Source organism: Notoacmeibacter ruber, assembly GCF_003668555.1.
GTDB classification, from domain to species: Bacteria; Pseudomonadota; Alphaproteobacteria; order Rhizobiales; family Rhizobiaceae; genus Notoacmeibacter; species Notoacmeibacter ruber.
Genome location: NZ_RCWN01000001.1, coordinates 2,037,924 through 2,095,594 on the forward strand (window position 1 = coordinate 2,037,924; position 57,671 = coordinate 2,095,594).

Sequence of the window (57,671 nt, forward strand, 5' to 3'; positions counted from 1 at the left end):
GCCCGACGCACGACAAGGAGCTTCCTGTCGGCGACCACCCCTTCCAGCTCTATTCCCTGGCGACACCCAATGGCGTGAAGGCAACGGTGATGTTCGAGGAATTGCTGGAAGCCGGCCATTCCGGCGCGGAATACGATGCGTGGCTGATCGACATCAGCGAGGGCGACCAATTCGGCAGCGGCTTCGTCGAGATCAATCCCAATTCCAAAATTCCGGCGCTGGCCGACCATAGCGAAAATCCCCCGGTCCGGGTTTTCGAAAGCGGTTCCATCGTTCTCTATCTGGCCGAGAAATTCGGGGCGTTTCTGCCGACCGATCATGCCGGACGCACTGAGACGCTCAACTGGGTGTTCTGGCAGATGGGCGCGACGCCTTTTCTCGGCGGAGGGTTCGGCCACTTCTACAATTACGCCTCGGAAAAGTACGAATATCCCATCAACCGTTATGCGATGGAAGTGAAGCGCCAACTCGACGTGCTGAACCGTGAACTGGCCGAAAAGGACTATCTGGCCGGTAGCGATTATACGATCGCCGATATCATCACTTGGCCCTGGTACGGACAGCTTGTGCTCGGCCGCGCCTATGACGCGGCGGAATTTCTGTCCGTCCACGAATATGAGCACGTCATGCGCTGGGCAAAGCAGATCGATGCGCGCCCGGCCGTCTCGCGTGGTCGCATGGTCAACAAGATGACGGGCGAACCGAAGTTCCAGCTCCGCGAACGCCATTCGGCCGAGGATTTCGAGACAAGCACCCAGGATAAGCTGGAAGGCTGACCAGCCGCGACGGCCTTACGGCCGTTGTAGGGCAGCCATGCCATCACCCCGCGAAACAATCGACCGCCGCAATAATTGGAAACTGCGCCATGAAACCTCTCTTTGCCGCAACGCTCGGTTTGGCGCTCACAGTTCCAGTCGGCGGTCGAGCCGTGGCGGATCCCGCCGATTTTCAGGGTCTCAACTGTGCGACAACGATCATCACCGGAACAGTCGATCCGGAAAAGTCTCGCGGCGTCGCCGAGACCCTCAGACAGGTTCTCGTCAAGCTGACCGGCGACGAGGCCTCTGCCGCTGATAATGCGATGCCGTCGAGCTTCGATCCGCCGGTCGAGAAGCTCGAACTCGAAGACCGGATGAAGGATATCCCGGTCCATGACGAGCAGGGGACACGCGAGCGGCCGCATTTCCTCCGCGTCTGTTTCGAACGCGAGCCGCTCCTGTCGGCCATCCGGTCGGCAGGCTTTAAGCCATGGCTAGAAGAGCGTCCGACCCTGGAAATTCGTCTTGCGATTGAAACACCGGGCGGCCGCTACATCCTCCGGGAAACAGGCGCAGAGGGCTTTGGTCAACGCCTCGCCCTCATCGATACCGCCGTCGAGCGCGGCTTGCCCGTCAGCTTGCCGGACCAGAACAGCGACACCCTCGATGTCGGCGACCTCAAATCGTTTGTTTTCGAAGGCCCGCCGGCGCTCACGGAACAGGACCATCCGGTTCTCTATGGTCTTCTGACGCTCAATCCTGATGGTGCCGACTGGGACGCCACATGGCGTCTTTCCGGCGAAGCGAAAAACTGGAAGGCAGATGAGGTGAGTTTCGACGAAGCGTTCCGAACAGGTCTCGGCAAGGCGATAGAAAGGTTGCGTCCGCAATGACTTCACCTGAAGAAACGACCGGTGGCTGCTTGTGCGGCAAGGTTCGGCTGACGGCGCGCGGCGAGCCTTATCGCGTCGGCCTCTGCCATTGCCTCAACTGCCGAAAACACCACGGTGCTCTTTTTCATGCATCAGCGATCTTTCCGGAGGATGCCGTCAGCATCGAAGGAGTGACCGCCAGTTACCGAGATCACTTTTTCTGTCCAAACTGCGGCTCAGCGGTCTATTCCCGCTCGGATGACGAAATCGAAGTCAACATCGGTTCTCTCGATGCGCCCGACCAGTTCCAGCCGACCTATGAACTCTGGACGGTTCGCCGCGAAAGCTGGCTGCCACCCTTCGACGGCATACGGCACTATGAGCGCGACCGGGAAGGATCGACACGCTCGGAGGATTAACCTACCCGATACCTGATCGAAATCGCGCGGCACTCCGCATCGCTCATTGCGCCCAGCCCCCGCCGTCCGTACATGCAGATCGATTCTGATCGACAATTGGACCCGATGCAGCGGCGATGAGCGAGACCTTGGTTGACGATAGGCAGACAGCGCGGCCGGATGCGTCGGAGGGGGGACTTCGTAGCCGCGCGGCCCGGCTCATTGCATCCTCACGCTTCGAATGGACGATCATCGTGCTGGTCGTTGTCAATGCGATCATTCTCGGGCTGGAAACGTCGCCCACCGTCATGCGCGCCATCGGCCCGGCGCTCGTGATCCTCGACAAAATCATTCTGGCGCTTTTCGTCGTCGAGCTGGCGCTGCGCTTCTTCGTCCATCGCCTGCGCTTCTTCAATGATGGATGGCGCGTCTTCGACCTGTTCGTGGTGGGCATCGCGCTCGTGCCTGCAACCGGCAATCTGGCGGTCCTGCGCGCCCTTCGCGTGCTGCGGATTCTGCGCCTGATCTCGGTTATTCCCTCGCTTCGCAAGGTCGTGACCGGTCTTGTGAACGCCCTGCCCGGCATGGGCTCGATTATCGTTCTGATGGCGCTCGTCTTCTATGTGTTTGCAGTCATGGCGACGGGCCTCTTCGGGGGCAGCTTCCCCGAATGGTTCGGAAACCTCGGCGCATCGGCCTATTCCCTGTTTCAGATCATGACGCTCGAAAGCTGGTCGATGGGCATCGTACGGCCGGTGATGGAGCAATATGAATGGGCGTGGATCTTCTTTATCGCCTTCATCATGTCGACGACCTTCACGGTCCTGAACCTGTTCATCGGCATTATCGTGTCGGCCATGCAGGCCGAGCACGACGATCTTGCTGCCGAGGAGCGGCACACGCTGCAGGACAATCAGGCCTCCATGACGAGCGAAATGAAGGCGCTGCGTGCCGAAATCGCCGAATTGACGCGTATCGTCTCCGAAAAACGCTAAAAGCCAACCTCAGCTTTCCCGGTCGACGATTAGTCCCTGAGAACAGCCGTTTCGTCCCGCGGGCGCACAAAAATATCACCGAATATTTGCGCGATCTTTCTCTCCACCTCTGGCCTCAAGGTCAGCGAATATTTGACGGCGATATGGTGAGCATCACGCATCATAACGAAATTTGAACTGGCAGCCCGGCACACGTCGTCCCAGCAGAAATTATCGGTCATGTCGATAACGGCCACGTCGGGTCTCGGCTTTTGGTCTGACACAGACCATGGCGACCTTTTTGCAAGCGCCAGCGACCTCGGTGTGGTGCACATATCCGAGCGAAGGGGATTGCTAACTAGACAATCAAGTGGATCGATATCCATCCGGGGCGTGTCGGCGAAGAAGACGACACGAGCACCCGTCTGCAAAATGCGCTCCAAAATTCTCTCTTCGCCCGATGCAAGTGCTTCTAACCGAGCTGTACCCTTTAAGGTTTGCCCTTTGTCATCAACGACGTGATGACGGGAATAGGCACTCATAAAGACGACGTCCGGTTTTAAACGCTCGATCTCGGCAAGCACGGCTTCGCGCCACTCGTCACATTCGAAGTACTGCCGTTTCAACTGATCGTGCCACAAACGGATATCATTCGGAAAGCAGTTCGTTTTTGTCCGAGCCAACAGTTTGAAACCTTGATCTTCCGCGATTTCTTTTAAAACCGGAAACCACTGCGCTGCGTGACTATCGCCAAACAAAACCATCCGGCGGTCGCTAGAAGCGGTGCCAAATTCGCATGGCGGGTATTCTACGATCTCAGAAGAAAGGTGGCACCTACGCTCTCCGGTAGAAATAGCCGGAAGATCGTATCGAACTTCGCGAGAGAAAATGGATGAACCATCAGAGAGATAGATAATATTTATCTGCTCTATATCCTGCTTGACCTGCACCAAACCGATGACGAGGACGGCGGTCGACAGAAGCGCCACGCCAACCGACGTATATTTACGCGACACAAGACGAGGCGAATAACGGACCGGCTTTTCGATGAAGATAAATCCGAGCACCGACAAACAGATGGTTAGCAAAAGAGCGCCGCAGATATCCACGGCCCCCCACGACCCGACGCTCGATTTCCAGATCACGAAAACCGGCCAATGCCATAGGTAAAGAGAGTACGAAATACGGCCGATTTGAACCGGGCCGGTGGTGCTCAAAAACGCTGAAGTATGTCTTGCGAAGCAGAATTTGCGTTGACGCCCGCAAAAATAAAGAGAGCCGTTCCCAAAGTCGGGATCAAAGCGAAGAAAGATGGATAGAGGAGATTGGCGTCAAAAGTCGCAATTGAAAGAACGATCAGAAGAGCGCCGGTCCAGACGGATAGGAGACGCATTCTGAAGCTGGGCTTAATCCGATAATGCTCCAGAAAGCAGACGAGAGAGCCGGCGCCAAACTGCCACACGCGCGCGTGAGTACCAAAAAATGCAACCGGTTGAGATTTTTGACTATAATAAAGACAAATAAGTAGAGACAGAACACCTAATATCAGTATTGAAAAAACGATACGGCGAATAATTATTCGAGCATTACCCCCCCTGTCTTCCACGAAAAATTAAAATGAGAGGCAAAAATAAAACTGTAACAAGGAGATAAAATTGCTCTTCGACAGCCAAAGACCAATAGTATATAAACGGCCCTTGACCGCCGCCCTCATCAAAATACTGAACTGCTGACTGAATTTTATTCCAATTTATAAGATATGCAACTGCCCATACCGCATCTCTTACCGCATAATAAAAATGAGGGATTGAAAACAGAATATGGTAAGCAAGTAACGTCGCTAATATGACGACGATAGCGATGGGCAAAAGTCGCCGCACCCTGCGTGCCCAGAAATTGACGAAGTCAATCCGTCCGGTTGCACTCAATTCCTTCAGTAAAATTGATGTGATTAAGTAACCAGAGATGACAAAAAATATGTCGACCCCGACAAACCCTCCAGCAAAGCTGGCAATTTCAGCATGAAATAAAAGGACGCTGATAACCGCGACAGAGCGCAGACCGTCAATATCGGCGCGATAGGCAATCTTCATGCGCGGATCGGTCCCCTTGCCGCCGGGCGAGAACGGAAAAGTGATTCCGCAAAGTCCGAAATCCCCATCAGCGCCGATTAATCCGCTTCAAAAACGAACCCCTCACGTCCACTCCCCCTAGATCGCACAAGGACGCATAAGTTTGAGCCCTCACAAAGGTGCTTTCTTGTCGAGCAAGGTAGTCAATGTCAAACAGGCCGTGAGATACTGGCCGGCCAGAACGATCAGCTTTCCTGGTCGGCCTCTTCCAACTCGTCGATCAGGCCTTCGATCATCGATAGGCCCTTGCTCCAGAAGGCGGGGTCGGATGCGTCGAGGCCGAAGGGAGCGAGCAGGTCCGAATGGTGCTTGGTGCCACCGGCCGCGAGCATGTCGAAGTAACGATCCGCGAACCCATCCGAGGCGTTCTGATAGACCGCGTAAAGCGAGTTTACCAGACAATCCCCGAACGCATAGGCATAGACGTAGAAGGGTGAAGCGATGAAGTGCTTCACATAGGCCCACCAGACGTCATAGCCTTCATTCAGCTGCACGGCCGGGCCAAGGCTCTCGGCCTGCACGTCAAGCCAGAACTGGCCGATCTCCTCACTGGTCAGCTCACCCTCGCGCCGCGCCGTATGTACCTTCCGCTCGAAGCGGTAGAAGGCGATCTGTCGAACAACCGTATTGATCATGTCCTCGACCTTGCCGGCCAGCATGGCCTTGCGCTGCGCAGGGTCGTCCATACGCTCCAGCAGCGACCGGAAGGTCAGCATCTCGCCGAAGACTGACGCCGTCTCGGCCAGCGTCAGCGGCGTATCTGCCATCAAGGCACCCTGCTTGCCGGCCAGAACCTGATGAACCCCGTGACCGAGTTCATGGGCCAGCACCATGACATCGCGCGGGCGCCCCTGATAATTGAGCAGGACATAAGGATGCGCGCTCGGCACGGTCGGGTGCGAAAATGCACCGGAGGCCTTTCCCTCCCGGCTCGGCGCGTCGATCCAGTTCTTCTCGAAAAAATCGTTGGCGATGTTAGCCATTCGCGGATCGAACCCCCCATAGGCGTCGAGCACGGTCTGCCGAGCCTGGTTCCAGCCGATCGTTTCCTGCTGCGTGGTCGGCAGCGGTGCATTCCGGTCCCAATGGTTCAGCTTCTCCATGCCGAGCCACTTCGCTTTCATCGTGTAATACCGGTGCGAAAGGCGCGGATATGCCGCGACAACTGCCTCTTCCAGTGCATCGACAACGTCTTTTTCGACCCGGTTGGCAAGATGGCGGCCATCGGCAATATCGCCAAAACCACGCCAACGCTGGCTGATCTCCAGATCCTTGGCGAGCGTATTGGTAATCAGGGTGAAGGTACGGATATGGGACTGGAAACCGCCTGTCAGTCCGGCGGCAGCGTCTGCCCGAACCTGTGCATCCCCGTCCATCAGCAGATTGAGCGCCGGCTCCAGCGGCAGGGCCTCACCTACCCCGCTATGGAAGCGCATATGCGTGAGCGTTTCGTCGTACAGGCGATTCCATGCGCCGGCCGCGGTCTGGCTCTTTTCCAGGAAAAGCTGCTCGATCCGGTCCTCGAGTTGATAGGGCCGTTCCTTGCGCAGATCCTCGACCCAAGGCCGGTATTGTGCCAGGCGCGGGTCGCGCTTCATCGCTTCGGCCATATCGGTTTCGTCGATGCGGTTGATTTCAAGCGGGAAGAACAGCAGGTGCGATGACGCTTCGGTTATCTTTCCGGCAAGGTCGCCATAGAGCTTGCCGCGCGCAGCATCGGCCGTATCCGCGTAATAATAAAGGCCTGCATAGCTCATGATGCGGCCCATCAATTCTTCGATGGCTTCAAACCCTTCGATCGCTGCGCCCAGCCCCTCGTCGCCCGTCTTCTGCGCGGCTTCGGCCAGCGTTCCGGCCCAGCGCGCCTGAAAGGTCTCAGCAAGGCCCGCTGCGCGGGAAACGTCGTCCTTCAGCGCGGGATCATCCGGACCGGCATAGAGGTCGGCCAGGTTCCATTCGGGAAGATCCCCCGTTTGAGCCGCCGCCGGCTCCGATTGCGAGCAGACAGGCTCGAAGGCATTACGCACGAATTTCATAATCAAGTTCTCCCGCTGGAAGGCGCTCGAGACACAGTCACCTTCCATTAACCTCGTTTCTTGGGCTGCCATTTAGGTGCTCGTGCCAAGTTGGTCCACGTTTGCCCAATGTGAAAGCCCTGTCCGGTCATGCCGATCACGATTCTGACTGTAGATGATGAACCCGTTCAGCGGCGGCTCGCAAGGGAGGCGCTGACACGCGCCGGCTATCGTGTTGCCGAGGCCGAGAGCGGTGAAGCAGCCCTGCAGAGCCTCGCCGACACCTCGACCGCTGCGATCGATCTCGTTCTTCTGGACCTGATGATGCCCGGCATGGATGGGCTGGAAACGCTCGCGGCCATGCGCGAACAGGGTTTCGATCAGCCCGTCATTGTTCTGACGGCCAAAGGCGGCATGGACAGCGTCATCGCCGCCATGCGCGCGGGGGCATTCGATTACGTGGTCAAACCTGTCGCGCCCGAGCGGTTGCGGACCTGCGTGCATGATGCCCTCAAGGTACAGGAAAGGATTACCACGCCGCGCCGTCGCCCGGCGGCCTCTCCCTCAGCCATTACCGGCTTCGACAATCTGACCTCCCGGTCGGAAGCGATGACGCGCGTTATCACCATCGCCAAGAAAGCTGCCGCATCCAACATTCCGGTTATCATCGAGGGTGAGAGCGGCGTCGGCAAGGAGCGACTCGCCCGCGCCATTGCCAATGCGTCGGATCGCAGTCGCAAGAAATTCGTTACAGTCAATTGCGGCGCCATCCCGGAAAATCTGGTCGAGAGCATTCTGTTCGGCCATGAGAAAGGCGCTTTCACCGGCGCAACCGAACGACAGATCGGCAAGTTTGTCGAAGCCGATGACGGCACGCTGTTTCTCGACGAGATCGGCGACCTGCCACTCGACGCGCAGGTGAAGCTGTTGCGCGCCGTGCAGGAGGGCGAGGTCGATGCCGTCGGCGCTCGTCAGACCAAAAAGGTCGATGTCCGCTTCATCTCCGCAACCCATCACGATCTGGTCTCTGCCGTACAGGCTGGCCGTTTCCGCGAGGATCTCTACTACCGCCTCTCGGTCTTCCCCATTCGTATGCCGCCTTTGCGCGAAAGGCGCGAAGACATCGCACCGCTCGCCGAGCAGTTCACGCGCAGTTTTGTGCGCAGCGAAGGCGCAGGCCATATCAAGGGCATAGAGCGGGGCGCCTTGAACCTGCTGATGCGTTACGACTGGCCGGGCAATATCCGGCAGCTCGAGAATACGATCTTCCGTGCCGTGGTTCTTGCGGAAGGCCCGCACCTGACGGAAGCCGATTTCCCACAGATCGCCACGCAGCTGGGCAGCCCTCCTGCCGAGCAGGAGCGTTCGCATGCCGCCGAGCGGCATATGGAAATGGTTTTGCAATCGCCTTCCGAGCTTGGTGACCTGCAGCGTGCGGCGAAAGCCTTGCGACTGGCCGACCAGCAGCCGTCTTCCGATGATATGGGCAGCGAGCTGACCGACGGCTTTCTTGCTGCGCTCGATAGCGAGGGCGACGTCAGGGCGCTTGCGGAAATCGAGGAAGAGATGATCCGCTTCGCGATCGATCACTATGGCGGGCAAATGAGCGAAGTGGCACGGCGGCTCGGCATCGGGCGCTCGACCCTCTACCGCAAGCTGAAGGAATTCGGCATCGATCCCGAGATCATCCGCGACGCGGGCTGACTGTCCCCGCACCTGTTAACCCGCCGCTAACCATAAGATTGCCCTTTGGGAACCCGTGGCGGGTTTTGTCAAACTGTTACCGCATTTACACAGCACTAAGTCGTCATTAACCAGTCCATTGGTAGGATGAACGGATGGTAAATGCCGTTATCCGCTCTGGCTGGAGGGGATAGGGGCGACAGTATATGGCGGGTGCGATGAATAATCGACTGGGTGTACGCCGTTGGTTCGGCGGATTTGGTGGAATGTCGCCAATGGCTCGTTTCGGCTTGCCTGTTCTCGCGTCCCTGGCGGTCTTCCTCATCTCTCCGGCGGAAGCCGATGCGGCAACGCAAACCCTCAAGCTCTACAACGTTCATACCAAGGAAAAAGCGGATATCACCTTCAAGCGTAACGGCCGTTACGATGCCGGCGGCTTGAAGAAGATCAACCATTTCCTGCGCGACTGGCGTCGTGACGAACCGACAAAGATCGATCCGCAGCTTCTGGATATCGTCTGGGAAGCCCACCGTCAGACCGGCTCGCGAGAATATATCCATGTGATTTCCGGCTACCGCTCGCCCAAGACAAACGCCATGCTTCGGCGCACACGCGGCGGCCAGGCCAAGAAAAGCCAGCACATGCTCGGCAAGGCCATGGATTTTTACATTCCGGGCGTGAAGCTGTCGAAGCTTCGCGAAATCGGCTTCAAGTTGCAGGGCGGCGGCGTCGGTTTCTACCCGCGCTCGGGCTCGCCCTTCGTCCACTTCGATACCGGCAATGTCCGTGCATGGCCGCGCATGAGCCGCAACGAACTGGCGCGCGTCTTCCCGAAAGGCAACACGCTGCACCTGCCTGCCGACGGCAAGCCGTTGCCCGGCTATCAAACGGCCATGACCGCTTATAAGCAGCGGAAATCTAAGGGCATTGCCTATGCTGGCGGTAACGCCTCCTCCGGCTCTTCGGGCGGCTTTCTGGCCGCGCTGTTTGGCGGCGGCAATGATGAAGCCGAGGATGAGGCCGAAAGCGCAATCGCTCGTGCCCCGGCCCGTGCGTCCAATCCGGTCCCGGCCGCAATTGTCCGTCAGCCTGAACCGTCACCCGGTCAGCTTCTTGCTGCCCTGCCCGCTTCATCCGTGCCCCTGCCGGTGACGTCGCCGCGTCGAACCGGTGCGCCCGTGCCCCCCGGCTCTATTCCGGAGGCAGGCTCGGCGACCGTGCCGACAGTCGAGACCGCACCGGAGGTGCCCGCGACGGCTACGGATGACGAAGTCGGAAGTCTGCTCGCAGCCGTCGACGTACCGCTTCCCACCGCGCGGCCACGCACTGCGGAGCCAGCGCCGACCGTTCTCGCGCTCGCTTCGCAGAATACCGTGTCCAACGACGCCCTTGAAGCTGCCAACGCCGTGGCTGATACGCGCCTTCCTGTTCCGCTCCCGGTCACGCGGCCACAAAGCGACGCATCCGCTCTGCTGGCGGCACTGGATGCCACGCAGAAGGTGGATGCCAGTCCGATTGTCCCGGTGCGCGCGGAAAGGAACCCGGATGACTCGGCTGCCGCCCTTCAGGCCGTATCATTTGCATCCGCGTCGAACAGCAGCAGAAATGGCCGCTTGACGGCTGAGCCGGCAACCGAACTGGCGATGAACGATGTTCCGACAAGCCGGCGTATCCGCGCCGACATGGTTTCGCCGGCGGTGACCGGCACGACGGGCACAGCGGCTCGTCCCGGCAAGGCCGACGCAGCAGCCTTCGAAGCCCAGCGTCAGGAAGCTCTGATTCGGCTGAAGGATGTCGATCAGGCCCGTTGGGCGCTCAAGATCGGATCGCCGAAGATCGAGCGCAAAGAGGCCGAAGCCACCCGCTCGCTGCGCACGCCGCCGAGCAAGATGGTGATCACGGCGTTCACTCAAGAGCCGCAGAAAGTTGCGAGCAATGCCTTCTCCGGCAATGCGATCAACTTCCAGACGGTTGCCCGTTTCGAACGCTGACACGAACCGACAATGCCGTTTAGAAGCCCGCCGCTTTTCCGGCGGGCTTTATTTTTGGACAAGAATACTTTCTTAACGATACGGGGCGAGACTGTTGTCCGAGTAGCCGGTGGATGACTCCGCGGCGTTCGATAGCGCAGCCGATCCATGCATGATCGCCAAGCGCGAGAATATCCATGCTGCCCATTTCTTCCAGCAATAACGTTGTCGCCCTTCGTCTCGTCGAACAGATCGGCGTCAGACAGCCTGCCGAAAACAATGATGGGCAGGACCGCTCAACTTCGATGATCGCAGTGTCGCAGGGATTGAGTATCGAGAGCGCATCATCCGGCACATCGCAGAACGCCAGGCACAGGATCAGTGAATCGGTTTTCGACGCCAGCCATATCGATGTCACCGAGCAGAAGATGAAGCTGTTCACTGATGTCGGCGAAGCGCTCGACATTCGCGAGGACGATTTCGATACGCCTTTGGCCTATGCCACGGCGTTGCGCATCAAGGTCAACGAGCTCCTTGAAGACGAAACAGGACTTGGCCGGGAGCAAATCCGGACTATTGAAAAAGATCTTGGTCTCGACGAATTGGGCTTCACGCTCGAGGACGTCATCAACGCGATCGCAAATCCGGACGGTGAGAGCGACGAGAAGCTGTATGACGCGCTCGACGAAAAATATAATGGTCCCGAGGAGCAGAAGGAGACCGAGGACGCATCAGAAGACCTTTCCCGGAAACTCGATGAATTCGGCCGATATGATGCGTTCTTCTGATCGTTTTCGATTCCATTCATCCGTTCGCGCTGACGCATTGCGCCGCCGGCACCTCATGACCTGCTCTCGCAGAACCGGAACCTTTGCCCGATGACACCGATCAGCAGCCGCGTTGCCGGCAGCGCGCTCGCCCTCATACGCCAGGGCACCGAGGAGCCGAAGCCCAAGCTGCTGGATCAGACAATCGGGATGATCGCTGCGGAAAACGGGCTTGATGTCGAAACGACCGTTAATGAATTGACGAACAGAGCAGAGATGCGGATCTCGGAATCGATCTTCAGCGTCAACCACATCGATATCAACGAACGGAAATTGAAGCTGTTCGAAGAGGTCGGCGAAGCGCTGAACGTCGATCAAGACGACTTCGATACGGTCTCAGCCTATGCATCCGCGCTCAGGGTCGAAGTCGCCAAAATTCTTCGGGATCCGATGGGTGAGAAGATCATCCGCGAGATAGAAGAAGAACTCGGTCTGGACGAGCTTGGTGTAAGCCTTGATGAAGTCATATCAGCCATCGCGAACCCGGACGGCGAGGCCGACGCCAAACTCACGGAAGCCCTCGACAAGAAATACAATGGCGATCGACAGAGCGCCAAAGACGCTATCGAACACCTTCAGCTCAACGAGCTTGGCCTTTACGGCCCGGCGTTCTGAGGCTTCCTGCATCTCAGGCGGTTTTCAGGCCGGATGCTTCACGCGCCAGACGCTCGATCTCGTCCCAGTTTCCGGCATCCATCGCATCCTGCGGCGTTACCCATGAGCCGCCCACGCAAAGAACATTCGGCAGGGCGAGGTAATCCGGCGCGCTCTGCGGCGTGATGCCACCCGTCGGACAGAAGCGGACGGAAGCAAGCGGGCTGGACAGCGATTTCAGATAGGCCCGGCCGCCGCTCTGTTCAGCCGGGAAGAACTTCAGGATGGAATAGCCCTCTTCCATCATGCTCATCACTTCCGATGGCGTTGTCGCGCCGGGCAGGAAAGGCACGGCATGGTCCTTCGCCACGCCGAGAAGTTCCACGGTCGTGCCAGGCGAGACGATGAACTGCGAGCCGGCATCGGCGGCTTCCTTGAACTGCTTGGGGTTGAGGATCGTCCCGGCCCCGACGATTGCCCCTTCGACCTCATTGGCCACAAGACGAATGGCATCCAGTGCCTCGGCCGTTCTGAGCGTGATCTCGATGGCCGGCAGACCACCGGCGACCAGAGCCTTGGCCATCGGCACTGCATGAGAAAGATTGCTGATCTGAACGACGGGAATAACAGGCTGTCCGGTCAGCACTTGCGACAAGGCTTCTGTTTTCTGTTGCAGCTTCATCGTGCGCCCGTCCTTCTTCGCGCTTTGGATCGAACCGACTTATAGTCCTTCGGGGGCTCAGTCCAACCGCGTTCTTGCAAAAACTCTCTGGAGAACCGCGTAAAGCAGCGTCAAAAGCGCCCAGCCGACAGAAGAAGGAATGGACGCATCCTCGGCGCCACTATCATCCTTCCCGCCTGAACGCGCCGTCTGCGACGCCGTCGCGCGCACCAGTTCCGCGAATGTCCGAGGACCCGCAATTCCGTCGATCACCAGATCATGATCGGCCTGAAAACGCTTGAGGACTGCATCGGTCTGCGGCCCGAAGCGGCCGTCGACCCGTAAATCATAGCCGAGTACGGTGAGGTCCCTCTGCATCTTGTGAACGGCCGGGCCGTCCATGCCACGCCGCAAGGTTATGGTCTTCGTTTTCGGGGCCAATGCTTTGACGAATGAGCGTTGATAGGCACCGAAAGCGGCTTCCAACTTCGTGTCGTAAGCATTTTTTGCATAGGCCGGGCCGTTATAGCCTTTCGCAAAGGCCCTGAAATCCTGCCGGCGTAGAGCATCGTCCAATCCGGCTCTCGCAATGAACCGCCCCATCAGGCGCACCTGTCCGCCGATTCCGTTTCGGGCATCGGCGACCAGCGCGTCGACGGACGGATAACCGAGCCAGCGCCAGTGTGAGCCCATCACCTGCCCGCATCCCCATGAACAGCTTTCGTAAGCCGCGACATGATGGATGGCCGCAGCACGCTCCAGCATGGTCCAGCGTGCGGCTTGGCTGCGCGGATTCTTCACGGCCCCCGCGCGAGGATGGGCGAGCCCCGCTTCGCGCGCGATCGCGCGGGCCCTGCCCGCCAGCCGGCGGTCGAAATAATGCCCCTCGAAGCGGATCAGAGGTTCGTCCCGGCCAGCAACCCGCGCCGAAAGACGGCCGCCGCTCTCTACCGCGACAACAGCCGCAAGAGCCGCCGGCGACAGATCCAACCTCTTGGCTTCTCGGCCGATCGCCTCCACCAGAGGCGCGGCCAGTTTCGGTACCACCATGCTTTTCCTCCTAGAATGCGACGGATTGAAAATATGATTGTCCGCCACATCGCAGAGACGTGGAAAAGCCTTCGATTTTTCGCTAGAGCGGCGCCCATGACAAAGAAAACCGCGCTGCCCATTCGCATCTGTGCCCTCTACTGCTTCACCACCGTTGCGGATTCCGTCGGGCTGCGGGAACAACTGTTCAGCCTGTGCGAAAACAATGGCATTCGCGGAACTCTCCTGATCGCTCATGAGGGCATCAACGGCACGGTAGCAGGCTCTGACGACGCCATCGATGCGCTCATTGCAGAACTATCTGACGCGCTCGACTTCACGCGCGCCGAAGTGAAATATGCACGCGCGGCCGAGATGCCGTTTCATCGGCTCAAGGTGCGGCTGAAGAAAGAGATCGTCACCATGGGCGTGGAAGATCTCGATCCCGTTCACGGCACCGGCACGCATCTGTCGCCCGAAGAATGGAACGAACTTCTGGCCGACCCTGACACGGTCGTGATCGACACGCGCAACGATTACGAGATCGCTCTCGGAACTTTCGATAAGGCCGTCGACCCGGAAACCACCACCTTTCGACAGTTCCCGGAATGGGCGGAGCGTCACGACAATGAGTTGCGCGGCAAGAAACTGGCCATGTTCTGCACCGGCGGCATCCGGTGTGAAAAGGCGACGGCCTACATGAAGTCGCTCGGCCATGACGAAGTCTATCACCTCAAGGGCGGCATCCTCGCCTATCTCGAACAGGTGCCAACGGAGGAGAGCCGATGGCAGGGCGACTGTTTTGTCTTCGACGAGCGCGTTGCGGTCGGCCATGGCCTTGCCACCTCCGATGCGACACTTTGCCGCGCCTGCCGCCATCCCCTCACGGAAAAGGACCGGACCGGCCCTCATTACGAGGAAGGTGTTTCCTGTCGATACTGCTATGAAGACAGAACGGAAGCGGATCGCGCCCGCTACCGCCAACGCCACGAGCAAATGAAGCTGGCCGAGAAAACGGGCAGAAAACATATCGGGCGATGAAAGAGGCCATGCCTCCCATTACCGCGCCCACACACCTAGATTGATGGCAGAGTGCCAGAAGAAAGACGCTGATCCCTCATGACCGAGACGACAACCATCGCGACAGAAAACCCGCATAGATCTTCTTTGCTGGAGACGCCGCTCGACCGCTCAGAGACGCGTAAGATCGGCCCGCTTCCCGCCGATCACCCCCCGGTCGAACCGAAGAAGACGGGCGTTCTGCTGGTCAATCTCGGCACACCCGATGGCACGGATTACTGGCCGATGCGCCGCTATCTGCGGCAGTTCCTTTCCGACAGACGCGTCATCGAGTGGCCGCGCGCGGCATGGTATCCGATCCTCTATGGCATCGTCCTGAACACGCGCCCCAAAAAGAGCGGCGCCGCCTATGCGTCGATCTGGAACACGGAGCGCAATGAGAGCCCGCTTCGTACCATCACGCGCAGCCAGGGTGAGAAACTGGCTGAAACATTGGCCGGCGAAGAGCACGTCGTCGTGGATTGGGCCATGCGCTACGGCCAGCCCTCCATCGAAGATGTCACGAACAGGCTGCTGAAGCAGGGCTGCCAGCACATCGTTCTGATGCCGCTCTACCCGCAATATTCGGCTTCGACCACGGCCACCGTTCAGGACGACTTCTTCCGCGCTCTGATGAAACTCCGTTGGCAGCCTTCCATCACCACGATCGGGCCCTGGCATGACGAGCCGGTCTATATCGAGGCCCTGGCGCGTTCCATCGAGCAGCATCTGGCGACGCTCGACTGGGAGCCGGAGCGGGTCATCGCCTCCTATCACGGCATTCCGCAAAGCTATTTCCGGAATGGCGATCCCTATCACTGTCATTGTCAGAAGACGTCACGCCTGCTCGAAAAGCGGCTTGGATGGGAAGAAGGCAGGTTCATGACGTGCTTCCAGAGCCGTTTCGGGCCGGAAGAATGGCTGCAGCCCTATACGGACAAAACCGTGGAGAAGCTGGCCAATGAAGGCATCAAGCGGATCGCCGTCTTCAATCCCGGCTTCGTGGCCGACTGTCTCGAAACGCTCGAAGAGATCGCTGGCGAAGCCGGTGAAATCTTTCATGAGCATGGCGGCGAGAAGTTCACCCACATTCCCTGCCTGAACGACTCACCGGAAGGCATGGCCGTAATCGAGGAATTGGTGCGGCGGGAAATCTAAACGCTGTCTCGAAAGGCGTCGCCTTCAACTGAACGTTTTCGCGATCTAAAGCCGTCGGATTGCTTGAAGAATATTAGTGGAGCTTTTCATGTCCCCTCTCGATATTGCGCTGATCGTTCTTGCGGTCCTCGTTCTCCTGACGCTCTACATGGCGGTGACGATCGTCCCGCAGGGCTACAATTACACGGTTGAGCGTTTCGGACGGTATACCCGTACACTGTCACCCGGCCTGTCTCTGGTGACGCCCTATATCGAGCGCATTGGCTCGCGCATGAACATGATGGAGCAGGTGCTCGACATCCCGAGTCAGGAGGTCATCACCCGCGACAACGCCACCGTCATGGTCGATGCCGTGGCTTTCTACCAGGTGCTGAACGCCAGCGCTGCAGCTTATGAGGTGGCCGGGCTCGAAAACGCGATCCTGAACCTCACCATGACGAATATCCGATCGGTCATGGGCAATATGGATCTCGACGAACTGCTCTCCAATCGTGACGTCATCAATGACAAGCTGCTGCGCGTTGTCGACGAAGCCACCTCGCCTTGGGGCGTGAAGATGACCCGCGTCGAGATCAAGGATATTTCACCGCCCACCGATCTGGTCGAAGCAATGGGCCGGCAGATGAAGGCCGAGCGTCTCAAGCGTGCCGAAATTCTGGAATCGGAAGGCCGCAAGCAGAGCGCGGTCCTTGAGGCAGAAGGCCGGAAACAGGCGCAGGTGTTGCAGGCTCAGGGCCGGCGAGACGCCGCTTTCCTCGATGCCGAAGCACGCGAGCGCGCCGCCGAGGCCGAAGCGAAGGCAACCGAGCTGGTTTCGGATGCCGTCGCGAAGGGCGATGTGGCGGCTCTCAATTACTTCGTCGCGCAGAAATACACCGAAGCGGTGACCAATATCGGCAGTGCGCCGAACTCCAAACTCGTGCTGATGCCACTCGAAGCCTCCTCGCTGATTGGCTCGCTCGGCGGGATCGGGCAGCTGGCGCGCGATGTATTCGGCGATACGCCGGTAACGCCGCCATCGGAGCAGCCGGCACCGTCCAGCCAGTCGTCTCGCTCCCGCGTGCCCCGCGCGGGCCGCAAACAGGATGACGCATAATGGCCGCCTGTTTGGCAATCGGGTAGTGTGATTGCATGACTTTTCTGATCGAACAGCTCGGCGTCTGGCTCTGGATCATTGGCGGCTTCGTGCTGCTTCTGCTGGAATTGTTAATTCCCGGCGTCTTCCTTCTGTGGATCGGCCTTGCCGCGCTCGCCACCGGTGCCATCGCCCTTGTCGCAATCGGCCCGGCGGCAGACTGGCTGGTCTGGCAGACGCAACTTGCCATCTTTCTGGTTCTTTCGGCAGCCTTCACGATCACGGGACGCCGCTACGCGAAAGGCGCGTTGGAAGATAAATCCGCAGAGCACCTGAATCGCCGCGGCGACGCGCTTGTGGGCCGAACCGCCACGCTGATCGAGCCGATCGTCAACGGTTATGGACGTGCACGGATCGACGACAGTTCCTGGCGCGTTGCCGGGCCTGACCTGCCAGCCGGTTCGACGGTGCGTATTCTCGACGCGGCAGAAGGCCATCTCACAGTTGAAGCAGCATGAACTTTGCGGCGCACGCCGCGCCGCAAAGTTTTCTTAACCATAGACGCTTACGTTTCCTTCACCATATCCGGCTCTGGCCGGATTTTGCCCGTGGAGAGCTGAGGCGTGCGCAATCCGCATTCATCGCCATTGAAACATGTCCGGCTGTGCGTACTCACTGTTCTGTTCGCATTCGGACCGGCGGCGGCCAACGCACAGGACGACAGCACGATATTGGCGCAGGCGGAGCCCCGAGGCACGCTCGCCGACATACTGGAAGAACAGCAACGCATCATTGACCAGAACCTTCTGGCGGATACGCCTTTGCCGTCGCCGATTGAAGAAGCGGATCGTCAAGGTGCGGGCCCTTTCGGCGATAGAGAAGTCCCATCTCCCCGATCCCGCCCGCGATACGACGAGTCCCGCTCCGGTTCATTCGGCGATCGTTCGGCAGAAGACCTGCCTGATGACAATGAGGCCGCTCCCCCCCGGCTTCAGAGGCAGGCGGAGCGCAGCCGCCCGTCCTTCACGAGCGGCCCCGGACGCCAGCGCCCTTCAGCGGCCGCTCGCCCGGCCCGCTCCGCTACCCCTGCCCTCTCGTCTCAACGAAGGACCAGCCTGGAAGGCGGCGAAGAACAGCGACCAGCGGAAACCGATACGAGCGGCAGAAGTGACAGTGAGTCCCTCGCGACCGGTAGCATACGGCAGGGCCCAGTGCTCAGCCCCGATGCTGATGACTTCAAGCGCACGGCGCGCATCGGTTCAATCGACGGCAACGAGGCGAACACGGAATATCAGGAGGCGGACGAAATCTTTCAGGCCGTCGGTTTTCGCGCGGGCGGCATGGTCTTGCGTCCCTCCATCGAGAGCGGGATGACCGTCACCGATAATGTGAACCTCACTCCGGAGGGTGAAGGCGCGGTTCTGTCCGAGACGACATTGCGGATCGAAGCCGCGACCGAGGGCAGTGACGATACGGCAAGCCTCAATGGGTTTCTGACGTATGAAAAGAGCATTTCCGGCGCTGACTTTTCCGAACCGGAAGGCGGCGTGAACGCATCAGCGCAATATGGCCTGACATCCGATCTCCGGTTGAACGCAACCGCCTTTTACGCCGGGAAATATGAAGGCGCGGAGGCCCCCTTCGGAACGGTGGCGCCGGATACGTCAAGTTTCGAGCATAGTTTTGGCAGCAGCGTCGGCATTGAGAAATATGAGGGACCGGCCCGTTACGCGATGACCGGAGAAGTCGAACGCACGGCCTATTCCGATGCGGATTCAGCCTCTGGGACCGTCTCCCAGGACGATCGGAACACGACGCTGCTCAATCTTCGCCTGCGGGCCGGATATGAAATCTCCCCCGCGCTCGTCCCTTTCGTCGAAATGGAAATAGGACGCAGATTTTACGACAATGAGGTCGATGCCAGCGGCTTCGAGCGCTCATCCGATCGCTATGCTTTGCGGGGCGGCGTTGAGATTGACCTCTCCGAGAAGCTGAGAGGAGAGATCGCAGCCGGCTACATCACCGAGAGAACCGATGATGACGATCTGGCCGACGTCGACGGGTTCAGCATCGAGGGAAGCTTGGCATGGTCGCCGATGCGCGGCACGGACGTCGCCCTCGGCCTGCGAACAGAGGTCGAGGGAGCGACGGGAACCGGCGCGTCCGGATCCCTCCTGCGGGGCGTTGACCTGACGATCACGCGGCAGCTTCGCGCCGACCTTGAGGTTGCAGCCGATTTCACAGCCGAACGCCGAGATTATGTCGAAACAGATGATGAGGATACGATCCTGTCGGCTCAACTCGGCGCGACCTACTGGCTGAATCGCTCCGCCGCCATTATCGGCCGCATCCTGCATGAACGGCAGACGAGCACGCTGCCCGATCGCGATTACAAGGCGAACAGTGCCTTCCTTGGAATTCGACTTCAGCGTTGACAGTGCCTGAAGCGCCACACTGTCAGGTCATCATCGTGCCGTTTTCTTGGATTATAGAGCCCTTCTAATCGATCAGCGCGAAGCAACAGGTCGTGGTAAACGCTTCCTTAATGCGCGCCGGTCTATCGTGGGGATGATCAGAATCGACAAGGGGGTGCCCATGCCGTTCCACTCATTTGCCCGACGCCTCGTGCGCGGCCTTTCCATTATCGCGATCGCTGCTGCTCCCGCACTGGCCACCGCTCCGGCTAATGCCGATGCGGGGTTTCAGCGTTGGATCAGGGATTTTCGGTCCGTGGCGCTGAACAGCGGCGTCAGCGCGGCCACCTATGATCTTGCCTTCAGGGGCGTGACGGATCCCGACCCGGAAGTCCTGCGCAAAGCCAACAATCAGGCAGAGTTCAAAGCGCCGATCTGGCAGTACATCGACAATCAGGTCAATGAAGACACCGTGGCCCTTGGCAGGGAAATGAAGCGGAAATATGCATCGCTCCTGAGCCGGATCGAGCAGCGTTTCGGTGTCCCGGGCGAGGTCGTTCTTTCCATCTGGTCGATTGAAAGCCAGTATGGCGAATATCTGAAGAAGACCGACCGCTTGCACTATGCTCCGCAGGCCCTGGCCACCCTCGCCTACGCCGATCGCCGCCGTGCGAAATTCGCGCGCGGTCAGTTGATCGCCGCGCTGAAAATCCTGCAATCCGGCAATATTGACCGCCGCCATCTGGCCTCGTCCTGGGCTGGCGCGATGGGCCACACGCAGTTCATTCCGACCTCCTATCTGGCCTATGCCGTCGATTTTGACGGCGACGGCAAGAAAGACATCTGGAACAGCGTGCCCGATGCGCTCGCGACAGCCGCAAACCTTCTGGCGCGCAATGGCTGGGAAACCGGCCGCACCTGGGGTTACGAAGTCGTTCTGCCGAACACCGGCAAAAAGTTCTACGGCGGCTGGCAGTCGCTGCGCGATTGGGAACGCGCTGGTATCCGACGCACTCATGGCCGGTCGTTCACCATCAATGACAAAGCCGAACTGAAAGTCCCCGATGGCCGCAACGGCCCCGTCTTTCTGGTCGTCAAGAATTTCGAGGTACTGAAGCGCTACAACAATGCCGACAAATATGCTCTGTCGGTGGCCCTTCTTTCGGACCGCCTCGCTGGTTATGACGATCTTTACGCGGACTGGAACCGGCCCTTCAAGCCGCTGAATTCCAACGAAAAGCGTGAGCTGCAGAAGCGTCTCGCCCATCATGGGCTCTATGAAGGCGCGATCGACGGCAAGATCGGTGGCGGGACCATGGGAGCGATCACAGCCTATCAGGCGCGCTCAGGCTTGACCGTCAACGGCTTCCCTTCCATGGAAGTGCTGAACAGCCTGCGCCGCTGACGGGACCGCCGGCGGGAGAAAGGAGCCTATGAACGTAGCGCCAATTCGCCCCGATGGGCCCCACTCCGTTCCGCGTCTCCTTCTGATCGGTTTTCTGACCCTTGCTCTCGCCGTCACCGGCGGGAGCATTGTGCTTTCCTCGCCGGCCTCCGCTGAAGGATTTCTTTCCAAAATTTTCCGCTCGGATAATGAGCTCAACAGCAGCGCCAGGCAGACGAGGAAGGAAATTCGGCAACAGAGGCAGAGGGCGCGTCCGAAGCCCCGCAAACCCGCGGTCCGTCGTAAAGCCGTCAGGAAAAAACAGCGTGCCCCCGTCATTTCCAAGCCGGCAGAACCCGCCCGCGAGGTGGTCGAGAAGCGCGACGACGCAAGGACCGTCCTGGTCGTAGGCGATTTCATGGCCGGCAATCTGGCCGATGGTCTGACCGAGCGATTTGCCGACAAGGAAAACATCCGCATTGCCGAGAGCGACAATGGCTCCTCCGGCCTCGTGCGCGACGATTATTTCGATTGGCCAGCGCGTCTGCCGGGCCTTGTCGAAGAGAAAGACCCCGACGTTCTTATCGTGATGATCGGCGCCAATGACCGGCAGGCCATGGGCGTCAACGGGCGCGCGCAGCCGGTCCGCTCCTCCGAATGGAACGATGAATATCGCCGACGGGTCGGAGAGATCGCCAAAGTGGCTGGCGAAGCGGAGATTCCGCTGATCTGGGTCGGCCAGCCATCCTATAAGTTCAGCTCGATGAATACCGACATGCTGGCCTTCAACGAAATCTACCGCACCGTTGTAGAGGAACAGAAAGGCCACTTCGTAGACGTGTGGGAAGGCTTCGTCGACAGCGAGGGCAATTTTGTCTTCACCGGTCCGGATGTGAAGGGCCAAATGGCACGCCTTCGCAATAGTGACGGCATCAACATGACATCCGCCGGCGATGAAAAGCTGGCTTTCTATACCGAGAAGGCTCTCGATGAGGCCCTTGGCGGGATGATTTCAGGCAAGCCGCCGGTCATAACCGGTCCCGAACTGGACACCGTCAAGCCCGACGTCTCTTCCATGACGCGGACGCCCGTCTATACGATCGACGACCCTGAACTTGATGGTGCAGAGGGTCTCTATGGCGGCATTGCTGGGCCAACTGGCGATGATAGTGAAAACGATACGGCGCCGGTGACGAGCGGCTTGCCGCCGCTACCGCCGAAAGGACGCGCATCCGACTTCGGTGGCACCAGCCGGCTTCCAGCCGGTACCATCGATGAAGGCGACGCGCCTTCGCGTGACGAGCAAGCTGCGGCAACCGACCGTCCGGCCCGCCTCTCCTCGACTTCTAATCCGACGGTTTCAGCGAACTAGCGCTTAACGCGGCAGAAGGCTTTCGCCCATCAAAGCCTCATCGATCGAACGAGCAGCCTGTCGGCCCTCGCGGATCGCCCAAACGACGAGGCTCTGTCCCCGGCGGACGTCGCCTGCGACATAGAACTTGTCGATATTGGTCCGATAATCGCGGTCATTACCAACCACATTGACGGAACCGCGCCGGTCCGTATTGGTCACAAGCTGTTCGCCGAGATCGGAGAGCACGCCACGTGTGGCAGGCCCGGCAAAGCCGATCGCGATGAAGGCCAGTTCCGCCGGAATGACGAACTCCGTACCCTCGATCGGATTGCGCTTTTCGTCGACCTTGGCGACCTTCACACCGGTCAGTCGTCCCTCTTCTCCAACGAAAGCGATGGTCGCGACCTGAAACTCGCGCTCTGCCCCTTCCGCCTGGCTGGACGATGTCCGCATCTTGGTCGCCCAGTAAGGCCAGACGGTCAGTTTGTCTTCCTTTTCCGGCGGTTGCGGACGAATGTCGAGCTGGGTCACCCGGGTCGCGCCCTGGCGGAACGACGTGCCCACGCAGTCGGAGGCTGTATCGCCGCCGCCGACCACGACGACGCGCCGGCCCCCAGCACTCACCTCATGATCGAGCGCCCAAGCCGCCGATTGCGGGTTTTCCTTGCCGACACGGCGGTTCTGTTGAACCAGGAAAGGCATCGCATCATAGACGCCATCGAGATCGGCCCCCGGAATGCCGGCTGCGCGCGGCGTCTCAGAACCGCCGCAGTAGAGAACGGCGTCATATTCATCGAGAAGGCTCTGAACGGTACGGTCGACGCCGATCTCGACACCGCAATGGAATGTGACGCCTTCGCCTTCCATCTGTGTGACACGCCGGTCGATCAGGTGCTTTTCCATCTTGAAGTCGGGAATGCCGTAACGCAGCAGGCCACCCGGCTTGCTTTCGCGTTCAAACAGATCGACCTTGTGGCCCGCGCGACCGAGTTGCTGCGCAGCGGCAAGTCCAGCCGGACCAGAGCCGATAATAGCGACGCGCTTGCCGGTCTGCGTCTCAGCCGGACGCGGCCGAATGTAGCCCGTCTCATAGGCCTTGTCCGCAATCGCCTGCTCGATGGTTTTGATGGCAACCGGCACATCCTCGAGATTGAGCGTGCACGCTTCCTCGCACGGAGCCGGGCAGATGCGGCCCGTGAATTCCGGGAAGTTGTTGGTGGAATAGAGGTTGACGATGGCCTCTTCCCACTGATCGTTCCAGATCAGATCGTTCCAGTCCGGGATCTGGTTGTGCACCGGACAGCCCGTCGGCCCATGGCAGAACGGAATTCCGCAATCCATGCAGCGGGCGGCCTGTTTGCGCACTTCACCCGTTTCCATAGGAATGGTGAATTCCTTGAAATGGCGAATTCGGTCGGATGCCGGCTGATACTTCGGATCCTGCCGGTCGATCTCAAGGAAACCCGTTACCTTACCCATAGGCGTCCAACCCCCGTCTGACGCGCGCTTTTCGCACGTGGGCGCGTTCTAGCGCACCCTTCTACTGTTCTTCAATGCGGCCAATGCCCGCGATGCTGTGCAAGAAGCCTCTATTCCAGCGTCACAGCCGTTCCCGATGCCACCACCATCAACATGGAGGAGGAGCCATTGCCGGACGTGATGTTCTCATAATCCAGATCGACGCCGACGACCGCATTGCCGCCGAGGCGTTGGGCTTCGTCGCCCATCTCGCCAAGCGCAAGTTCGCGCCCCTGACCCAGGCTTTTCTCGTAAGAGCCGGAGCGGCCGCCCACAATGTCGCGAATGGAGGCGAAGAAATCGCGAAACACATTCGTTCCGAGGATCGCTTCGCCAGTTACGACACCATGATAGGCCACGATACGCCGGCCTTCGACGGTATTGGTGGTGGTGATGATCATTCAGCCGCCACTCCCATCTTATTGCGCTCCATCTCTTCCAGAGCACGCCGGTACTCGACCGGCATCACCTTCCGGAATTTCGGACGGTACTCGGTCCAGTTATCAAGGATCGTTGCCGCCCGGTCGGAGCCTGTGTGATGCTTGTGATTGGCGATGAGCTGATAGAGGCGCTCCTCATCATGGCTCGTCATGTCGTCCAGCACGTCCACCAGACCCTTATGCATCAGGTCGCCGCCATGGTGGTGCAGCTTCTCGAGCATGTCATCCTCTTCAGGGACAGGCTCCAGCTCGACCATAGCCATGTTGCACCGCTCGGCGAAATTGTCGTCCTCATCGAGGACATAGGCGACGCCGCCGCTCATGCCGGCGGCGAAGTTACGCCCGGTTCCGCCAAGAACCACAACCACACCACCCGTCATATATTCGCAGCCGTGGTCGCCCACGCCTTCGACGACGGCCACAGCTCCGGAATTGCGGACGGCAAAGCGCTCTCCAGCAATACCACGGAAGTAACATTCACCCTCGATGGCGCCATAGAGGACCGTATTGCCGACGATGATGGATTCCGACGGCTTGATCGAAGCGTCTTCAGGCGGGCGGATGATGATCTTTCCACCCGACAGGCCCTTGCCGACATAGTCGTTGCCGTCACCGATCAGGTCGAACGTCACGCCATGGGCGAGGAACGCGCCGAAACTCTGGCCGGCTGTGCCGCGGAGCGTCACATGAATGGTGTCGTCCGCAAGGCCCTTGTGGCCGAAGTTCTTGGCGACGCGGCCCGACAGCATCGCTCCTGCCGAACGATCGACGTTCCTGATTTCCGCTTCAAGACGAACCTGCTGGCGTGTGGTCAGCGCAGCCTCAGCCTCTTCGATCAGCTTGCGATCGAGGATTTCGTGGATCGGGTGATCCTGACGTTCCGTCCAGCGGATCTGCTCGGGCGCTGCGTGGGGCTTGAAGAACACCTTCGAGAAGTCGAGGCCCTGCGCCTTCCAGCTATCGATCATGTCCTTCTTGTCGAGAAGGTCGGAGCGACCTGTCAGCTCTTCGAGCGTCCGGAAGCCCATTGCAGCCATCAGTTCGCGCATCTCTTCGGCGACATAGAAGAAATAGTTGACCACATGCTCCGGCGCGCCCTTGAAGCGCTTGCGAAGGACGGGATCCTGCGTCGCGACACCGACCGGGCAGGTGTTGAGGTGACATTTCCTCATCATGATACAACCGGCAGCGATCAGCGGCGCAGTTGAGAAGCCGAATTCGTCGGCGCCGAGCAGCGCCCCGACAATGGCGTCGCGCCCGGTACGGATACCGCCATCGACCTGCAGCGCGACGCGCGAGCGCAGATTGTTCCTGACCAGCGTCTGATGGGTCTCGGCAAGCCCCATTTCCCACGGGCTGCCCGCATGCTTGAGCGAGGTCAGGGGCGAAGCGCCCGTGCCGCCGTCATACCCGGAAATGGTGATGTGATCGGCGCGCGCCTTGGCAACACCGGCCGCAACCGTGCCGACTCCGACCTCCGAGACCAGCTTTACGGAGACATCGGCATCCGGGTTGACGTTCTTCAGGTCGAAGATGAGCTGCGCCAGATCTTCGATCGAATAGATGTCATGGTGCGGCGGCGGCGAAATCAGGCCGACGCCCGGCGTCGAATGGCGCACCTTGGCGATCGTGGCATCCACTTTGTGACCGGGCAACTGGCCGCCCTCGCCGGGCTTGGCGCCCTGCGCGACCTTGATCTGCATCATGTCGGAGTTGATGAGATATTCCGCCGTCACGCCGAACCGGCCGGACGCCACCTGCTTGATCGCGGAACGTTCCGGGTTCATGCCGCCGGTGGCCAGCGGGTTGAACCGGTCCGGCTCTTCGCCGCCCTCACCCGTATTGGACTTGCCGCCCATCTGGTTCATGGCACGCGCCAGCGTCGTGTGCGCCTCGCGGCTGATCGATCCGAAGCTCATCGCGCCCGTCGAGAAGCGCTTGACGATCTCGCTGGCCGGCTCGACCTCGGAGATATCGATGGGCTCGCGCCCGTCTTCCTCGGCCGTCTTGATATGGAAAAGCCCGCGAATGGTCTGTGCGGCATTGGCCGCTTCGTTCACCTGTTCGGAAAATTCCTTGAAGGTGCTGAAGCTCGACGTGCGGACCGCATGTTGGAGCGAGGCGACCGAATCCGGTGTCCAGACATGCTTTTCGCCACGCATGCGATAGGCATATTCGCCGCCCACATCGAGATTGCGCCGCAGGACCGGATCGTTGGAGAAAGCGAGATAGTGCCGCATTGCGGTCTCTTCCGCGATCTCGGCAATGCCCGCACCTTCGATCGTCGTCGCGGTGCCATAGAAATACTTATCGAGAAACTTCGTCGACAGGCCGACCGCATCGAAAATCTGCGCGCCGCAATAGGACTGATAGGTCGAGATGCCCATCTTGGACATGACCTTGAGGATGCCCTTGCCAATCGCCTTGATGTAACGGGTCACGACTTCCTGAGCGTCGACTTCGGGCGGGAAGGCCCCGTTCTTGTGCTCGTCCAGAAGGGTGTCGAAGGCGAGATAGGGATTGATTGCCTCTGCGCCATAGCCGGCAAGGCACGCGAAATGGTGCACTTCGCGAGGCTCGCCCGATTCCACGACCAGCCCGGCCGAGGTCCGCAACCCCTTGCGGATCAAATGGTGGTGAACGGCTGCCGTTGCCAGCAGGGCCGGAATGGCGATCCGGTCCGGCCCGATCTGACGGTCCGAAAGAATGATGATGTTGTAGCCGTTGTGAACCGCCTTCTCGGCCTTTTCACAAAGATGCGAGACCGCGCTAGGCATCCCGCCCGCGCCCTCGCGCGCATCGAAGGTGATGTCGAGCGTCTTTGTGTCGAAGCGATCGTCGGTGTGACCGATATTGCGGATCTTCTCCAGATCCGCATTGGTCAGGATGGGCTGGCGAACTTCGAGCCGCTTGCGCTTGGACGCGCCTTCATGATCCAGAATGTTCGGGCGCGGCCCGATGAAGGAGACAAGGCTCATCACCAGCTCTTCGCGGATCGGATCGATCGGCGGGTTGGTCACCTGCGCGAAGTTCTGCTTGAAATAGGTGTAGAGCAGCTTGGACTTGTCGCTCATCGCGCTGATCGGCGTATCGGTGCCCATCGAGCCGATCGCTTCCTGACCGGTGGTTGCCATGGGCGACATGAGCAAGCGCACGTCTTCCTGCGTGTAGCCGAAGGCCTGTTGGCGGTCGAGCAGAGACACATCCTTGCGCAGGGCACGCGGCTCGACCGGTGCCTGATCCTCAAGGATGATCTGCGTGCCTTCGAGCCATTCCCGATAAGGGTGCAGTTCGGCGAGGTCGCTCTTGACCTCGACGTCGGAGATGATGCGTCCCTCCTTCAGGTCGATCATCAGCATCTTGCCGGGCTGAAGCCGCCACTTCCTGACGATATCCTTCTCCGCGACCGGAAGAGTCCCCGCCTCGGACGCCATGACGACCCGATCGTCCTTGGTGACGATATAACGGGCCGGGCGCAGACCGTTGCGGTCGAGCGTCGCGCCGATGATCCTTCCATCGGTAAAGGCCACAGCGGCTGGGCCGTCCCACGGCTCCATCAGCGCGGCGTGATATTCATAGAAGGCCCGCCGATCTTCGCCCATCAGCTTGTTGCCGGCCCATGCTTCCGGGATCAGCATCATCATCGCGTGGGTCAGCGAGTAGCCGCCCTGGAAAAGGAACTCCAGCGCATTGTCGAAACAGGCGGTATCCGATTGACCTTCATAGGAGATCGGCCAGAGCTTCTGAATATCCTCTCCGAAGAGGTCGGAGGAAACGGAAGCCTGACGCGCCGCCATCCAGTTCACATTGCCACGCAATGTGTTGATCTCGCCATTATGCGCCACCAGCCGGTAGGGGTGGCTCAACTTCCAGCTCGGGAAGGTGTTGGTCGAGAAGCGCTGGTGGACGAGAGCGAGAGCGCTTTCGAAGCGCTCATCGGTCAGATCCTTGTAATAACGGCCGAGCTGATAGGCCAGGAACATGCCCTTGTAGACGATCGTGCGGCTGGAAAGGGAAACAGGATACCAGCCATTGTCGCGCCCCTTCGTCTCCGAGTGAATGCGCTGACTGATGACCTTGCGGAGAATATAGAGACGGCGCTCGTAATCGTCGTCGCTCTCAATTCCCTCCGGCCGACCGACAAAGGCCTGCCGGTGGACAGGCTCGGACGCAACGATGTCCGGCGCCTTGGACAGGGAGGAATTGTCGACCGGCACATCGCGGAAGCCGAGAAACGGAATGCCCTCGGAATGGGCCGCGTCGCGGATGATATCCTCGATATGGGCGCGCAGATCGGCATCCTGCGGCATGAAGAAATGGCCGACGCCGTACTGGCCGGGCTCCGGAAGATCGACCCCGGTCTCGGCCATCACCGCCTTGAAGAAGGCATGCGGGATCTGGACAAGCATCCCCGCGCCGTCGCCCATCAGCGGATCGGCGCCGACCGCGCCGCGGTGGGTGAGGTTTTCGAGGATGAAGAGACCATCTTCGATGATCTTGTGCGATTGCCGGTTCTTCATATCGGCGATGAAACCGACGCCGCAGGCATCATGCTCGTTACGCGGATCATAAAGGCCCTGCGCGTCGGGGAGACCCGTTTTCGGAAGAGCCGCCACCGTCATCGCTCTGCTCTGTTCCGTCATCGCCCTACCCTCCGTCGCGCTCGCGCGCGAGCCATTGTTCGTTCCTATCTGGATTGAACGGTATCCGCCTCTATCGCCTGCGGCCATTTCCGTGGCGCACCGCGAAAACCGGCAGGCATGCTCCAGCCGGTCTGAAAACGCTCCGTCAAATAAGACAGCAATACTGTCCTAATTCGAATTTATCGCACAATTAGGCTAGGGCTTCAAGCATGCGGAGGACAGCCGCGAAAATGGCTCCCAAAACAAAAGGGCGGCACCCGAAGGCACCGCCCATCATCATACATGGACCGTCAGATCAGTTGGTCTGGCCTTCGATCTGCGGCGCTTCGGCCGGCTTCGCAGACGTGATCGCGATGCGGCGCGGCTTCATTTCCTCAGGCACATTGCGCTTGAGATCGACATGAAGAAGACCGTTTTTCAGGCCGGCGGCGCTGACTTCGACGTGATCGGCCAGTTGGAAACGGCGTTCGAAAGCCCGGGTCGCGATGCCGCGATGCAGGAATTCCCGCTCGTCCGCGTTTTCCTCTTCAGCCTTTGCGCCCTTGATCGTCAGCACGTTGCGATGAGCCTCGACCGAAAGTTCGTCTTCGTCGAAACCGGCCACCGCCATGGTGATGCGGTAGGTGTCATCTGCCGTGCGTTCAATATTATAGGGCGGATAGGAAGGGGCGCTCTCCGGCTGAGCCAGACTGTCCAGAAGGGTGAACATCCGGTCGAAACCGACGGTTGAACGGTAGAGCGGCGAAAAATCGACATGACGCATGGTTGTGTCCTTTCATAAAGCGACATGGTTTGCGTATCGCCCTTCGATCCGTACCCGGTAACCGGCGAACGGGAAGGGCTTGCGCAACCCCCTGACGGGCGGCTGCAAATCCTATTTGGGTGCTGGATTTGCGGCGTTCAAGATCTGTACTTGCGGCAGCAAGAAACACCTGCCGCATTTGCGCCCCATGCCTGAACGCTGGCTGAACGAGGTCTTCGGCCTGGGTTCAAATGCGCCCCCTTATAACTCTCCCAAGCTTCGGCTCTCGGAAGGGACCGGAGCCGCCGGACGGACGGGTCCGTCCCTTCCCCGATCCGTCCGGCTCCTTCTTTTAATCCTATGTCCTCCATGACCCCGTTGATGCGTTGCCATGCGCCAGCGGGGTCATTATGGCTTTTGCACCCAATAGTAACGGAACCCGTGCATGGCCGTAGCGGCGAACATTCATCCCGGAACACAAAACGAAGCACCGGCCGGCGACCCGGCCGAGACCGTATTGTTCCAGATGGATGGCAATCCGATGCCGCCCCTCGCCGATGCCGGCTATGTGCCCGTCGGACGGAACCAGCGCTTGCGCTATGCGCGCTTTGTGGCACGTCGCAGTCCTCGGCGCGGAACGATCCTGCTTCTCAGTGGCCGCAACGAGACGATCGAGAAGCTCTTTGAGACCATCAAGGATCTCGGCGCGATCGGCTTCGACGTCGTCACCTTCGACTGGCGTGGGCAAGGCGGCTCGTCACGACTGCTCCGCAATCGCAACAAGGGCTACCTGGACAGTTTCGACACCTGGCGGGACGATATCGAGGCCATTTTCAAGTCCGTCGTTCTGCCCGATTGCCATGCGCCCTATTACGTTCTGGCCCATTCGTCGGGCGCTCTGGCGGCGCTCTATGCCGGGCCGAACATGCTGACGCGGGCCTCGCGTATGGTCCTTCTTTCGCCTTTCGTCGGCTTTGGCCCCCTGCCCCTTCCGCCGCAGTGGGTCGGCCGGATCGCCCATTGGCTTGTCGCGCTTGGATTCGGCTCGATGAGAATGTGGGGCAAAGCGAAGCCCGCCGACCGCCAGCCCTTTGTCACGAACCGCCTGACATCCGATGCGGCACGCTATGCGCGCAATCGCAAGCTGGCGGAAGAGCGGCCGGACCTCTCCCTTGGCGGACCGGCGGTCGCATGGGTTGCGGCCGCGTCCCGCGCCATCGCGCGGGTCAATTCACCATCCCACTATTCGCAGGTCAAAACACCGACGCTTTTCGTCATTGCGGGGTCGGATCAGGTTGTCTCGGCACCGGCGGGCGTACGGCTCGCCAATGCGATGCGCTCGGCAGCCTCCGTCACGGTCGACGGCGCCCGTCATGAATTGCTTCAGGAAGCCGACCTCTTTCGCGAACAGGCCCTGGCCGCGGTGGACGCTTTTTTCCGCGAGGACTGACTAGGCCTCTTCGCCGCGCAGCCTGGCGCGTGCCGCCTCGAACAGTTCCAATGTCGCCGCTGCCAGAACGGTGCCCGCCTTCTCCGCCGGCCCGCCATCGACCCGGCCGATCACGCCTCCCGCCTGGCGAATGATCGGTATAAGCGCCATGATATCGTAGCTGTTCAGTCCCGACTCAGCGACGAGGTCGGCCCGCCCATCGGCCAGCATGCCGAAGGCGTAGCAGTCCGCGCCATAGCGCATGAGCCGCACATCCTGCCGGAGCGCCTCGAAACCGTCCTTCTCATCGCCCTTCCAGAGAGCGGGATCGGTCGTGAACATGCGCGCCGCCGATAGCGAACGACAGTCGCTGACCGTAAGCGGCCGGCGATCGTCGCCCCGCTCGAGAAACGCACTCTCGCCGTCAGCGATGAAGACTTCACCGAGAAAAGGCTGCGACAGAAGGCCGATTCGCGCTTCACCCTCGTCCAGAAGCCCGACAAGCGTGCCCCACAGCGGAATCCCGCAAATGAAGGAACGCGTCCCGTCGACCGGATCGATAACCCAGCGCCGTGCCGCCTCAGCACGAAGCTGTCCGAATTCCTCGCCCTGGATGCCATCGTCTGGAAACTGTTTTTCGATCGCCTCGCGGATAACCCGTTCCGCTTCACGATCCGCCTCGGTAACGGGGTCGAAAGCGCCCTCTTCCTTGTTATCGACGGCAAGCGCCCTGCGAAAGCGCGGCAACGTCTGCTCAGCGGCAAGGCGCGCCAGTTCGCGCAGGAAGTCGGCCATGATGGCGCTGTCGGAAGACGCATGAGACATCGGATCATCCTGGTTTGAAAACGAGCGTTCTATTCGGCTGCGGCCTGCGAGGAAACCGCCCAGAAGGCCGGCAATTCGCCAAGGCGTGCGGCGAACGTCTTCATCGCCTCGCGCACGGCGTCGAAATCACTCGTTTTCTGGTAGGTCTTCTCTTCCAGATAGAGCGCGCGATTGATTTCCACCTGAAGGGCGTGACGTCCCGTGGCCGGCCGGCCGTACCGTTCGGTAATGAAACCGCCGGCATAGGGCCGGTTGTGGGCGACCCGAAAGCCGAGATCGGTCAGAACCTGAAAGGCATGATCCGCAAGCGCTGAATGACAGGCCGCGCCGAATCGGTCCCCGAGAATGATGTCAGGTACCGGCCCGCCATCGGCAAAGCGGGTCGATGAGGGCATGGAGTGGCAGTCGACGAGGATGGCCTGCCCGAATTCATCGAAGGTTCGCTCGATCAGTTCGCCCAGCATGTCGTGATAGGGCATGTATAGCGCTTCGATCCGCTCCAGGGCTTCGGCGGCCGGCAGCTTCTCGCGATAGATGGGCTGACCTTCCGCCACGATTCGCGGCACCGTTCCGAGCCCTCCCACGACGCGCGGCGACCGGCTGTTGACGCCGGCCGGCAAATCACCGGAAAACATGCGCGGATCGAGCTCCCAAGGCTCGCGGTTCACATCGAGATAGGCTCTGGGAAAATGCGCCATCATCAGCGGGGCACCCAGCGAAACCACATCGGCGAAAAGCTCGTCGACCAACACGTCTTCGCTGCGCCTCACACTATCGGCATTCAGGCGGCTGGAGGCGATAAAGCGCCGCGGATAATAGCGGCCGCTATGAGGCGAATTGAAAAGAAAGGGGATGGTCTGTATGGCCGGTACGCGCACCGAGAAGGGGGCGATGGTCTCGAAATCGGTGTGAACGCTCATAATCCCATTGTTTTCCCAAACGCGGCGGTAGAGACTGTCACGGACACAAGGCCCCGTCCAGCCATACCGTTTACGACTTATTTACCCGGACACTTCCATATGGTTAACGAACACAGAACCGTCGCCGCCACGGCGGGTTCTCCAACGATCTGGAACATGCGATGAAGCGGATCCTCCTGGCAGAAGACGATAATGACATGCGGCGCTTTCTGGTTCGCGCGCTGGAGCGCGCGGGCTATTCTGTGACCGATTTCGACAATGGCGCCAGCGCTTACGACCTCCTGCGCGAAGAGCCCTTCAACCTGCTCCTGACCGACATTGTCATGCCGGAGATGGACGGGATCGAACTGGCCCGCAAGGCGACGGAAATCGACCCCGACCTCAAGGTCATGTTCATCACCGGTTTTGCCGCGGTCGCTCTCAATCCCGATTCGAACGCGCCGCAGAACGCCAAGGTTCTCTCCAAGCCGTTCCACCTGCGCGATCTGGTGGACGAGGTGGAGAAGATGCTTCAGGCGGCCTGAGATTCAAGGCAGGTAAAGGCTTCGGAAAAGTGGTCGCATTTCGCGGCAATTAGCCATTGACGATTGCGGGCGGGCATGATTTATGCCGCCCTCACGGATGGGCGTGTAGCTCAGCGGGAGAGCACTTCGTTGACATCGAAGGGGTCACAGGTTCAATCCCTGTCACGCCCACCATCCGCTTCCCCTCTTTGACAGTCCGGCTATAGTCGCCGCCGTCGCACGCTTTGGCGACCGGCCTTGGCATCGGCTTCGTCATTTCACAGGATGAACCGTCTTCATCCAGCCAGGGAGCGCTCCTCATGACCGGCCATCACCTCATCACCGTCGAGGCTCTCTTCGGCCGCGTCCGCGCGATCTTCGAGAACGCGGGCGTCCGGGCCGAGAGCGCCGAGGCGGTGGCGCGCACCATCGTCGCCGGCGAGCGCGACCACTGCAAATCGCACGGCATCTACCGCATCGAAGGCTGCCTGCGCGTTCTCGCCGCCGGCAAGGTCTCCCCGGATGCGGTGCCGCAGCTTCACGATAGCGGCAAGGCGGTGATCGAGGTCGATGCAGGCGGCGGCTTTGCCAATCCCGCATTCGAGACCGGCAAGGCGGCGCTGGCGGACCGCGCCAGGCAGAGCGGCCTCGCTGCGCTCGTCATTCGCGACTGCCTGCATTTCTCGGCGCTGTGGCACGATGTCGAGGCCCTGGCGGAGATGGGGCTCGCATCGCTCTCCCTATGCCCGAGCTACGCCTTCGTCGCACCCGCCGGCGGCAAGGAGCCGCTGCTCGGCACCAACCCGTTCGCCTTCGGCTGGCCGCGCCCCGGCGATCATCCCTATGTGTTCGACTTCGCCACCTCGGTCGCCGCGCGCGGCGAGATCGAACTGCACCGCCGCGCCGGCACGCCTATTCCCGAAGGCTGGGCGGTGGATGAAGACGGCGAGCCGACCACCGACCCGAACGCCGCGCTCAATGGCGCGATGCTGCCCTTCGGCGGCCATAAGGGCTCTGCGATTTCGACCATGATCGAACTGCTGGCCGGTGCCATGCTGGGCGAATTCATGAGCAGGGAGGCGCTCGACTTCATGGGCGGCGGCAATCTTCTGCCGCGCCACGGGGCGCTGATCGTCGCCTTCGATCCGCAGAGTTTTGCCGCGCGCAGCGGGCGCGATCCGCTGGCCGAGGGTGAGAAGTTGCTGACGGTCTTCGGCGCGCAGGGCGCGCGCCTGCCCTCCGAGCGGCGCTTCAAGGCGCGGCAACAATCGCAGACGAACGGCATCGCGCTCACCGACGCCGAGATGGACCAGCTCGACCGCTTCGAACGCGAAGGCCTTGCCGCCCTCATCGACTAAGGCGGCTAGCGCGGCACGAAATAGCGCGGCGTCTCGCCATCGGCGCGGCGCGCGCCGCCAACAGAAACCAGCAGGTCCAGAACGTCGGCGATCCGGTCCTTGCGCTTTTGCGTGCTGCGACCGTCGATCGCGGCGGAAAGGTCGTCCGGCGCGGCGGGCGCGGGCGCTTTCACCAGAATGTCGCGGACGATTCTGATCTGCTCGTCCTGATCCTTCGGCCAGGCGACCTTGCCGGCAGCCGCCGCCATCGGCGTCGCAATATCGAGATCGGCCTGGGCCTCGTCGTCGGGCTTGGGCACCTTGTCGCCCAGTTTGGCGATCTGGTAATCGGGCCGCAGCCAGCGCACATGGCCGGCGGCCTCCTCCTTCTGCCGCTCCACATTCAGCGCGACGAGGCGCGACAGAAGCTCCTCCTCCGCCGCTTCCTGATCTTCGCTCTTGTGCGGAGAAGGCAGCGTCGCGCCCGGCTTGCCGACGATGCGGTCGGCCAGATCGTCCCAGCCATAGGCGGCGAAGGCGGCACGGTCGATCTCGTCATGAATCTCTTTCAGCACGGTAACGAGCCCGGCCTCGTGAATGTCGCGCTCCTTGTCGGAAAGCGGCGGCACATCCGCGCCATTCTCCAGTTCGCGCAACCGCTCCATCACATTGTAGAGCCCGGTCATGGTCAGGAAATCGTGCTTCTCTAGCCGCTCCTTGCGGAAGGCATCCAGCCGCTCGCCCAATTCGGAGAGCCGATCATACAAGGCCGGATCGAGCGATTGGTCGGTCGCGACAGCGGGAAACGGGAAGGGATCGAAGGTTTTTGATTTGCTATAACGCGGATCGTTGCCAATGCCGAGCCACCCGCCCGCTTCGATCGCGTAGTGAATATGCATACGCGAAGAAAGAACAGCGAGTATGCCCGGTCGATCCAAACCGATATTCAAGAGCATATGATCGGGCGCAACATCAACGCCAACAAATTGAAATGTACGGTGCTTCGTAGTTTCAGTGGTAGCAATATAGCGCGGAATGTCGCCCATAAATTCCCTCATCAGCTTACGCGGTTCACCAAATTTCCACCAGTTTTCTCGGAACGATTTGCGATTATTTGAGAGACGATAGGGCTTCACAGTCTCAAGCACGTATTGATAAATGTCAGGGACGCGTCTTGCGAGTTCTTCTTCACTGAAAGAGAAAAGATCTAAAACGAAGACGCCACGCGGCTTTTGCACTAAATCTCGTCCATTCAAATACGGGCGAACTAAATTTTCGGCAACACCTTTGTATTTGCGCAAAAACTGGTCCGCCTGAGCGGCTTGTAAAGTAAATCCTCCCCCAGCAAGCATGAACCCATTGCTTGAGACATCTAAATTCGCCAGCAGTCTGTTTGCCAGAATTAAATCCGCTCCAATAGTGAGTTTAGCTGTAATCTTTCCTTCTCGCTGTTCAAGCTCCACATCCGGCGTGTCAGTGTTCAGCCCCTCCTCCTTGACCACTTCGGCCAGAACACCGTCATGGGCACCCGCCTCCGCCACCGTCATGGCGATGCGGACGGCCGCTTTGTCGCTCGCTTTCAGCCAGGGATGGTCCGGCACGGCATAGACGAGGCTGAGCGGTTTCTTCTCATCGGCCAGAAAGCCTTCGATCACCCGGCGCGAAAAGGTCTGCGTGATCGAATTGGTGGTGATGAAACCGAAGCGCCGCAGCGGGTTCGGCTGCTTCGCCGTACCCTTCCGCGCCAGCCGCGTCGCCGCCTCCTCCCAGAAATGCATGACGAAATCGGCCTTAGCTGGCATTTTGGGCCGCGCTTTCCAGACCGCCTCGGCATAGCCATCGCCAAGTTCCCCGCGCATCACGCCGCCACCAATAAACGGCGGGTTGCCGACGATGAACTCCGCCTCCGGCCACACCGCCCGGCGCGGATTCTCATAGGTATAGACCGGCACGGTGGCGCTGCCGTCCGGCACCTCCTCGCCCGTCACCGGGTGTAGCTTCATCGTGAAGCCATCCCAGCGCGCCAGCGGCTTGCCGGTTTCATCGCGCGCCAGTTCCTTCGCATCATAGGCGAGGATCGCATCCTGCTGCAGGATATTGCCGTAGGAATGCAGCACCGGCTCGGTGATGGCCGACAGACCGTTCGTCTTGAGCTGCCATTTGATGTAGCCGATCCACAGCACCAGATCGGCAATGGCGACGGCGCGCGGATTGATTTCCAAGCCGAAAAACTGGCGCGGGCCGACCGTCTCGCCCTCCATGGCGAATTTCGGCGCGTCCTCGCCGAGATCGTCCAGCGCTTCTAGCACCTCGCCTTCCAGCCGCTTCATCAGTTCCAGCGAGACGTAGAGGAAGTTCGCCGTGCCGCAGGCCGGGTCCAGCACGCGCGTCGTGCAGAGCTTGTGGTGAAATGCCTTGACGGCGGCGATGGCCTTGTCGTCCTGCCCTTTTTCGTGAAGGCCCTTCACGGAGGCCTGCACCAGTTCCCAATCGGCGCGCAGCGGCTCGATGATGGTCGGAACGACCAGCCGCTCCACATAGGCGCGGGGCGTATAATGCGCGCCGAGCTTGCTGCGCTCGCGCTTGTCGAGCGCGCGTTCCAGCAGCGTGCCGAAGATGGCCGGCTCCACATCGCGCCAGTCGCGCTTGGCGGCGATCCAGAGTTCGGAAATCGCGTCGCCATCCAACGGCAGGGCGCGGGCGTTCTTGAAGAGCGAGCCGTTGAACGTCTTGAGCGGCGTCATCAGGCGCGGCTCGTAGCCGCCAGCATTCATCACCTTCCAGAGGTGTTCCATGGCCGGCACGAACTGCTCGGGCTTGTCCTTCAGCGTTTCCAGCAGATTTTCGAAGGAGTGGCGGGGGATGAGGTCCACATCCTCGGCGAACATGGTGAAGAGGCAGCGCATGAGAAATTCGGCCACAGCGCCGGGCTCGTGCTTGCCTTCCAGCCGTCGGGCGATCTTCGCCAGCCGCTCGGCAATGTCGCGCGTCACTTCCGCGCTGCGCCGCGCCGGGTCGAGGCTGTGCGGATCGAGCCAGATGGCCGCAAGCCGCTGCTGGACCTCTTCATCGCGCAGATCGTCCATCGCGATGCGGTAGGAGCGGCGATCCGGAAAATGGGCGTAGTTCTTGCCCTGCCCCGAGAAGTCGGCAAACATTTCGATCACATTGCCGACATCGACAACGAGGATGAAGGGTGGATAGCCGTGGCTGACCGGCAGCGCGCGGGCGTAATCTTCCGCCTGGCGGCGCGCCGCGATCATCACATCGTCCCATTTGCGGGTGCCGCGCTTGGCCTGACCCGCCTTTCGCTGGCTGGCATCTTCGGGCAGGAGGGCAAGCTGCGACGCATCGCGCGCCTTTTCGCGTTTGCCGCTCTGCTTGGCCTCCAGAATGAAGCTGCCGCGCTTGTAGCAATCGATACGCCCAAGCGTCCGGCTGCCATCGGGATGCTTGAAATCCACCCGCCGCTCGAAGGTGTAATCGTTCTGCTCATTCTGTTCGGCGGCGAAATCGGGCTGCGGCAGACCGAGCGCCTCGGTCAGGCGGAGCACGAACATCTGCGCATTCGCCATTTCGGCCCCGCCGGACGCGGTGACGTCCTCGATCAGGCGGTTGAGCTTTTCGGTATCGACTTCAGGCGCTTGCATAGGGGCAGACTAGAGAAGTCAAAACTCAAAGAAAAGCAGCGGCTTTGCCTTCGGCAGACTTATCAGACGACGTTTTGAAAGCTCAAATCGGCAGGCCGGGATCCGTCTTGACGGTTCGGATAATCATGTTGGACTGAAGACGTGTGACGTTCGGCAGGCTGGACAACACCTTGCGGTGGACCCGCTCGAAATCATCCGCATCGCGCGCGACGATCCGCAGCACGTAGTCGGCCGTTCCCGCCATGAGATGGCATTCAAGGATCTCCGGGGCGTTTCGCACCGCCTCCTCGAACTGGCGCAGGGCCGCTTCGCTCTGCGTCGACAGGCTGACCTCGACGAAGAAGATCAGCGAAAAGCCGAGCGCCGAAGCGCTGAGCATCGCGCGATAGCCCTCAATGATGCCCGCCTTTTCCATCGTCTTGATACGGCGATGACATGCCGACGCGCTGAGACCGACCGCCTCGCCCAGCGCCTGCATGCCCCGATGGCTGTCACGCTGTATCATCCGCAACAATTTCGCGTCCGTACGATCCATGTGCGATATTTTTTTGCTGTTATAAATCTAGCCGCAATAGTTTCCTGAAAAATAGCGTTTCAAGGCGAGTATAGCAAGGCAATTGCATCTGACCTATTCTATCCTTCCCCATCGAAAACGGGAGAGGTCGAGCCATGCTCATCGGCGTACCAAAGGAAATCAAGAATCACGAATACCGGGTCGGTCTGACGCCGGAAAGCGCAGCCGAATGCGTTCGCCATGGCCATCAGGTGGTGGTGCAGAGCAATGCGGGCATCGGCATCGGCGCATCCGATGAAGATTATCGCGCCGGCGGCGCTGAAATCGCCACGACACCGGACGAGATTTTTGCCAGCGCCGATATGATCGTGAAGGTGAAGGAGCCGCAGGCCGTCGAGCGCAGCATGCTGCGCGAGGGCCAGATTCTCTACACCTATCTGCACCTGGCGCCGGACCCCGAACAGGCCAAGGATCTGATGGCCTCCGGCGCGGTCTGCATCGCTTATGAAACGGTCACGGGTCCGGGCGGCGGCCTGCCGCTGCTCAAGCCGATGAGCCAGGTTGCCGGACGCCTCGCCGTTCAGGCCGGGGCGACTTCTCTGGAAACGCCCCATGGCGGCCGTGGCATGCTGCTTGGCGGCGTGCCAGGCGTTCTGCCGGCCCGTGTTCTCATCATCGGCGGCGGCGTGGTTGGCTTCAACGCAGCGCAGATGGCGACCGGCCTTGGCGCGCGCGTCACGATCCTCGACCGCAATCCCGATGTGCTGGAGCGCCTCGCCGCCCATTTCGAATCGCGCGCGGCAACCAGCTTTGCCAGCCGCATGAACCTCGAAAACGAGCTGGCGGAGTCCGATCTCGTCATCGGCGCGGTACTCATTCCGGGCGCTGCCGCACCGAAGCTCGTCAGCCGTGAACATCTGTCGACCATGAAGCCCGGCTCCGTTCTGGTGGATGTGGCGATCGATCAGGGCGGCTGCTTCGAAACGTCGAAGCCGACGACGCATCAGGATCCGACCTTTACCGTCGATGGCATCGTGCATTACTGCGTGGCGAACATGCCCGGCGCAGTCGCGCGGACCAGCACCTATGCACTGAACAATGTCACCCTGCCGCACGCACTTTCGATCGCCGATTTCGGCTGGAAGGAAGCGCTTCGGGAGAACGCCCATCTGCGCGCCGGCCTGAACGTGGCCAACGGCAAATTGACGCATCCCGCGGTTACCGAATCCGTCGATGGTCCCAGCACCACGCCGGAAGACATTCTCGGCATGGCCTGAACGGCGTTCGTCGGCCACGCATTGCGTTCAGCCTTATCCCGTCGCGCTCTGTTCGGGCGCGGCGGTTTACGCCGTCTGGCGATCCTCCAGAAGGGCGACGAAGTCGCCGAACCTCTCACCCTGAATCAGGACGTGGTCCCGCAATATGCGTTCGCTCCGCGCTTCGTCGCGTGCGGCGATCGCATCGACGATCTCCTGATGCTCGGCCAGGGACTGGTCCATCCGTCGCGGCACGCGCAATTGCAGGCGGCGAAAAGCCTGAAGCCGCTGATGCAGGCGGCGCGCCTCGCCGGCCAGAAAATCATTGCCGCAGGCATCGTAGATAGCGCGGTGAAACCGTTCATTCTCATGATAATAGGCGTCCGTATCGCGCGATTCCGCGGCACGGCGACAGGCATGCATGCGTTCTTCGAGCCGCGCCAGCGTATCGCGATCGATCCGCCGCGCCGTGAGGCGACCAGCCATCCCTTCCAGTTCCGCCATCACTTCGAACATCTGGATCAGTTCGCGGATCGAAACGGTCTTCACGAACGCACCGCGATGCGGAATCAGTTCGATCAGCCCGGCTGTCGATAATTGCTGAAGCGCTTCGCGCACCGGCGTCCGCGACACGGCAAAACTTTCCGCGATCCCTTTTTCGTCCAGTTTCGCCCCGGCAGGGCGCTGGCCCGTCAGGATTTCCTGCTCGAGCGCTTCGCGAATATCGGCTGCCTTGGCGCGTCCCGTTTCCCGCCCCCTATCGGAAGGCGAGCCGGTATCGTCTTCGGCAAAGGGGGCATGGGTGGGTGTCTGTTCGGCGCTCATAATTTTCGTATACAATCCTATTGACAGTGCATGCAATAGAGTGTTGCCTCGCATAAGGGTTGGGAGGCCCGATATCACCAATGGGAGGATCCAGATGAAAGCGATATTTTTCGCGAGCGCTATGGCGCTGGCTTTAACCGGAGCCGCAAGCGCAGACGATGTGACGCTGCGTGCATCTCACCAGTGGCCGGGCGGCAAAGGCGATGTCCGCGACGAGATGGTCCAGCTAATCGCCAAGGAAGCGAAGGCGGCGGGCGTCGGTCTCGACGTTCAGGTCTTTCCAGGTGCGTCACTGGTCAAGCCGAAGGACCAATGGGGCGCCGTAACAAAGGGGCAGATCGATCTGACGGCCTTTCCGCTGGATTACGCATCGGGCCGCCATCCGGAATTTTCGGCAACGCTGATGCCGGGTCTCGTGGGTAGCCACGAACGCGCCCAACGCCTGAACGACTCACCCTTCATGGAAGAGATCAAGTCGATCGTCGAGGAAGCCGGCGCAATCATCCTGGCGGATGCTTGGCTCGCGGGCGGCTTCGTTTCGCAGCAGCAATGCATCACCTCACCGGAAACGGCCAAGGGACAAACGATGCGCGCGGCCGGCCCGGCCTTCGAAGAGATGCTGGTCGGCGCGGGCGCTTCGATCGCCTCAATGCCGTCGTCGGAAATCTACACCGCCATGCAGCAGAACGTGCTGACCGGCGCCAACACCTCTTCGGGATCGCTGGTATCCTACAGGATTTTCGAAGTCGCCAAATGCCTCACCGCGCCCGGCGAAAATGCGCTCTGGTTCATGTATGAGCCCATCCTCATGTCCAAGCGCTCCTTCGACCGGCTGAATGAAGAGCAGCAGCAGGCTCTCCAGGAGGCGGGCGACAAGGCAGAAGAGTATTTCGCCGGCGAAGCCGCCGCGCTCGATCAGAAACTGATCGAAGCCTATGAAGGGGCCGGCGTGGAGGTCGTCGAAATGTCGAAGGACGATTTCGACCAGTGGCTCGCGATCGCCAAGGAGACGTCCTACAAGAACTTCGCCGAGAGGGTGGAGAACGGACAGGACCTGATCGACAAGGCACTCGCCGTCGAATAAGCGCGCGATCTTCAAGGCCGGACGAGAGCAACTTGCGCTTTTCGTCCGGCTCTCCGATCTGCCCTGCGGCCTCTGTCGCCGCCAGAATCTCCGCAATCCACGGAAAATCGGAGTTCCGCCCATGCGGCTCTACATCAAGCTCGTCTCCGCATTATCGCGCCTGTTGGGTGTCATCGCGGGCCTGTTTCTTCTTTCGGCCGTTCTGTCGGTCAGCCAAATGGTCTTCGTTCGCTACATGCTCAACCAGTCCACTGTCTGGCAGACCGAATACACCACCTACGCCATCGTCGCCGCTACCTTTCTCGGCGCGCCATGGGTCCTCATCGTGAAGGGCCACGTCAATGTGGATGTCTTGCAGATTGCCGCAGGTCCGCGCCTTCGACTGGTCATGGAAGCGCTCAGCGGCCTCGCCGCCCTCGTCTTCGTGGCGCTGATGACCTATGCGGCCTGGTATCATTTCGAGGAAGCACTCACCAATGGCTGGCGGAGCGACACCGTCTGGAGCGTGCCGCTCTGGATGCCCACCCTGCCCATGTGGACGGGCCTTCTGATGCTCTGCCTTCAATACATTGCCGAACTGATGCGCCTTGCAACGGAAGGAGCCCCAGCGCCATCCGCCCATGGGACAGAACTCTTCGATGAGACCGTAGGGAGCACAAAATCATGAGTCCGCTCGTTTCAGGCCTCGTCATGCTGGCCGCCTTGCTGGCGCTTCTCGCCATCGGCACACCGATCGCCTTTGCGCTTGGCCTCGTGGCCGTCGGAGCGCTGTTTACCGTCTACGGACCCTTCTTTCTGGAAACGCTTGGCGAGCAGTTCTTCTCCGCCATGGCGTCCTTCAGCCTCGTCTCCATTCCCATGTTCATCCTGATGGGAGCGGCGGTTGCATCCTCACCCGCCGGCAAAGACCTTTATGAGGCGCTCGACCGCTGGCTCAACCGCGTTCCTGGCGGCCTCGTCCTCTCCAATCTGGGTGCCTGCTCCATCTTTGCCGCCCTGTCCGGATCCTCACCTGCCACATGCGCGGCGATCGGCAAGATGGGTATTCCGGAGATGCGCAAACGCGGCTATCCGGCCGAGATCGCCTCGGGATCGATCGCGGCTGGCGGCACGCTTGGCATTCTCATTCCGCCGTCCGTCACCATGATCGTCTACGGCATCGCGACGGAAACCTCGATCGGCAGGCTCTTCCTGGCCGGACTCCTTCCGGGCTTCATGCTGACCGTCTACTTCATGATATGGACGATCATCGCATGCCGCCGCAGGGGCATTGGCCTGTCCGATCTGACGGAAAGCTTCTCGATGCGCGAGCGCTTTGCCGCCCTGCCCCGCGTTCTGCCGTTCCTGCTGATCATCGCGGCTGTTCTCTACACGCTCTACGGCGGAGTGGCGACGCCCTCCGAAGCGGCCGGCGTCGGCGCGCTTTTCTGCCTGGTGCTCGTTGCCATCATCTACGGTGTGTTTTCGCATAGCTGGAACTTCCGCCAGATGCCGACGATCTTCCGCGATACGCTCAAGGAAAGCGTGATGATCATGCTCATCATCGGCGCGTCAGAGCTTTTCGCCTTTGCGCTCTCTTCCATGTTCATCACACAGTCGATCGCGCAAGCCATCGCCGATATGGAGGTCAATCGCTGGGTCCTGATGGGGATCGTCAACGTCTTCCTGCTGATCGCGGGTTTCTTCCTGCCGCCGGTCGGCGTGATCCTCATGACCGCACCCATCCTGATCCCGATCATTATCAATGCCGGCTTCGACCCATACTGGTTTGCGGTGATACTGACGATCAACATGGAGATCGGGCTGATCACACCGCCGGTCGGGCTCAACCTCTATGTCATCAACGGCATCGCGCCCGATATCTCCCTGGGGTCGATCCTGCGAGGGTCGCTCCCCTATGTTCTGTGCATGGTCCTTGGAATCGTCACGCTGTGCGTCTTTCCTCAGATCGCACTGTTTCTGCCCAATCTCGTAATGGGAGTCGCCTTATGAGCCGCATGTCCCTTCTGTCCGACCTGCTGAGCACGCTCAATCGGCGTGCATGGTTCGGTCGCAATCAGGATGAATTTCACTGTTCGATAAGCGATATCGAGGCGCTCTGCCGGAAATTGCTGCGCTCTCGCGGCGAGGCCACCGGCATTCTGACAGCGTCCGAGATTTTCCTGTCGCTGCAGAATTGCGACGAGATGCTTTTGAAACGCTTCTTCGACTTGCTGGCGCATGAATTTGCGCCCAACCAAGAAACACTCACCACTGCCGCGACGGAATATGCGCAAGCGCCTTCTTCGAAGACCCTGCTTGCCCTGCAATCAGCGGCGGATTCGCCCCGCCAGGAACTGTTCCGACGCCTGAACCTGGCGCCGGGCGGGACGGCAGCCCTGGTGAAGCTACGCGAAAAACTCCTGCCACTCGTCAAGACGGATCCCGATCTTTACGGCCCCGTCGATGCCGATTTTCTTCATCTGTTTCAGTCCTGGTTCAATCGCGGGTTTCTGGTCCTCAAGCCCATCGACTGGAATACGCCGGCCGCCATTCTCGAAAAGATCATCGCATATGAAGCCGTCCATGCCATCGATAGCTGGGATAATCTGCGGGCCCGTCTGGCCCCGTCGGATCGCCGTTGCTTCGCGTTCTTCCATCCCGCTATCCCGGACGATCCGTTGATCTTCGTCGAAGTGGCGCTGACCGGTGACATACCGGCCTCCATCGCGTCCGTCCTCTCCGATGAGCGCGAGGCGATCGAAGCGGAGAACGCGCAAACGGCGGTCTTCTATTCCATCTCCAACTGTCACCGGGGGTTGGCCGGCGTTTCGTTCGGCTCGTTCCTGATCAAACAGGTCGCCTCCGACATGAAGGAGACGCTGCCCAATCTCAAGACCTTCGTTACGTTGTCGCCCGTTCCGGGCTTCACGCGATGGCTTGCGGATCTGGACGAAAAACACCGCGCAAAGCTGATGGCGGACGAAAAGCGCGCGCTCCAGATTGTCGAAAGCGAAGGCTGGCAGAAGGACCCCGCACTGAGAGAGGAAGCCGAAGACGGCATGCTTTCCCTCGCCGCGCGCTATTTCCTGAATGCCAAGCGGGGCGATGGTCAGCCCCTCGATCCCGTCGCCCGCTTTCACCTCGGCAATGGCGCGATGCTCAACCGCATCATGCACGCCGCCGATCTTTCGTCCTCCGCGTTGCGCCAGTCGCACGGGGTGATGGTGAATTATCTCTACGATTTGCCGCGCGTGGAGCAGCGGCACGAAGCTTATGCGGCCTCGGCCGAGATTGCGGCCAGCCGCGCAGTGACGAGCCTGCTGCCTTCCAAGGCTGTGCAAGATGATATGAGGAATGTGGCATGAACCATCTCTTCGACGGCCTGACGGCCGAAGGTCTTAAGCATCCCGACCGCGATTTCGTTCGGACATCGGGCGACCGCCAGATGACTTATGGTGAAATGGAGGCCTGCTCGGCCCGTTATGCCAATCTCCTGATCGACCTTGGGCTGGAGCCAGGCGACCGCGTTGCGGTCCAGGTCGAAAAGTCTCTCGATGCCCTTCTGCTTTATCTGGCGACAGTCCGGGCTGGCGGCGTCTTCCTGCCACTCAACACGGCCTATACACCGTCAGAAGTGGAGTATTTCCTGTCCGACGCAAAGCCGCGCCTGTTCGTTTGTGCGCCGGGCAAGCTGGAGGCACTCAAACCCGTCGCCGAAAAAGCCGGCGCTGAAATTGAGACACTGGGCACGGATAAGGGCCTCGGGGACGTTGACGGGTCTCTCGCCGAAAAGGCCGCGAGCGCTTCGGCCGACTTCGAAACGATCGAGCGCGAGGCGGAGGATCTGGCGGCCATCCTCTACACGTCCGGCACCACCGGGCGCTCGAAGGGCGCGATGCTGACGCACGCCAATCTGCTTTCGAACGCCCGCACGTTGAAGGATTACTGGGGCTTCAGCCAGGACGACGTGCTGCTCCACGCGCTGCCGATCTTTCACACGCACGGGCTCTTTGTTGCCTCCAATACCGTCATGCTCGCCGGTGGAGCGATGATCTTCCTGCCGAAATTCGACCTCGATGAGATTTTTGCTTATTTGCCGAAATCGACGTCGATGATGGGCGTACCGACCTTCTATACGCGTATGCTCGCCGACGAACGTCTGAACCGCGACTCCACGGCGCATATGCGACTGTTCACCTCCGGTTCGGCTCCTCTTCTGGCCGAGACCCATCGCGCCTTCGAAGATCGAACCGGCCAGCGCATTCTCGAGCGCTACGGTATGACCGAAACGAATATGAATACGTCGAACCCGTATGAGGGCGAGCGCCGAGCCGGAACTGTCGGTTTCCCGCTCCCCGGCGTCGACCTTCGGATTGCAGACCCGGACAGCGGGGCGACCCTCGAAGACGGACAGATCGGGATGATCGAAGTAAAAGGCCCGAACGTCTTCAAGGGTTATTGGCAGATGCCCGACAAGACCGCGTCCGAATTCCGCGAGGACGGTTTCTTTATTACCGGTGACCTTGGCCAGATTGATGCGGATGGTTACGTCAGCATTGTCGGGCGCGGCAAGGATCTGGTGATTACCGGCGGTTACAATGTCTATCCCAAGGAAATCGAACTCATCATCGATGAAGTCGACGGCGTTGTCGAAAGCGCCGTGATCGGTGTCCCTCATCCTGATTTCGGCGAAGGCGTCGTGGGTGTCGTCGTAGCACGTGACGGTCTCGACGAAGACGAGGTGATGACTGCGCTGGAAGGAAAAATGGCCCGGTTCAAGCAGCCCAAACGCGTGGTCTTTGTTGAAGAACTGCCGCGAAACACGATGGGCAAGGTGCAGAAGAACATCTTACGCGAGACCTTTGGGAATATTCTCTCGGACAGTTGAGGAAAGGTTGCGCTAACTCCAGCGACCATTCACATAGGTTAATGGCAGAAGGCTCTTCTATTTTGGCCGGTTTGTGTTACGCAGCGCGCGGGGACGTCAACGCGAGCCGATAGGACCTGAAACTGCCAAAAGTACAGCGCGATTCCATTCTTGCAGATCTCGAGGAGCACGCTCATGCTCTTTCCGAAGCGCTGCTCAAGGAAGGCAACCCCGAACACGCTCATCAGGCACGCAATCTGGAGGCCATGATTTCAGCAGCACGGCGCATCATGAAACGCGACGAACAGAACTGAAATCGTAACCCTCGGATTGTCTCGGCATTTCGGCTGCTAACGCCTCAAGGCGATAGCAGCACCTTTCCGTTTGGCTGAGCCAAGGCGTTGGCGAGCCTATCCGCGGCATCTTCCAGTGCGAGAACCTCGGTCACATCGGTCTTCCATAAACCGTCGATGAAATTCGTCTGAGCTTTCTTGACCAATTGCGCCCGTTCCTGGTCGCCCGCTTCCGTCAGCCAGCGCGACAGCCAAAAACCCTCGATCCGCTTCTGAAGGAAAATCATCTCGCCCGGCTCCCGCAGAACCGGCGGTTCTTCCTCGAGGCGACCATAGATGATCCATCGCGCCCCTCGCCCCATGGCTTCGAAAACCGCTGCAGAGCTTGGTCCGGCTACCGCATCAAGCATCACAACCGGCTTGTCGGCGCGGCAGATATCCCGCATATCCGAGGAAAACGTGTCCGACTTCTGATTGAGAACGTGCGCGGCGCCGAGCGCTTTCAAAGGCTCGATCTGCTCGTCGCGCCGTACGGTCCCGATTGCCGACAAGCCATCGGCAGCCGCCTGCGCGATAATGAGCTTGCAAAGCTGACTGGCTGCGGCCGTCAGAATAAAACTCTCCGCGCCCGCTTCCTTGACGATCGAGATCATGGCGAGCGCCGTCAGTGGATTGACGATCATGGAGGCGCCGTCATCATCCGAGATGCCATCCATCAGCGGAATGCACATTGCCGCATCGGCTACAGCGTATTCGGCCCACGATCCATAACCGCTATTGCCGGTCACAAAGGCGATGCGTTTTCCGTCGAACTGCTCTGCGCCCTCGCCTGTGGCGACGACGGTGCCGCACCCCTCGAAACCAGCCGGCAGGCCTTTGCGTCGAGGCTGCCCGTACATGCCTTTGATGAACATGACGTCCGACGGATTGACTGCGCCGCGTGCGACCTTGACCAGCACCTGCCCCTTCCCCGGAGCCGGCACATCGATTGCCGCCATTTCCACATACGGATCGAGTGCCTCAAGAGAAAAGCCGCTCCGCTGACTGGCCCTCGAATAGCCGTCCTGCTTCTGGATCAGGGCTCTCATCGTTTGCGGCAGGGTCATTGCGTCTCCTCGGGAATAATGACGAGTTTTCCGGTCGCCTTGCGTCCAAGCACCTCATCGAGCACCTCGGCCGTGGTCGACAATCCTTGCCGTGTCTCGACAACGGGTTTCACCGTGCCGCTCGCATACCAACCGAAGAGTTCGCGCATATTGCCGGCATAGATCTCCGGCTCCTTGGCGGTGAAGGTCCCCCAGAAGACCCCCACCAGACTGTAGCCTTTCACGAGGGCAAGATTGACCGGCAGTTCCGGGATGCGTCCGGACGCGAATCCGATGACGAGCAAACGGCCGTTCCACGCCATGGAGCGCGACAGCGCATCGAAGGCATCGCCACCGACCGGGTCGAAGGCGACGTCTACGCCCTTGCCGCCGGTCAAGCTCTTCAGGTCTTCCCTGAGATTGTCATAGCCAATCGCCTCGTCGGCGCCGTTCTGTCGCGCCAACTCGCGCTTCTCATCGCTTGATGCGACCGCGATCACGCGGGCTCCCATGATCTTTGCGATCTGGATGGCCGCCAATCCGGTCAGGCCCGCGGCACCGAGAACGACGAAAGTTTCACCCTCTTTCAACGTGGCGCGTTGCTTCAGCGCGTGGTGGGCGGTGGAATATCCGACGCCGAGCGCGCAGGCATCGGCGAAGGGGACGCCAGCCGGCAGCGGCACGCAGCGCATCGCCGAGACCGCTACTTTTTCAGCGAACGCCCCTGTTCCGCACAGAGTGAGAACCCTGTCACCCTCCTTGAGGTGGGAGACGCCTTCCCCGACAGCAATGACCGTACCGGCTGCTTCCATGCCCGGCACGAATGGCAGATCCGGCTTCAACTGGTAGAGCCCTTGCACCATCAGCCCATCGGGAAAGTTGACCCCGGCCGCTGCGATCGCGATCACCACCTCGCCTTTGGCTGGGGCAGGGTCCTGCCATTCCACCACGGCCAGTTGGTCAACCGGTCCGAACGTATTGGCGACAACGGCCTTCATGCTCAAACCTTTTCCTGAGTGTATTTTCTCAATTCGGCGCGTGCGACCTGCCGCCGGTGAACGGCATCCGGACCGTCGGCAAAGCGCAGGGTGCGCAAATTGGTCCACATGCGCGCAAGCGGTTCATCCTGGCTGATGCCGACAGCACCGAACATCTGAATCGCTTCATCGGTGACCTTCAGCGCCATGCGGGGCGCAACGACCTTGATCTGACTGATCCACGGCGCCGCGGCACGCGGATCGCCCTGATCCATCATCCAGGCAGCCTTCAGACAAAGAAGCCGAGCCTGCTCGATCTCCATGCGGCATTCGGCGATAATGTCGTAATTGGCGCCGAGCTGAGCGAGCTTCTTGCCAAAGGCCTCGCGACGCAAGGAACGCTGGCAGAGCAGTTCCAAAGAGCGCTCCGCCTGACCGATCGCCCGCATACAGTGATGGATACGCCCCGGCCCGAGGCGTCCCTGCGCGATCTCGAAGCCCCGCCCTTCACCAAGCAGCAGATTCTGCGCCGGCACGCGCACATCGGTAAAGCGCATGTGCATATGGCCGTGCGGCGCGTCGTCCTCGCCGAACACCATCATCGGCCGAATGATCTCGATACCCGGCGTATCCGCCGCGACCACGATCATCGAATGGCGTTTGTGCTTCGGATCGTTGTCATCGCCCGTCTTGACCATGACGATGTAGACGGCACAGCGCGGATCGCCTGCGCCCGATATCCAGTGCTTTTCGCCGTTCAGCACGTAGTCGTCGCCGTCGCGGACGCAGCTCATGGCGATATTCGTGGCATCGGAAGAGGCGACGTCGGGCTCCGTCATCGCATAGGCGGAACGGATTTCGCCTTCCAGCAGAGGCTTGAGCCACCGTTCCTTCAACTCTTCGGTGCCGTAGCGCTCGAGAACCTCCATATTGCCGGTATCGGGCGCAGAGCAGTTGAAAACTTCCGCGGCGAGATGGCTCTTGCCCATCTCTTCGGCCAGATAGGCATACTCCACTGTCGTCAGCCCGTAGCCGCGCTCGGAGTCCGTCAACCAGAAATTGAACAGACCGGCATCCTTGGCCTTCTTCTTCAGGCCCTCCAGAATTTCCTCCTGGCGCTTCGTATGCGTCCAGCGGTCGCCACTCTTCACATCGGCGAGAAATTCCTCGTCGAGCGGCTGAATTTCCTCCTGGATCATCCGGCGGATCCGCTCGCGCAGTTCCTCCGCCTTTTCGGTAATTCCCAGATCCATATGTGACATCCGCCTACTCTCCCTTCCATCCAAGGCCATTCATCGCAAAGCGCACGACCTGCTCGATGACCGTATCCTGATCGTTGCGCAGATCCGCCACGCGCGGCCGGTACCAGAAGACCGGCGAATTCATGCAGGTGAAGAAGACCTGTGTCGCGACCGAGAGATCGCCATAGTCAAGATCGCCATCGGCCTTCGCCTCTTCCATCAAAGTGCGGAAAAGGGTGCTGTAGCGCTTTCGGCTCTGTTGCAGACGCAGACACTCATCCCGCTGCTCAGGCGTCAAAGCGCCTCTCATGAGCAGTTCCATCCCGTCCCAGACGACCCGCTGAAAAGACTTGGTCGTCACCATCTGCCGCACATGTTCTTCCGCCATCATGCGAAGCCGTGCCACCGCGGGGCCGTCCGTGTGCCGGAGCGGCTCGACGGCCGCGAAATTCATTTCCATGCCGAGCCGGAAGACCGCTGCGAAGAGATCGGCCTTGGAGCCGAAATGGTGGTAGATCCGCCCCTTGGTACAGCCGAGCATACGGGCGACATCATCGACCGAAGTGCCGGAAAATCCGCGCTGCTCGAAACACTCGGCCGCAGCCTGAAGAATTTCGAGACGCGAACTTTCCTGAGCTGCCCCTGTCTGTGACGCCTCGCTGGCCATTGCTGTTCCTCGCACCTGCCCCTCCTCGCGCCGGTGCCCTCTGATCGGAGTGACCTCCCGGGCTGCTCTTGCGCCGAGGCGGAATGTCAGCATACTACTGAGTAGGTTGTCAACGAGCGGAGAGTGGAATGCTCCGCGCGACACGCTGGAGGAGCAGACATTGGCCGATTTCGTTTCAGATCTTTTTTCCGTTTCAGGCAAGACGGCGCTCGTCACCGGCGGCGCGACCGGTATCGGCAGGATGATTGCAACGGGTCTCGTCCAGGGCGGTGCGCACGTCATGATCGCCTCGCGCAAGGCGGAGGACTGCGAGACCGTCGCGAGCGAACTGAATGCTTTGGACGCAGCCGGTTCAGCCGAGGGATTCGGCGGGGACGTTTCGACGGAGGAAGGTCTCGAAGCTCTGACGGCCGAAGTAAAAAAACGCACCGACAAACTCGACATTCTCGTCAACAATGCCGGCGTTTCATGGGGCGCGAGTTTCGAGGATTTTCCCTATCATGCCTGGCAAAAGGTCATGGGGATCAATGTTGCGGCGCTTTTCGAGCTGACCCGCAATCTCACCCCGCTTTTGGAAGCGGCGGCAAGCGACGACGATCCCGCAAGAGTGATCAATATCGGCTCGGTGATGGGCACGCAGCCCATGGCCGACGGCGCCTATTCTTACACAGCATCGAAAGCGGCCGTTCACCACCTGACCAGGACGCTCGCAAACGAGTTTGCGGATCGGCGCATCACAGTGAACGCATTCGCGCCCGGCCCTTTCCGCAGTCGGATGACCGCCTTTGCCACGGCCAGCGAGGAGCAGGCAGAGACGGTGGGCAACAGGGTGCCGCTCGGGCGCATCGGATCGCCTGAGGACATGGCCGGAGCGATCCTCTTTCTCTGCTCGCGCGCGGGCGCCTACGTCTCGGGCGCGATCCTGCCTCTGGATGGCGGCCAGTCGGTTCAGCACGGCATGAAACTCTTTCAGGAATAGGCGTTCGAACGCATGGAAACGACCGACAGCTTCCAGCGGCAGATGCTTGAACCGGTCTCGCTCGATCGTCTGCAAGTCAGGATCGGCGAGGAAATCGGCCTGTCGCGATGGCATATGATCGACCAGACACGCATCGATGCTTTCGCGGACATCACGGAAGACCGCAATTTCATTCATATCGATCCGGCAAGGACGAAGGCGGAAACGCCTTATCCGACCACGATCGCGCACGGTTTCCTCAGCCTCTCGATGCTCTCGGCCTTCGCCTATGAGGCAACTCCGCCGTTAAAAGGACAGGCCGCCGCGCTCAATTACGGTTTCGACGAGATACGCTTCCTTTCGCCCGTGCAGGCAGGTAGCCGGCTGCGTGGCAAGTTCAGCCTGCTCGACATATCGACCCGCCCATCGGGCCATATTCAGCTCACCTGGAACGTTGAGGTCGAAATCGAGGGACAGGAGCGGCCAGCCTTGGTCGCCAAATGGATTTCACTGGCCCTGATGGAGGAGGAGAGGAGCGCATGAGCCAAACCGAAGAGATCGACAAAGACTCCATCGAGACATGGATGCAGGATCACGTAGAGGGGTTCGAGGATTTCCGTTCGATCGAAAAGATCACCGCCGGACAGTCCAACCCCACCTATCGGATCAATGCGGGCAGCGGGCGTTACGTCTTGCGCGCCAAGCCCCCCGGCGAACTGCTGAAATCGGCCCATCAGGTCGACCGCGAATATCGCGTCATCTCTGCGCTATCGAAGACCGACGTTCCGGTGCCGAAGGTCTACGCACTTTCGGCGGAGGGGGATGAAAGTCCGATTGGCCGGCAGTTCTACATCATGGATTTTCTGGAAGGCCGGATATTCTGGGACCCGATACTGCCCGATGCCACCTCCAACGACGAACGGGCCGCGATCTACGATTCGATGAACCGAACCCTCGCCGCTCTGCATTCCGTCGATATCGATGCCGTCGACCTTTCCGATTTCGGAAAGCCGGGCTCGTATTTCGCACGCCAGTTTTCCCGTTGGACGAAACAGTACAAGGCATCTGAAACCGGCACGATCCCGGAAATGGATCATCTTATGGACTGGCTCGGAAAGAACGAGCCGGCTGACGACGGACAGGTCAGCCTCGTTCACGGCGACTACCGGCTCGACAATATGATATTCGAACAGGATGGCACCGACGTTATCGCGCTGCTCGATTGGGAACTCTCCACGCTCGGCCACCCCTTTGCCGACCTTTCCTACCAGTGCATGCAGTGGCGACTGCCGCACGATACGGGGTTCAAGGGCCTCGGCGGTGTCGAACGGTCCGACTACGGCCTTCCATCGGAAAGGGACTACGTCACCCGCTATTGCGACCGACGCGGCATCGATACGCCGGATAACTGGCGCTATTACATCGCCTTCTCCTTCTTCCGCCTCGCCGCGATCCTTCAGGGCGTCTACAAGCGCGCTCTGGACGGCAATGCCGCCAATCCGGAACGCGGCAAGGAGATGGGAAAGGCGGTCCCGCTTCTGGCGCAACTTGCGGTGCAGTCTCTCGACGAGGACGAACCGTTATGAGCCCTCGCTTCGAGGGACGGGTCGTTATCGTCACCGGTGCCAATGGCGGTTTCGGCTCCGCAGTCGCGCGCAAACTCGCCAGCGAAGGCGCATGGCTGGTCCTGTCCGACCTCGCCGACGAGCCGGCTGAAGCGCTTTCCGATTTGGACGATTCCTCCTTCGTCTATCAGCCCGGCGACGTCACCGATCCGGCGGTCCACCACCGACTTATCGACTTTGCGAAAGAGCGATATGGTCGCCTCGATATTGCGATCAACAATGCCGGCATCGCCCATGGTCACCACCGCCTTCACGAGATACCCGGCGATCTGGCCAGAAAGGTCATCGAAGTCGACCTGATGGGCGTGTTTCACGCCCTTGCCGCTCAGATCCCGGCTCTTCAGGCGGAAGCGAAAGCCCACGATGGCTGCTCGATCGTCAATGTCGCGTCGGTTGCCGGGCTGGGCGGCGCACCGGGGCTGGGCATTTACGCCGCGGCGAAGCATGGTGTGATCGGCCTTACGAAGACTGCCGCTGCCGAGAATGCCCGCAAGGGCGTTCGCGTCAACGCTGTCTGCCCGGCCTTTGCGCGAACCCCTATGGCCCTTGGCGAGATTGCACGCTCCAATCTTCCCGCGGACGAAGCCGAGGCGTTCATGGCGCGCGGCGTCCCCATGGCACGGCTTGCCGAGGTCGATGAGATCGTTACGGCCATTCTTTTCGCGGCAGATCCGGCGAACGGCTTCATGACCGGTCACGCTGTCGCGATCGACGGCGGCATTGGAGCCATATAAAAAACGCCCCGCTTTCTGGCGGGGCGTTTTGCTCACAAATCTGAAAAGTCAGTCGGCGGCACCGGCGGGCTTGTCCGGGCGGGTCGGTGAAATCGGGTCGGATGCGGGAAAGCTCTCTTCTAGCCCTTCCTCGACTTCTTCGTCCTCGCTCATTTCGCCTTTTTTCTTGCGGTCCTTTTCGAACTCTTCTGCCGGCGTTTTTTCGTCATCGAGATACAGATGAGCGAGAAACCCCGGTCCAAAATCACATTGCGAAGCAATAATATCGGTCATGATACACCCTCAAATCTAAAATCATCGAATTGCGCGGGAGAAACGCGGCAAAAGGGCCTTTCGTTCCTTCCAGACCTCAGAACCCGCCCCATTGCAAGACAAAGCCGTAAAAGCCGGCGGCCCCTGAAAGAGCCCCTGCCATGAGAGCGAAATCCTTGCCATCGGCAGCCATCACGATCCCGATAAGAGCGAAGACCACCCCTGCGACGGTCGCCACCAACCGGCCGAACAGCAGCCCGATGCCGTAAAGCCCGATCCAGTCGAAAACGGTTGGCAGAAAGGCCGACAGCCAAGCAACGAGCGAAGAGGCTGCCAGAACGAAAGCGGCCGCCAAAATGAATCGGACTGCTCCGCGCGTCACGCGAAAGAGGACGGCGCGGCGCGGTGCCGGCCCCTCACGGGCCATCTCTCCCATGGCCTCTGCCTCGAGAACTTCGGCCACCACCACCGAGGCCTGCTCCGGCGGCAAGCCTTGCGATTGCAGCCAGCGCGCAATCTCGATACGGTCCAACCCCTGCCGATCGAGTGACACGATCTGCTCCGCCAAGCCCGGTCCAACAGCGATCTGGTTCATAGAAATTTCCGCTTGGGTCCCTTTGTCCTATATGTGGGGAGAAAAGCGCCCTGGGACCACCACTGAAATCATCGCGCGACTGGACAGTTTTGTTCTGCTCTGTTATAGCGCGCCACAATTCGTGGTGCTGATGGCACTGCGGCGCTTGTTTTGTTCCCAAACCGTATGGTTGTTCAGGCGTTCCAGCCGGGAGCGAACATTCGCTCATCCATTAACACGCCCACCGAAGGGCAAGAAAAGATAGGACGGTCGTTTAAGTGCAGGTACTCGTTCGCGACAACAATGTTGATCAGGCTCTCCGCGCTCTGAAGAAGAAAATGCAGCGTGAGGGCATCTTCCGGGAAATGAAGATGCGTGGCCATTACGAGAAGCCGTCCGAAAAGCGCGCCCGTGAGAAGGCGGAAGCTGTTCGCCGCGCCCGTAAGCTGGCTCGCAAGCGCGCCCAGCGCGAAGGTCTCCTCGGCGGCCGCAGCAGCCGTTGATTGCGCCGCCTTTTTGACGGAATTCGACGTTATTTGCGAATGGCGGTGAGGCGACTCATCGCCATTTTTCATAGTTATGCCAAGATGATCCCTGCTTGCGGGGCTAGCGTATCTTGAGGGGACCCGACGTGCCGAAACTCAAAATCCGCCCGACATTATCCCGTGTGACGACATCTTCGCAGGCAAGCCGCCTGGCAAAGAGGTGCGTCAGCCCGCTGCCGATTCTGGCGGTCAGCCTGTTCGTTCCGCTGGCGGCCTGCCAGACCGGCGCTGGGCAGCAGCTTACGGCAATCGACACGGCCGAAGGATCCACGGAGAACATCTCCTCCCTCACCGCAGTCATTCAGCGCAGCCCGAGCGATCCGGCGGCATACAATGTCCGCGGGTCGGCTTATGGAAAGGCAGGTCGATACGATCTTGCTTTGGCTGATTTCGACAGGGCCCTTCAGATCAACCCGAACTATTATCAGGCTTGGGCCAATCGTGGTCTGATCAAGCGCTTGAAGGGCGATCGCAACGGTGCACTGGCCGATTACAATCGAGCGGTTCAGCTGAACAGCAGTTACGACGCCGCCTATATCGGACGAGGCAATCTCTATCGCGACATGGGACAGACCCAGGCTGCCTTTCAGGATTTCGAACGCGCTATCCGTCTCGATACGACAGATGCGCGCGCCTACTATAATCGCGGTCTTCTCTACCAGCAGCAGGGCCAGCATAATTACGCGATTGAGGATTTTTCCTCCGCGATTTCGCTGCAGAACGATGCACCCGCGCCGTATAATGGCCGCGGGCTTTCCTATCTGGCGCTCGGCGATGATGAAAACGCCTTTGCCGACTTCAATCAGGCCATCAAACTGGACAATGAAGTCGCGGAAAGCTGGTCCAATCAGGCGCTTGTCTACGAACGCCGCGGCGATAACGTGAAGGCCCGCAGCTCCTATCAGCAGGCAACACAACTCGATCCGTCCTATACGCCGGCCAAGGAAGGCCTGCGACGCGTCTCGAGCTAACTAGGTTTGTCGTCCGGCAAAAGGGCGGCGCGTATCGTATAAACGCATTTCACCGGCTGAAAAAAAGGGCTGTAGCATCATTTAATGCCGCAGCCCTTTTTCTATCTCGCTTTTGTGAACCGCCGGACATCAACGGCGCTGGATGCTGCTATTCCTCGTAGCAAACAACCTGATGGGTGTAGTCGGCGGCATCCTTGGCAACCGCCGAGGCGCGCTTGTACTCGTCATGCCGATCTGTCGCTTCGAAGGTAATGTTCTGCGCTTTAAGCCAGTCGCGCAGGACAGATGAGCGGATCGCGAAATTCATCGACTGGGGAATATCACCGGTGGCATTCGCAACCGCCATTGCATCGAGCTTGGCGGTGACCATACCGATCACCCGCCCCTCTTCGTCGACCAGCGGGCCGCCCGAATTGCCAGGCTGCACCGACGCCGTCATGCGAAACTGCGTCGGCTCTGAACGTAGCCCGACCATTGAGGACACGCTCCCGCGAGAAAAACCGAGCTCGCTCCCCAATGCCTGGGGAAGCGGATAGCCGAAAGCGAAAACGTCCTCACCGAGCATCGGCTCGTCACTCGAAAGGGTGGCAGCTTTCAGTTCGCGTGCGCCATTCACCTTGAGGAGAGCCAGATCAAGGCTGTCGTCCTCAAGCATGACCTGCGCTTCACCCAGTCCGGTTACTTCCACTCGACCGCATCCAGCGACCACATGAGCATTGGTCAGGATCGAACCGTTCGTATCGACAACGAAACCAGTCCCGGAACCATTCGGAAACTCGCCGTCGCTGGGCGCATTCGGCAGCGAAATTGCCCGCATACCATCTTCATTGCTCGGCGAAGACGCGAAAAGCGAAGGC

At 60.1% G+C, this 57,671-nt stretch carries 51 protein-coding genes and 1 tRNA gene (2 of these 52 cut by a window edge); 31 read left to right on the plus strand and 21 right to left on the minus strand.

Going from position 1 to position 57,671, the window contains the following annotated elements; genetic code table 11:
• The 4 genes from yghU to D8780_RS09740 all read left to right on the plus strand — a co-directional run.
• On the plus strand, positions 1-776 hold the 3' portion of the coding sequence (gene yghU, locus D8780_RS09725) for a glutathione-dependent disulfide-bond oxidoreductase (RefSeq protein WP_121646499.1). The gene continues 88 nt to the left of window position 1, outside the view; only the last 776 of its 864 coding nucleotides appear in the window; its start codon lies beyond the left edge, outside the window; it ends in the stop codon at positions 774-776.
• A gap of 89 nt (positions 777-865) precedes the next feature.
• Entirely contained in the window at positions 866-1,651 is a 786-nt protein-coding gene (locus D8780_RS09730) for a DUF2066 domain-containing protein (protein ID WP_121645412.1), read from the plus strand.
• Positions 1,648-2,049: a GFA family protein gene (locus D8780_RS09735; protein WP_121645413.1), complete on the plus strand. Its 402-nt coding sequence runs from the start codon at positions 1,648-1,650 to the stop codon at positions 2,047-2,049. Before D8780_RS09730 ends, D8780_RS09735 begins: the two co-directional genes overlap by 4 nt.
• Positions 2,050-2,165: 116 nt before the next feature.
• On the plus strand, positions 2,166-3,023 hold the full coding sequence (locus D8780_RS09740) for an ion transporter (protein ID WP_121645414.1): 858 nt from the start codon (positions 2,166-2,168) through the stop codon (positions 3,021-3,023).
• 29 nt (positions 3,024-3,052) lie between these two features.
• Here D8780_RS09740 and D8780_RS09745 read toward each other — a convergent pair whose 3' ends face one another.
• From D8780_RS09745 to D8780_RS09760, 3 genes are all read right to left on the minus strand, one after another.
• Entirely contained in the window at positions 3,053-4,219 is a 1,167-nt protein-coding gene (locus D8780_RS09745; protein WP_121645415.1) for an acyltransferase family protein, read from the minus strand.
• 369 nt (positions 4,220-4,588) lie between these two features.
• Positions 4,589-5,095, minus strand: coding sequence for an acyltransferase family protein (locus tag D8780_RS09755; protein ID WP_121645417.1), 507 nt, complete (start codon positions 5,093-5,095; stop codon positions 4,589-4,591).
• Between the two features lie 224 nt (positions 5,096-5,319).
• Positions 5,320-7,170 (minus strand): M3 family oligoendopeptidase, encoded by a 1,851-nt coding sequence (locus D8780_RS09760; RefSeq protein ID WP_121645418.1) that lies wholly within the window; start codon positions 7,168-7,170, stop codon positions 5,320-5,322.
• A 129-nt stretch (positions 7,171-7,299) separates the two neighbouring features.
• On the opposite strand from D8780_RS09760, the gene D8780_RS09765 reads away from it, so the two are divergent.
• The 4 genes from D8780_RS09765 (at position 7,300) to D8780_RS09780 (ending at position 12,244) form a co-directional block, all read left to right on the plus strand.
• Positions 7,300-8,853 carry a sigma-54-dependent transcriptional regulator gene (locus D8780_RS09765; RefSeq protein ID WP_121645419.1) on the plus strand — a complete coding sequence of 518 codons (1,554 nt, stop codon included), beginning with the start codon at positions 7,300-7,302 and terminating at the stop codon, positions 8,851-8,853.
• Positions 8,854-9,107: 254 nt separating this feature from the next.
• The gene (locus D8780_RS09770; protein WP_158598481.1) at positions 9,108-10,823 is read left to right on the plus strand and encodes a peptidoglycan L,D-endopeptidase MepK; all 1,716 of its coding nucleotides are present in this window, start codon (positions 9,108-9,110) and stop codon (positions 10,821-10,823) included.
• A 176-nt stretch (positions 10,824-10,999) separates the two neighbouring features.
• Positions 11,000-11,590: a hypothetical protein gene (locus tag D8780_RS09775; RefSeq protein WP_121645421.1), complete on the plus strand. Its 591-nt coding sequence runs from the start codon at positions 11,000-11,002 to the stop codon at positions 11,588-11,590.
• Positions 11,591-11,680: 90 nt separating this feature from the next.
• Entirely contained in the window at positions 11,681-12,244 is a 564-nt protein-coding gene (locus D8780_RS09780; RefSeq protein WP_121645422.1) for a hypothetical protein, read from the plus strand.
• A gap of 13 nt (positions 12,245-12,257) precedes the next feature.
• Here the strand turns inward: D8780_RS09780 and D8780_RS09785 are convergent, their stop codons facing one another.
• Positions 12,258-12,899 carry a 2-dehydro-3-deoxy-phosphogluconate aldolase gene (locus D8780_RS09785; RefSeq protein ID WP_121646500.1) on the minus strand — a complete coding sequence of 214 codons (642 nt, stop codon included), beginning with the start codon at positions 12,897-12,899 and terminating at the stop codon, positions 12,258-12,260.
• Positions 12,900-12,962: 63 nt separating this feature from the next.
• A complete protein-coding gene (locus tag D8780_RS09790; RefSeq protein ID WP_121645423.1) occupies positions 12,963-13,934 on the minus strand; it encodes an N-acetylmuramidase domain-containing protein in 972 nt (323 codons plus the stop codon).
• Between the two features lie 96 nt (positions 13,935-14,030).
• On the opposite strand from D8780_RS09790, the gene trhO reads away from it, so the two are divergent.
• From trhO to D8780_RS09825, 7 genes are all read left to right on the plus strand, one after another.
• A complete protein-coding gene (gene trhO / locus D8780_RS09795) occupies positions 14,031-14,954 on the plus strand; it encodes an oxygen-dependent tRNA uridine(34) hydroxylase TrhO (RefSeq protein ID WP_121645424.1) in 924 nt (307 codons plus the stop codon).
• Positions 14,955-15,032: 78 nt separating this feature from the next.
• Entirely contained in the window at positions 15,033-16,130 is a 1,098-nt protein-coding gene (gene hemH / locus D8780_RS09800) for a ferrochelatase (protein WP_121645425.1), read from the plus strand.
• 88 nt (positions 16,131-16,218) lie between these two features.
• Positions 16,219-17,226: an SPFH domain-containing protein gene (locus D8780_RS09805; protein WP_121646501.1), complete on the plus strand. Its 1,008-nt coding sequence runs from the start codon at positions 16,219-16,221 to the stop codon at positions 17,224-17,226.
• 35 nt (positions 17,227-17,261) lie between these two features.
• Positions 17,262-17,723 carry an NfeD family protein gene (locus D8780_RS09810; protein ID WP_121645426.1) on the plus strand — a complete coding sequence of 154 codons (462 nt, stop codon included), beginning with the start codon at positions 17,262-17,264 and terminating at the stop codon, positions 17,721-17,723.
• Positions 17,724-17,828: 105 nt separating this feature from the next.
• Positions 17,829-19,640, plus strand: coding sequence for an outer membrane beta-barrel protein (locus D8780_RS09815; RefSeq protein WP_121645427.1), 1,812 nt, complete (start codon positions 17,829-17,831; stop codon positions 19,638-19,640).
• Positions 19,641-19,800: 160 nt separating this feature from the next.
• Entirely contained in the window at positions 19,801-21,024 is a 1,224-nt protein-coding gene (locus D8780_RS09820; RefSeq protein ID WP_121645428.1) for a lytic murein transglycosylase, read from the plus strand.
• Positions 21,025-21,052: 28 nt separating this feature from the next.
• On the plus strand, positions 21,053-22,375 hold the full coding sequence (locus D8780_RS09825) for an SGNH/GDSL hydrolase family protein (protein WP_121645429.1): 1,323 nt from the start codon (positions 21,053-21,055) through the stop codon (positions 22,373-22,375).
• Between the two features lie 3 nt (positions 22,376-22,378).
• Here the strand turns inward: D8780_RS09825 and D8780_RS09830 are convergent, their stop codons facing one another.
• From D8780_RS09830 to D8780_RS09845, 4 genes are all read right to left on the minus strand, one after another.
• Positions 22,379-23,836 carry a glutamate synthase subunit beta gene (locus D8780_RS09830; protein ID WP_121645430.1) on the minus strand — a complete coding sequence of 486 codons (1,458 nt, stop codon included), beginning with the start codon at positions 23,834-23,836 and terminating at the stop codon, positions 22,379-22,381.
• 110 nt (positions 23,837-23,946) lie between these two features.
• Positions 23,947-24,276, minus strand: a complete 330-nt coding sequence (locus D8780_RS09835; protein WP_121645431.1) for a heavy metal-binding domain-containing protein — start codon at positions 24,274-24,276, stop codon at positions 23,947-23,949.
• Positions 24,273-28,958 carry a glutamate synthase large subunit gene (gene gltB / locus D8780_RS09840; protein ID WP_121645432.1) on the minus strand — a complete coding sequence of 1,562 codons (4,686 nt, stop codon included), beginning with the start codon at positions 28,956-28,958 and terminating at the stop codon, positions 24,273-24,275. The genes D8780_RS09835 and gltB overlap by 4 nt, the downstream gene beginning before the upstream one ends.
• 295 nt (positions 28,959-29,253) lie before the next feature.
• Positions 29,254-29,721, minus strand: coding sequence for an Hsp20 family protein (locus D8780_RS09845; protein WP_121645433.1), 468 nt, complete (start codon positions 29,719-29,721; stop codon positions 29,254-29,256).
• A 424-nt stretch (positions 29,722-30,145) separates the two neighbouring features.
• Here D8780_RS09845 and D8780_RS09850 point away from each other — a divergent pair, with 424 nt between their 5' ends.
• Entirely contained in the window at positions 30,146-31,150 is a 1,005-nt protein-coding gene (locus tag D8780_RS09850) for an alpha/beta fold hydrolase (protein WP_121645434.1), read from the plus strand.
• Here the strand turns inward: D8780_RS09850 and hisN are convergent, their stop codons facing one another.
• Both hisN and D8780_RS09860 read right to left on the minus strand, forming a co-directional pair.
• Positions 31,151-31,954 carry a histidinol-phosphatase gene (hisN, locus tag D8780_RS09855; RefSeq protein ID WP_121645435.1) on the minus strand — a complete coding sequence of 268 codons (804 nt, stop codon included), beginning with the start codon at positions 31,952-31,954 and terminating at the stop codon, positions 31,151-31,153.
• A gap of 29 nt (positions 31,955-31,983) precedes the next feature.
• Positions 31,984-32,874 carry an N-formylglutamate amidohydrolase gene (locus tag D8780_RS09860; protein ID WP_121645436.1) on the minus strand — a complete coding sequence of 297 codons (891 nt, stop codon included), beginning with the start codon at positions 32,872-32,874 and terminating at the stop codon, positions 31,984-31,986.
• Positions 32,875-33,035: 161 nt separating this feature from the next.
• Between D8780_RS09860 and cpdR the strand changes: the two genes are divergently transcribed.
• From cpdR to D8780_RS09875, 3 genes are all read left to right on the plus strand, one after another.
• Positions 33,036-33,398, plus strand: a complete 363-nt coding sequence (cpdR, locus tag D8780_RS09865) for a cell cycle two-component system response regulator CpdR (RefSeq protein ID WP_121645437.1) — start codon at positions 33,036-33,038, stop codon at positions 33,396-33,398.
• Positions 33,399-33,497: 99 nt separating this feature from the next.
• A tRNA-Val gene (locus D8780_RS09870) sits at positions 33,498-33,572 on the plus strand.
• Positions 33,573-33,697: 125 nt separating this feature from the next.
• Positions 33,698-34,735, plus strand: a complete 1,038-nt coding sequence (locus tag D8780_RS09875) for an Ldh family oxidoreductase (RefSeq protein WP_121646502.1) — start codon at positions 33,698-33,700, stop codon at positions 34,733-34,735.
• 5 nt (positions 34,736-34,740) lie between these two features.
• On the opposite strand, the gene D8780_RS09880 is transcribed toward D8780_RS09875, so the two are convergent.
• Together D8780_RS09880 and D8780_RS09885 are read right to left on the minus strand one after the other, a co-directional pair.
• A complete protein-coding gene (locus tag D8780_RS09880; protein ID WP_121645438.1) occupies positions 34,741-38,364 on the minus strand; it encodes a class I SAM-dependent DNA methyltransferase in 3,624 nt (1,207 codons plus the stop codon).
• Between the two features lie 82 nt (positions 38,365-38,446).
• Positions 38,447-38,899: an Lrp/AsnC family transcriptional regulator gene (locus D8780_RS09885; protein ID WP_121645439.1), complete on the minus strand. Its 453-nt coding sequence runs from the start codon at positions 38,897-38,899 to the stop codon at positions 38,447-38,449.
• Between the two features lie 134 nt (positions 38,900-39,033).
• Between D8780_RS09885 and ald the strand changes: the two genes are divergently transcribed.
• A complete protein-coding gene (ald, locus tag D8780_RS09890; RefSeq protein ID WP_121645440.1) occupies positions 39,034-40,155 on the plus strand; it encodes an alanine dehydrogenase in 1,122 nt (373 codons plus the stop codon).
• Between the two features lie 66 nt (positions 40,156-40,221).
• On the opposite strand, the gene D8780_RS09895 is transcribed toward ald, so the two are convergent.
• On the minus strand, positions 40,222-40,959 hold the full coding sequence (locus tag D8780_RS09895) for a GntR family transcriptional regulator (protein WP_121645441.1): 738 nt from the start codon (positions 40,957-40,959) through the stop codon (positions 40,222-40,224).
• Positions 40,960-41,053: 94 nt separating this feature from the next.
• On the opposite strand from D8780_RS09895, the gene dctP reads away from it, so the two are divergent.
• From dctP to D8780_RS09920, 5 genes are all read left to right on the plus strand, one after another.
• Complete coding sequence (gene dctP / locus D8780_RS09900; RefSeq protein ID WP_121645442.1) at positions 41,054-42,043, plus strand: TRAP transporter substrate-binding protein DctP; 990 nt, start codon at positions 41,054-41,056, stop codon at positions 42,041-42,043.
• A 121-nt stretch (positions 42,044-42,164) separates the two neighbouring features.
• On the plus strand, positions 42,165-42,710 hold the full coding sequence (locus D8780_RS09905) for a TRAP transporter small permease subunit (RefSeq protein WP_121645443.1): 546 nt from the start codon (positions 42,165-42,167) through the stop codon (positions 42,708-42,710).
• A complete protein-coding gene (locus D8780_RS09910; RefSeq protein WP_121645444.1) occupies positions 42,707-44,035 on the plus strand; it encodes a TRAP transporter large permease in 1,329 nt (442 codons plus the stop codon). Before D8780_RS09905 ends, D8780_RS09910 begins: the two co-directional genes overlap by 4 nt.
• Entirely contained in the window at positions 44,032-45,390 is a 1,359-nt protein-coding gene (locus tag D8780_RS09915; RefSeq protein ID WP_121645445.1) for a malonyl-CoA decarboxylase, read from the plus strand. The genes D8780_RS09910 and D8780_RS09915 overlap by 4 nt, the downstream gene beginning before the upstream one ends.
• Positions 45,387-46,913 carry a malonate--CoA ligase gene (locus tag D8780_RS09920; protein ID WP_121645446.1) on the plus strand — a complete coding sequence of 509 codons (1,527 nt, stop codon included), beginning with the start codon at positions 45,387-45,389 and terminating at the stop codon, positions 46,911-46,913. The genes D8780_RS09915 and D8780_RS09920 overlap by 4 nt, the downstream gene beginning before the upstream one ends.
• 337 nt (positions 46,914-47,250) lie before the next feature.
• Here the strand turns inward: D8780_RS09920 and D8780_RS09930 are convergent, their stop codons facing one another.
• The 4 genes from D8780_RS09930 to D8780_RS09945 are packed head-to-tail and all read right to left on the minus strand — an operon-like array spanning position 47,251 to position 51,155.
• A complete protein-coding gene (locus D8780_RS09930; RefSeq protein WP_121645448.1) occupies positions 47,251-48,291 on the minus strand; it encodes an alcohol dehydrogenase catalytic domain-containing protein in 1,041 nt (346 codons plus the stop codon).
• Entirely contained in the window at positions 48,288-49,268 is a 981-nt protein-coding gene (locus D8780_RS09935) for an NADPH:quinone oxidoreductase family protein (protein ID WP_121645449.1), read from the minus strand. The genes D8780_RS09930 and D8780_RS09935 overlap by 4 nt, the downstream gene beginning before the upstream one ends.
• A 2-nt stretch (positions 49,269-49,270) precedes the next feature.
• Entirely contained in the window at positions 49,271-50,509 is a 1,239-nt protein-coding gene (locus D8780_RS09940; protein ID WP_121645450.1) for an acyl-CoA dehydrogenase family protein, read from the minus strand.
• 4 nt (positions 50,510-50,513) lie between these two features.
• Entirely contained in the window at positions 50,514-51,155 is a 642-nt protein-coding gene (locus D8780_RS09945) for a TetR/AcrR family transcriptional regulator (protein ID WP_158598482.1), read from the minus strand.
• A 160-nt stretch (positions 51,156-51,315) separates the two neighbouring features.
• On the opposite strand from D8780_RS09945, the gene D8780_RS09950 reads away from it, so the two are divergent.
• Genes D8780_RS09950 through D8780_RS09965 form a run of 4 tightly spaced genes read left to right on the plus strand, consistent with a single transcriptional unit; the run spans position 51,316 to position 54,472 of the window.
• Positions 51,316-52,134: an SDR family oxidoreductase gene (locus D8780_RS09950; protein WP_245412401.1), complete on the plus strand. Its 819-nt coding sequence runs from the start codon at positions 51,316-51,318 to the stop codon at positions 52,132-52,134.
• 12 nt (positions 52,135-52,146) lie between these two features.
• Positions 52,147-52,656 carry a MaoC family dehydratase gene (locus tag D8780_RS09955; protein ID WP_245412320.1) on the plus strand — a complete coding sequence of 170 codons (510 nt, stop codon included), beginning with the start codon at positions 52,147-52,149 and terminating at the stop codon, positions 52,654-52,656.
• Complete coding sequence (locus D8780_RS09960) at positions 52,653-53,699, plus strand: phosphotransferase (protein WP_121645452.1); 1,047 nt, start codon at positions 52,653-52,655, stop codon at positions 53,697-53,699. Before D8780_RS09955 ends, D8780_RS09960 begins: the two co-directional genes overlap by 4 nt.
• The gene (locus D8780_RS09965) at positions 53,696-54,472 is read left to right on the plus strand and encodes an SDR family NAD(P)-dependent oxidoreductase (RefSeq protein ID WP_121645453.1); all 777 of its coding nucleotides are present in this window, start codon (positions 53,696-53,698) and stop codon (positions 54,470-54,472) included. Before D8780_RS09960 ends, D8780_RS09965 begins: the two co-directional genes overlap by 4 nt.
• A 48-nt stretch (positions 54,473-54,520) precedes the next feature.
• Here D8780_RS09965 and D8780_RS09970 read toward each other — a convergent pair whose 3' ends face one another.
• Both D8780_RS09970 and D8780_RS09975 read right to left on the minus strand, forming a co-directional pair.
• Positions 54,521-54,745: a hypothetical protein gene (locus tag D8780_RS09970; RefSeq protein WP_121645454.1), complete on the minus strand. Its 225-nt coding sequence runs from the start codon at positions 54,743-54,745 to the stop codon at positions 54,521-54,523.
• A gap of 76 nt (positions 54,746-54,821) precedes the next feature.
• Positions 54,822-55,319, minus strand: a complete 498-nt coding sequence (locus tag D8780_RS09975; protein ID WP_121645455.1) for a hypothetical protein — start codon at positions 55,317-55,319, stop codon at positions 54,822-54,824.
• A 257-nt stretch (positions 55,320-55,576) separates the two neighbouring features.
• On the opposite strand from D8780_RS09975, the gene rpsU reads away from it, so the two are divergent.
• Together rpsU and D8780_RS09985 are read left to right on the plus strand one after the other, a co-directional pair.
• The gene (gene rpsU / locus D8780_RS09980; RefSeq protein ID WP_121645456.1) at positions 55,577-55,801 is read left to right on the plus strand and encodes a 30S ribosomal protein S21; all 225 of its coding nucleotides are present in this window, start codon (positions 55,577-55,579) and stop codon (positions 55,799-55,801) included.
• A gap of 191 nt (positions 55,802-55,992) precedes the next feature.
• Complete coding sequence (locus D8780_RS09985) at positions 55,993-56,814, plus strand: tetratricopeptide repeat protein (protein WP_425373650.1); 822 nt, start codon at positions 55,993-55,995, stop codon at positions 56,812-56,814.
• A gap of 148 nt (positions 56,815-56,962) precedes the next feature.
• On the opposite strand, the gene D8780_RS09990 is transcribed toward D8780_RS09985, so the two are convergent.
• A protein-coding gene (locus tag D8780_RS09990; RefSeq protein WP_158598483.1) for a trypsin-like peptidase domain-containing protein crosses the window boundary here: on the minus strand, positions 56,963-57,671 show its final stretch. Its footprint extends 722 nt past the window's final position; 709 of the gene's 1,431 nt are visible here — the last part of the coding sequence; its start codon lies beyond the right edge, outside the window — the gene reads right to left on this strand; the stop codon is at positions 56,963-56,965.

Bases quoted from the DNA above. Each gene is read 5' to 3' on its own strand.
- D8780_RS09730 (WP_121645412.1), top strand. From the start codon at position 866: ATGAAACCTCTCTTTGCCGCAACGCTCGGTTTGGCGCTCACAGTTCCA.
- D8780_RS09735 (WP_121645413.1), top strand. From the start codon at position 1,648: ATGACTTCACCTGAAGAAACGACCGGTGGCTGCTTGTGCGGCAAGGTT.
- D8780_RS09740 (WP_121645414.1), top strand. From the start codon at position 2,166: ATGAGCGAGACCTTGGTTGACGATAGGCAGACAGCGCGGCCGGATGCG.
- D8780_RS09755 (WP_121645417.1), bottom strand. From the start codon at position 5,095: ATGAAGATTGCCTATCGCGCCGATATTGACGGTCTGCGCTCTGTCGCG.
- D8780_RS09760 (WP_121645418.1), bottom strand. From the start codon at position 7,170: ATGAAATTCGTGCGTAATGCCTTCGAGCCTGTCTGCTCGCAATCGGAG.
- D8780_RS09765 (WP_121645419.1), top strand. From the start codon at position 7,300: ATGCCGATCACGATTCTGACTGTAGATGATGAACCCGTTCAGCGGCGG.
- D8780_RS09770 (WP_158598481.1), top strand. From the start codon at position 9,108: ATGGCTCGTTTCGGCTTGCCTGTTCTCGCGTCCCTGGCGGTCTTCCTC.
- D8780_RS09775 (WP_121645421.1), top strand. From the start codon at position 11,000: ATGCTGCCCATTTCTTCCAGCAATAACGTTGTCGCCCTTCGTCTCGTC.
- D8780_RS09780 (WP_121645422.1), top strand. From the start codon at position 11,681: ATGACACCGATCAGCAGCCGCGTTGCCGGCAGCGCGCTCGCCCTCATA.
- D8780_RS09790 (WP_121645423.1), bottom strand. From the start codon at position 13,934: ATGGTGGTACCGAAACTGGCCGCGCCTCTGGTGGAGGCGATCGGCCGA.
- trhO (WP_121645424.1), top strand. From the start codon at position 14,031: ATGACAAAGAAAACCGCGCTGCCCATTCGCATCTGTGCCCTCTACTGC.
- hemH (WP_121645425.1), top strand. From the start codon at position 15,033: ATGACCGAGACGACAACCATCGCGACAGAAAACCCGCATAGATCTTCT.
- D8780_RS09805 (WP_121646501.1), top strand. From the start codon at position 16,219: ATGTCCCCTCTCGATATTGCGCTGATCGTTCTTGCGGTCCTCGTTCTC.
- D8780_RS09810 (WP_121645426.1), top strand. From the start codon at position 17,262: ATGACTTTTCTGATCGAACAGCTCGGCGTCTGGCTCTGGATCATTGGC.
- D8780_RS09820 (WP_121645428.1), top strand. From the start codon at position 19,801: ATGCCGTTCCACTCATTTGCCCGACGCCTCGTGCGCGGCCTTTCCATT.
- D8780_RS09825 (WP_121645429.1), top strand. From the start codon at position 21,053: ATGAACGTAGCGCCAATTCGCCCCGATGGGCCCCACTCCGTTCCGCGT.
- D8780_RS09830 (WP_121645430.1), bottom strand. From the start codon at position 23,836: ATGGGTAAGGTAACGGGTTTCCTTGAGATCGACCGGCAGGATCCGAAG.
- D8780_RS09835 (WP_121645431.1), bottom strand. From the start codon at position 24,276: ATGATCATCACCACCACCAATACCGTCGAAGGCCGGCGTATCGTGGCC.
- gltB (WP_121645432.1), bottom strand. From the start codon at position 28,958: ATGACGGAACAGAGCAGAGCGATGACGGTGGCGGCTCTTCCGAAAACG.
- D8780_RS09845 (WP_121645433.1), bottom strand. From the start codon at position 29,721: ATGCGTCATGTCGATTTTTCGCCGCTCTACCGTTCAACCGTCGGTTTC.
- D8780_RS09850 (WP_121645434.1), top strand. From the start codon at position 30,146: ATGGCCGTAGCGGCGAACATTCATCCCGGAACACAAAACGAAGCACCG.
- hisN (WP_121645435.1), bottom strand. From the start codon at position 31,954: ATGTCTCATGCGTCTTCCGACAGCGCCATCATGGCCGACTTCCTGCGC.
- D8780_RS09860 (WP_121645436.1), bottom strand. From the start codon at position 32,874: ATGAGCGTTCACACCGATTTCGAGACCATCGCCCCCTTCTCGGTGCGC.
- cpdR (WP_121645437.1), top strand. From the start codon at position 33,036: ATGAAGCGGATCCTCCTGGCAGAAGACGATAATGACATGCGGCGCTTT.
- D8780_RS09875 (WP_121646502.1), top strand. From the start codon at position 33,698: ATGACCGGCCATCACCTCATCACCGTCGAGGCTCTCTTCGGCCGCGTC.
- D8780_RS09880 (WP_121645438.1), bottom strand. From the start codon at position 38,364: ATGCAAGCGCCTGAAGTCGATACCGAAAAGCTCAACCGCCTGATCGAG.
- D8780_RS09885 (WP_121645439.1), bottom strand. From the start codon at position 38,899: ATGGATCGTACGGACGCGAAATTGTTGCGGATGATACAGCGTGACAGC.
- ald (WP_121645440.1), top strand. From the start codon at position 39,034: ATGCTCATCGGCGTACCAAAGGAAATCAAGAATCACGAATACCGGGTC.
- D8780_RS09895 (WP_121645441.1), bottom strand. From the start codon at position 40,959: ATGAGCGCCGAACAGACACCCACCCATGCCCCCTTTGCCGAAGACGAT.
- dctP (WP_121645442.1), top strand. From the start codon at position 41,054: ATGAAAGCGATATTTTTCGCGAGCGCTATGGCGCTGGCTTTAACCGGA.
- D8780_RS09905 (WP_121645443.1), top strand. From the start codon at position 42,165: ATGCGGCTCTACATCAAGCTCGTCTCCGCATTATCGCGCCTGTTGGGT.
- D8780_RS09910 (WP_121645444.1), top strand. From the start codon at position 42,707: ATGAGTCCGCTCGTTTCAGGCCTCGTCATGCTGGCCGCCTTGCTGGCG.
- D8780_RS09915 (WP_121645445.1), top strand. From the start codon at position 44,032: ATGAGCCGCATGTCCCTTCTGTCCGACCTGCTGAGCACGCTCAATCGG.
- D8780_RS09920 (WP_121645446.1), top strand. From the start codon at position 45,387: ATGAACCATCTCTTCGACGGCCTGACGGCCGAAGGTCTTAAGCATCCC.
- D8780_RS09930 (WP_121645448.1), bottom strand. From the start codon at position 48,291: ATGACCCTGCCGCAAACGATGAGAGCCCTGATCCAGAAGCAGGACGGC.
- D8780_RS09935 (WP_121645449.1), bottom strand. From the start codon at position 49,268: ATGAAGGCCGTTGTCGCCAATACGTTCGGACCGGTTGACCAACTGGCC.
- D8780_RS09940 (WP_121645450.1), bottom strand. From the start codon at position 50,509: ATGTCACATATGGATCTGGGAATTACCGAAAAGGCGGAGGAACTGCGC.
- D8780_RS09945 (WP_158598482.1), bottom strand. From the start codon at position 51,155: ATGGCCAGCGAGGCGTCACAGACAGGGGCAGCTCAGGAAAGTTCGCGT.
- D8780_RS09955 (WP_245412320.1), top strand. From the start codon at position 52,147: ATGGAAACGACCGACAGCTTCCAGCGGCAGATGCTTGAACCGGTCTCG.
- D8780_RS09960 (WP_121645452.1), top strand. From the start codon at position 52,653: ATGAGCCAAACCGAAGAGATCGACAAAGACTCCATCGAGACATGGATG.
- D8780_RS09965 (WP_121645453.1), top strand. From the start codon at position 53,696: ATGAGCCCTCGCTTCGAGGGACGGGTCGTTATCGTCACCGGTGCCAAT.
- D8780_RS09970 (WP_121645454.1), bottom strand. From the start codon at position 54,745: ATGACCGATATTATTGCTTCGCAATGTGATTTTGGACCGGGGTTTCTC.
- D8780_RS09975 (WP_121645455.1), bottom strand. From the start codon at position 55,319: ATGAACCAGATCGCTGTTGGACCGGGCTTGGCGGAGCAGATCGTGTCA.